This is a genomic window from Pseudomonas sp. UBA1879, assembly GCF_002338065.1.
Lineage (GTDB): Bacteria > Pseudomonadota > Gammaproteobacteria > Pseudomonadales > Pseudomonadaceae > Aquipseudomonas.
The window spans coordinates 171867-229537 of the sequence record NZ_DDHJ01000015.1; the positions used below are offsets into that span (position 1 = coordinate 171867).

The 57671-nt window shown below is 62.1% G+C and carries 52 protein-coding genes, 1 pseudogene and 2 riboswitches (2 of these 55 cut by a window edge); of the genes and pseudogenes, 32 read left to right on the forward strand and 21 right to left on the reverse strand.

Features of this window, described 5'->3' with window-relative positions:
• The 8 genes from B3N48_RS15870 to B3N48_RS15905 form a co-directional block, all read left to right on the forward strand.
• Positions 1-1023 carry the 3' portion of an ABC transporter substrate-binding protein gene (locus B3N48_RS15870; protein WP_296185313.1) on the forward strand. 51 nt of this gene lie to the left of the window's left edge, so the window shows 1023 of its 1074 coding nt (coding positions 52-1074); the start codon falls outside the window, past its left edge; it ends in the stop codon at positions 1021-1023.
• Between the two features lie 155 nt (positions 1024-1178).
• Positions 1179-2282 (forward strand): ABC transporter ATP-binding protein, encoded by a 1104-nt coding sequence (locus tag B3N48_RS15875; protein WP_296185316.1) that lies wholly within the window; start codon positions 1179-1181, stop codon positions 2280-2282.
• Positions 2283-2305: 23 nt separating this feature from the next.
• Positions 2306-3829: an aldehyde dehydrogenase gene (locus B3N48_RS15880; protein WP_296185318.1), complete on the forward strand. Its 1524-nt coding sequence runs from the start codon at positions 2306-2308 to the stop codon at positions 3827-3829.
• A gap of 104 nt (positions 3830-3933) precedes the next feature.
• Positions 3934-4773: an IclR family transcriptional regulator gene (locus tag B3N48_RS15885; RefSeq protein ID WP_296185320.1), complete on the forward strand. Its 840-nt coding sequence runs from the start codon at positions 3934-3936 to the stop codon at positions 4771-4773.
• A gap of 204 nt (positions 4774-4977) precedes the next feature.
• Positions 4978-5199: riboswitch (cobalamin riboswitch) on the forward strand.
• A gap of 133 nt (positions 5200-5332) precedes the next feature.
• The gene (gene cobW, locus B3N48_RS15890) at positions 5333-6403 is read left to right on the forward strand and encodes a cobalamin biosynthesis protein CobW (protein ID WP_296185321.1); all 1071 of its coding nucleotides are present in this window, start codon (positions 5333-5335) and stop codon (positions 6401-6403) included.
• 2 nt (positions 6404-6405) lie between these two features.
• Positions 6406-10182, forward strand: coding sequence for a cobaltochelatase subunit CobN (gene cobN / locus B3N48_RS15895; RefSeq protein ID WP_296185323.1), 3777 nt, complete (start codon positions 6406-6408; stop codon positions 10180-10182).
• A gap of 117 nt (positions 10183-10299) precedes the next feature.
• Complete coding sequence (locus B3N48_RS15900; RefSeq protein ID WP_296185325.1) at positions 10300-11310, forward strand: ATP-binding protein; 1011 nt, start codon at positions 10300-10302, stop codon at positions 11308-11310.
• The gene (locus B3N48_RS15905; protein ID WP_296185327.1) at positions 11235-11990 is read left to right on the forward strand and encodes a vWA domain-containing protein; all 756 of its coding nucleotides are present in this window, start codon (positions 11235-11237) and stop codon (positions 11988-11990) included. The genes B3N48_RS15900 and B3N48_RS15905 overlap by 76 nt, the downstream gene beginning before the upstream one ends.
• Positions 11991-12038: 48 nt before the next feature.
• On the opposite strand, the gene B3N48_RS15910 is transcribed toward B3N48_RS15905, so the two are convergent.
• The gene (locus B3N48_RS15910; protein ID WP_296185328.1) at positions 12039-12305 is read right to left on the reverse strand and encodes a hypothetical protein; all 267 of its coding nucleotides are present in this window, start codon (positions 12303-12305) and stop codon (positions 12039-12041) included.
• 385 nt (positions 12306-12690) lie between these two features.
• On the opposite strand from B3N48_RS15910, the gene B3N48_RS15915 reads away from it, so the two are divergent.
• Entirely contained in the window at positions 12691-14010 is a 1320-nt protein-coding gene (locus B3N48_RS15915; RefSeq protein WP_296185330.1) for a sigma-54 dependent transcriptional regulator, read from the forward strand.
• A gap of 53 nt (positions 14011-14063) precedes the next feature.
• On the opposite strand, the gene B3N48_RS15920 is transcribed toward B3N48_RS15915, so the two are convergent.
• The gene (locus B3N48_RS15920) at positions 14064-14588 is read right to left on the reverse strand and encodes an AAA family ATPase (RefSeq protein WP_296185332.1); all 525 of its coding nucleotides are present in this window, start codon (positions 14586-14588) and stop codon (positions 14064-14066) included.
• Positions 14589-14593: 5 nt separating this feature from the next.
• On the reverse strand, positions 14594-15157 hold the full coding sequence (pnuC, locus tag B3N48_RS15925; protein ID WP_296185333.1) for a nicotinamide riboside transporter PnuC: 564 nt from the start codon (positions 15155-15157) through the stop codon (positions 14594-14596).
• Positions 15158-15484: 327 nt separating this feature from the next.
• On the opposite strand from pnuC, the gene B3N48_RS15930 reads away from it, so the two are divergent.
• The gene (locus tag B3N48_RS15930; RefSeq protein WP_296186162.1) at positions 15485-16315 is read left to right on the forward strand and encodes an undecaprenyl-diphosphate phosphatase; all 831 of its coding nucleotides are present in this window, start codon (positions 15485-15487) and stop codon (positions 16313-16315) included.
• Positions 16316-16319: 4 nt separating this feature from the next.
• A complete protein-coding gene (locus B3N48_RS15935; RefSeq protein WP_296185334.1) occupies positions 16320-16754 on the forward strand; it encodes a DUF1294 domain-containing protein in 435 nt (144 codons plus the stop codon).
• 17 nt (positions 16755-16771) lie between these two features.
• Here B3N48_RS15935 and B3N48_RS15940 read toward each other — a convergent pair whose 3' ends face one another.
• Together B3N48_RS15940 and B3N48_RS15945 are read right to left on the reverse strand one after the other, a co-directional pair.
• Entirely contained in the window at positions 16772-17116 is a 345-nt protein-coding gene (locus B3N48_RS15940; protein ID WP_296185335.1) for an MmcQ/YjbR family DNA-binding protein, read from the reverse strand.
• Between the two features lie 91 nt (positions 17117-17207).
• Positions 17208-18116 (reverse strand): LysR substrate-binding domain-containing protein, encoded by a 909-nt coding sequence (locus B3N48_RS15945; RefSeq protein WP_296185337.1) that lies wholly within the window; start codon positions 18114-18116, stop codon positions 17208-17210.
• 129 nt (positions 18117-18245) lie between these two features.
• Here B3N48_RS15945 and B3N48_RS15950 point away from each other — a divergent pair, with 129 nt between their 5' ends.
• Together B3N48_RS15950 and B3N48_RS15955 are read left to right on the forward strand one after the other, a co-directional pair.
• Positions 18246-18851, forward strand: coding sequence for an FMN-dependent NADH-azoreductase (locus tag B3N48_RS15950; protein WP_296185339.1), 606 nt, complete (start codon positions 18246-18248; stop codon positions 18849-18851).
• A 376-nt stretch (positions 18852-19227) separates the two neighbouring features.
• Positions 19228-20265, forward strand: coding sequence for an alpha/beta hydrolase family protein (locus tag B3N48_RS15955; protein ID WP_296185341.1), 1038 nt, complete (start codon positions 19228-19230; stop codon positions 20263-20265).
• 432 nt (positions 20266-20697) lie between these two features.
• Here the strand turns inward: B3N48_RS15955 and B3N48_RS15960 are convergent, their stop codons facing one another.
• The 5 genes from B3N48_RS15960 to B3N48_RS15980 all read right to left on the reverse strand — a co-directional run bounded on the left by B3N48_RS15960 (position 20698) and on the right by B3N48_RS15980 (position 26261).
• A complete protein-coding gene (locus tag B3N48_RS15960) occupies positions 20698-21567 on the reverse strand; it encodes a TIGR03915 family putative DNA repair protein (protein WP_296185342.1) in 870 nt (289 codons plus the stop codon).
• Complete coding sequence (locus B3N48_RS15965) at positions 21564-22784, reverse strand: putative DNA modification/repair radical SAM protein (protein WP_296185344.1); 1221 nt, start codon at positions 22782-22784, stop codon at positions 21564-21566. The genes B3N48_RS15960 and B3N48_RS15965 overlap by 4 nt, the downstream gene beginning before the upstream one ends.
• A 233-nt stretch (positions 22785-23017) precedes the next feature.
• A complete protein-coding gene (locus tag B3N48_RS15970; protein WP_296185345.1) occupies positions 23018-23662 on the reverse strand; it encodes an HAD family hydrolase in 645 nt (214 codons plus the stop codon).
• A 174-nt stretch (positions 23663-23836) separates the two neighbouring features.
• Complete coding sequence (locus B3N48_RS15975) at positions 23837-24790, reverse strand: 2-hydroxyacid dehydrogenase (RefSeq protein ID WP_296185346.1); 954 nt, start codon at positions 24788-24790, stop codon at positions 23837-23839.
• Positions 24791-24857: 67 nt separating this feature from the next.
• Positions 24858-26261 (reverse strand): sodium:solute symporter family protein, encoded by a 1404-nt coding sequence (locus B3N48_RS15980; protein ID WP_296185347.1) that lies wholly within the window; start codon positions 26259-26261, stop codon positions 24858-24860.
• Between the two features lie 353 nt (positions 26262-26614).
• Here B3N48_RS15980 and B3N48_RS15985 point away from each other — a divergent pair.
• The 14 genes and pseudogenes from B3N48_RS15985 to B3N48_RS16050 all read left to right on the forward strand — a co-directional run.
• Positions 26615-26836 (forward strand): annotated as a pseudogene (locus tag B3N48_RS15985) (helix-turn-helix domain-containing protein); the annotation flags it as partial.
• A gap of 64 nt (positions 26837-26900) precedes the next feature.
• Positions 26901-28016 (forward strand): DUF1615 domain-containing protein, encoded by a 1116-nt coding sequence (locus B3N48_RS15990; protein WP_296185349.1) that lies wholly within the window; start codon positions 26901-26903, stop codon positions 28014-28016.
• A gap of 95 nt (positions 28017-28111) precedes the next feature.
• A complete protein-coding gene (locus B3N48_RS15995) occupies positions 28112-28354 on the forward strand; it encodes a hypothetical protein (RefSeq protein ID WP_296185350.1) in 243 nt (80 codons plus the stop codon).
• Between the two features lie 103 nt (positions 28355-28457).
• The gene (locus tag B3N48_RS16000; protein WP_296186163.1) at positions 28458-28985 is read left to right on the forward strand and encodes a hypothetical protein; all 528 of its coding nucleotides are present in this window, start codon (positions 28458-28460) and stop codon (positions 28983-28985) included.
• A gap of 201 nt (positions 28986-29186) precedes the next feature.
• Positions 29187-29489, forward strand: a complete 303-nt coding sequence (locus B3N48_RS16005) for a DUF1652 domain-containing protein (protein ID WP_296185352.1) — start codon at positions 29187-29189, stop codon at positions 29487-29489.
• 230 nt (positions 29490-29719) lie between these two features.
• Positions 29720-30571 carry an STAS domain-containing protein gene (locus B3N48_RS16010; protein WP_296185354.1) on the forward strand — a complete coding sequence of 284 codons (852 nt, stop codon included), beginning with the start codon at positions 29720-29722 and terminating at the stop codon, positions 30569-30571.
• Positions 30572-30575: 4 nt separating this feature from the next.
• Complete coding sequence (locus tag B3N48_RS16015) at positions 30576-30938, forward strand: STAS domain-containing protein (RefSeq protein WP_062381930.1); 363 nt, start codon at positions 30576-30578, stop codon at positions 30936-30938.
• On the forward strand, positions 30935-31339 hold the full coding sequence (locus B3N48_RS16020; RefSeq protein WP_296185357.1) for an anti-sigma regulatory factor: 405 nt from the start codon (positions 30935-30937) through the stop codon (positions 31337-31339). Before B3N48_RS16015 ends, B3N48_RS16020 begins: the two co-directional genes overlap by 4 nt.
• A complete protein-coding gene (locus B3N48_RS16025; RefSeq protein WP_296185358.1) occupies positions 31330-32343 on the forward strand; it encodes an ATP-binding protein in 1014 nt (337 codons plus the stop codon). Before B3N48_RS16020 ends, B3N48_RS16025 begins: the two co-directional genes overlap by 10 nt.
• On the forward strand, positions 32336-33211 hold the full coding sequence (locus tag B3N48_RS16030; protein ID WP_296185359.1) for a sensor histidine kinase: 876 nt from the start codon (positions 32336-32338) through the stop codon (positions 33209-33211). Before B3N48_RS16025 ends, B3N48_RS16030 begins: the two co-directional genes overlap by 8 nt.
• Positions 33201-35141 (forward strand): response regulator, encoded by a 1941-nt coding sequence (locus B3N48_RS16035; RefSeq protein WP_296185360.1) that lies wholly within the window; start codon positions 33201-33203, stop codon positions 35139-35141. The genes B3N48_RS16030 and B3N48_RS16035 overlap by 11 nt, the downstream gene beginning before the upstream one ends.
• 124 nt (positions 35142-35265) lie before the next feature.
• Positions 35266-37548, forward strand: coding sequence for an ATP-binding protein (locus tag B3N48_RS16040; RefSeq protein WP_296185361.1), 2283 nt, complete (start codon positions 35266-35268; stop codon positions 37546-37548).
• 19 nt (positions 37549-37567) lie between these two features.
• The gene (locus B3N48_RS16045; protein ID WP_296185362.1) at positions 37568-38029 is read left to right on the forward strand and encodes a response regulator; all 462 of its coding nucleotides are present in this window, start codon (positions 37568-37570) and stop codon (positions 38027-38029) included.
• A gap of 79 nt (positions 38030-38108) precedes the next feature.
• Positions 38109-40502, forward strand: coding sequence for a response regulator (locus B3N48_RS16050; protein ID WP_296185363.1), 2394 nt, complete (start codon positions 38109-38111; stop codon positions 40500-40502).
• Between the two features lie 69 nt (positions 40503-40571).
• Here the strand turns inward: B3N48_RS16050 and B3N48_RS16055 are convergent, their stop codons facing one another.
• The gene (locus B3N48_RS16055; RefSeq protein ID WP_296185364.1) at positions 40572-40913 is read right to left on the reverse strand and encodes an FKBP-type peptidyl-prolyl cis-trans isomerase; all 342 of its coding nucleotides are present in this window, start codon (positions 40911-40913) and stop codon (positions 40572-40574) included.
• Between the two features lie 292 nt (positions 40914-41205).
• Entirely contained in the window at positions 41206-42789 is a 1584-nt protein-coding gene (locus tag B3N48_RS16060; RefSeq protein ID WP_296185367.1) for an aldehyde dehydrogenase (NADP(+)), read from the reverse strand.
• A 703-nt stretch (positions 42790-43492) separates the two neighbouring features.
• On the opposite strand from B3N48_RS16060, the gene B3N48_RS16065 reads away from it, so the two are divergent.
• Positions 43493-43918, forward strand: a complete 426-nt coding sequence (locus B3N48_RS16065; protein ID WP_296185369.1) for a carboxymuconolactone decarboxylase family protein — start codon at positions 43493-43495, stop codon at positions 43916-43918.
• A 10-nt stretch (positions 43919-43928) separates the two neighbouring features.
• On the opposite strand, the gene B3N48_RS16070 is transcribed toward B3N48_RS16065, so the two are convergent.
• Positions 43929-45362 (reverse strand): PLP-dependent aminotransferase family protein, encoded by a 1434-nt coding sequence (locus B3N48_RS16070; RefSeq protein WP_296185371.1) that lies wholly within the window; start codon positions 45360-45362, stop codon positions 43929-43931.
• Positions 45363-45564: 202 nt separating this feature from the next.
• Between B3N48_RS16070 and B3N48_RS16075 the strand changes: the two genes are divergently transcribed.
• The 3 genes from B3N48_RS16075 to B3N48_RS16085 all read left to right on the forward strand — a co-directional run bounded on the left by B3N48_RS16075 (position 45565) and on the right by B3N48_RS16085 (position 49804).
• Positions 45565-46005, forward strand: coding sequence for a carboxymuconolactone decarboxylase family protein (locus B3N48_RS16075; protein ID WP_296185373.1), 441 nt, complete (start codon positions 45565-45567; stop codon positions 46003-46005).
• A 197-nt stretch (positions 46006-46202) separates the two neighbouring features.
• Entirely contained in the window at positions 46203-48272 is a 2070-nt protein-coding gene (gene treS, locus B3N48_RS16080) for a maltose alpha-D-glucosyltransferase (RefSeq protein WP_296185376.1), read from the forward strand.
• Between the two features lie 383 nt (positions 48273-48655).
• A complete protein-coding gene (locus B3N48_RS16085; RefSeq protein ID WP_296185377.1) occupies positions 48656-49804 on the forward strand; it encodes an MFS transporter in 1149 nt (382 codons plus the stop codon).
• A 6-nt stretch (positions 49805-49810) separates the two neighbouring features.
• Here B3N48_RS16085 and B3N48_RS16090 read toward each other — a convergent pair whose 3' ends face one another.
• The 6 genes from B3N48_RS16090 to B3N48_RS16115 form a co-directional block, all read right to left on the reverse strand.
• On the reverse strand, positions 49811-50656 hold the full coding sequence (locus B3N48_RS16090) for an NAD-dependent protein deacetylase (protein ID WP_296185378.1): 846 nt from the start codon (positions 50654-50656) through the stop codon (positions 49811-49813).
• 176 nt (positions 50657-50832) lie between these two features.
• On the reverse strand, positions 50833-51627 hold the full coding sequence (locus B3N48_RS16095) for an ABC transporter ATP-binding protein (RefSeq protein WP_296185380.1): 795 nt from the start codon (positions 51625-51627) through the stop codon (positions 50833-50835).
• Positions 51624-52664, reverse strand: coding sequence for a FecCD family ABC transporter permease (locus tag B3N48_RS16100; RefSeq protein ID WP_296185381.1), 1041 nt, complete (start codon positions 52662-52664; stop codon positions 51624-51626). The genes B3N48_RS16095 and B3N48_RS16100 overlap by 4 nt, the downstream gene beginning before the upstream one ends.
• Positions 52661-53680 (reverse strand): ABC transporter substrate-binding protein, encoded by a 1020-nt coding sequence (locus B3N48_RS16105; protein ID WP_414704249.1) that lies wholly within the window; start codon positions 53678-53680, stop codon positions 52661-52663. The genes B3N48_RS16100 and B3N48_RS16105 overlap by 4 nt, the downstream gene beginning before the upstream one ends.
• A 122-nt stretch (positions 53681-53802) precedes the next feature.
• Positions 53803-54009: riboswitch (cobalamin riboswitch) on the reverse strand.
• A 182-nt stretch (positions 54010-54191) separates the two neighbouring features.
• Positions 54192-54911, reverse strand: a complete 720-nt coding sequence (locus tag B3N48_RS16110; RefSeq protein WP_296185382.1) for an aspartate/glutamate racemase family protein — start codon at positions 54909-54911, stop codon at positions 54192-54194.
• Positions 54912-55056: 145 nt separating this feature from the next.
• Positions 55057-56052, reverse strand: a complete 996-nt coding sequence (locus tag B3N48_RS16115) for an aldo/keto reductase (protein WP_296185383.1) — start codon at positions 56050-56052, stop codon at positions 55057-55059.
• Between the two features lie 277 nt (positions 56053-56329).
• Between B3N48_RS16115 and B3N48_RS16120 the strand changes: the two genes are divergently transcribed.
• Positions 56330-56494, forward strand: coding sequence for a hypothetical protein (locus B3N48_RS16120; protein WP_296186189.1), 165 nt, complete (start codon positions 56330-56332; stop codon positions 56492-56494).
• A gap of 114 nt (positions 56495-56608) precedes the next feature.
• On the opposite strand, the gene B3N48_RS16125 is transcribed toward B3N48_RS16120, so the two are convergent.
• Together B3N48_RS16125 and B3N48_RS16130 are read right to left on the reverse strand one after the other, a co-directional pair.
• Positions 56609-57367, reverse strand: coding sequence for an endonuclease/exonuclease/phosphatase family protein (locus tag B3N48_RS16125; protein WP_296186166.1), 759 nt, complete (start codon positions 57365-57367; stop codon positions 56609-56611).
• Between the two features lie 133 nt (positions 57368-57500).
• Positions 57501-57671, reverse strand: partial view of an MFS transporter gene (locus B3N48_RS16130; RefSeq protein WP_296185386.1) — the 3' portion only. Its footprint extends 1044 nt past the window's final position; only the last 171 of its 1215 coding nucleotides appear in the window; its start codon lies off the right edge, out of view; it ends in the stop codon at positions 57501-57503.

Sequence of the window (57671 nt, forward strand, 5' to 3'; positions counted from 1 at the left end):
GTCACGCTGTTGCAGCAAGGGGCGCAGGCGGCCGACAGCGGCAAGTTGACGTATTTCACCTGGTCCGGCTACGAGTTGCCGCAGTTCCACGGCGACTTCGAAAAAGCCCACGCCGGGCAGGTCGACATCTCGGTGTTCGGCGATGACGACGACGCGCTGTCGAAGGCCCGAGCGGGGTTTCATCCGGACCTGGCGCACCCGTGCTACGACAAATTGGATCGTTGGAAACAGGCCGGGTTGATTCAGCCCCTCGATCCAAAACGGCTAAAAAACTGGGATCAGATCTTCCCGGTCTTGCAAAAACTGCCGGGCATTGTCGAGGCGGACGGCAAGGTGTGGATGGTGCCATGGGACTGGGGCAATACGTCGATCCTGTATCGCACGGACTTGGTCAAGAACCCGGAGCCAACCTGGAAGATGTTCTTCGACCCGAACTCGCCGTACGCCGGGAAGATGGCAACCATCGACGCCGTGCACGACACGCCGCTGGTGGCCGCAGTGGTCGCAGGGGTCGATCCGTTCAAAAAGATGGACCAGGGCGAGCTGGACAAGGTCGGCGCGATGTTGCGTCAGCAGCGGCCACTGATGTCCTCGTACACCACTGACATGACCTCGGTCGAACAAAGCCTGGCCAGCGGCGAGCTGGTGGCCGCCATGGCCTGGAACGCGTCGGCCACCGCATTGAAAAAACAAAACGTGCCGGTGGCGTTCATGAAGCCCAAGGAAGGCATGTTGACGTGGGTGTGCGGCATGGTCCTGCTAAAGGACGCCAAGCACGTGGACCTGGCGTATGACTTCATCAACGCCCGCATGAACCCGGATTCCGGCGCGAGTTTGATTAATGAATATGGCTACGGCAGCGCAAGTCAGGCCGCGTTCAAGAAGGTCCCTGCGGCCAAGCTCGACGAACTGTCACTGCCCAACGACCCGGAGACCATGCTGCGCGACACCGTGCTGACCAAGCCGATTCCGAGCAACGACGAATTGGCGAAGTTGTTCGAGCGGGTGAAGGCGGGCGGGTGAGTCACTTTTGACACCGACCTGTATGTCGGGCCCACGCGGGTGCGGCAGCCAATCGCCTGTGATCTTTGGCGTAGCGACAGCAAAACCGTTGAACGCGGTCGGTCTGACCAGCCGTGTTCATCCGTTTCAATCCCATCCAGCAGAGGACTTCGCCCGTGACAGATACCAGCGTGGTCAGCCTCCGAGGCGTCAGCAAGCGCTACACCGAGAGCATTCTCAGTGTCGATAACATCGATCTGGACATCGCCAGCGGCGAATTCATCAGCCTGTTGGGGCCGTCGGGGTGCGGCAAGACCACGACCTTGCGCCTGATCGCCGGGTTCGAGGGGCCGACGTCCGGGCAGATTTTCATCGACGGGCGCGACCTCACCGACGCGCCGCCGTACGGGCGTCCGGTCAACACTGTGTTTCAGGATTACGCTCTGTTTCCGCACCTCAACGTCAGTGACAACGTCGGGTTCGGCCTCAGCCTGGCCGGGGTTGGAGCAAGCGAGGCGCGCACGCGGATTCGCGAGATGCTGGATCTGGTGGGCCTGGCAGACAAGGCCAAGGCGCGGGTCCAGGACCTCTCGGGCGGGCAGCAACAGCGCATCGCCATGGCTCGCGCGTTGGTCTGTCGGCCTCGGGTGTTGCTGCTCGACGAGCCGCTGTCCGCCCTTGACGCCTACCTGCGGCAGCACATGCAGGTCGAACTCAAGCGCCTGCAATCGCAACTCGGCACGACCTTCGTGATGGTCACCCACGACCAGACCGAAGCCCTGTCGATTTCCGACCGCATCGCCGTTATGCGCAACGGCCGGATCGAGCAGGTCGCAGGCCCTGCCGAACTCTACGATCAACCTGCGACCACCTTCGTCGCGGGCTTCATCGGCGCGAGCAACCTGTTGCCGGGCGAGGTGACAGGGGCCGACCACCGCCTGTTTCGGGTCAAGGTTGGAGCGATGCAGTTGATGGCCCACAGCGATCAGCCGCTGTGCGCCGGAGATCAGGTGACCGTTTCCCTGCGCCCGGAAGACCTGCGGCTAGAAACCGGCCCGATCAGTGCCGACCCTGCCAAGACCCAGGCCACTGTAGTGCAGACCCTGTTCCACGGCCGCTCGCTCCGAATTCAGGTGCGCGTACCGGGCGTCGAACCCATGACCCTGGACTTGCCCCGCGACGGCAATGCCCAGCACACCGAAGCATTGCGCCCGGGCGACGGTATCTATCTCAGCGTCGCGCCGGGGGTGGCCCGCGCGTTCCCTACACGCCCAATCTGACCCTCAACAGGCAGGAGACCTTTATGACGACCCTCTACGAAACCCTGTCCCAACGCAGCGCCGCCGATTGGCAGCAGCGCCTTGGGCAGTTCAACTACCGCATCAGCAATTTCATCGACGGCGAATACTGCGACGCTCTCAGCGGCGAGACCTTCGAAGTCGTCAACCCGGCCACAGGCAACGTCCACGGCCACGCGCCGCGCAGCAATGCCCATGATGTGGATGTGGCGGTGAAGGTGGCCCGTCGGGCCTTCCGGTCTGGCAGTTGGTCGCGTCTGTCGCCCCGTGACCGCATGGCGGTGCTGTATCGCTTCGTGGCGTTGATCGAAGAGCAGGCCGAGGCCTTTGCCATGCTTGACGTACTGGACATGGGCAAGCCGATCACCGACATGCTCGACGTGGACGTGCCGTACTCGGCGCTGTCCTTTCAGTTTTTCGCCGAGACAATCGACAAACTCGAAGGCTCGGTCACCAGCACCACGCCTGAAGCCTTGCACTACATCCTGCGCCAGCCGCTGGGGGTAGTCGGTTTGATCGTGCCGTGGAACTACCCGCTGCTCATGGCTGCGTGGAAGCTTGCGCCTGCGCTGTCGATGGGCAACTCAGTGGTGCTCAAGCCCGCCGAGCAGTCGCCGTCCAGTGCGGTCTTGCTGGCGGACCTGTTCATCCAGGCAGGCGGCCCACCGGGGGTGTTCAACGTGGTTCAAGGCTTCGGTCGGGAGGCGGGCGAAGCACTGGCCCTGCACATGGATGTCGACAAAATCGGATTTACAGGTTCGGTGGAAGTCGGCAAGAAAATGTTCATCTATGCCGGCCAATCCAACATGAAGCGCGTGACCACCGAATGCGGGGGCAAAAGCCCGCAGATTATTCTCGAAGACGTCGCCGATCTGGACCGTGCCGTGAGTTACGCGGTCAACGGCATTTATGCGAATCAAGGCGAAGTCTGCAACGCCGGTTCGCGGCTGCTGGTGCAAGACAGTCTCTACGACGATTTCATCGAGCGTTTCACCGCCGTGGCACAGGGACGCTATGTGCCGGGCAATCCGTTCGACCCGGCCACACGCATGGGTTCGATGGTCTCGTTCCAGCAGCAGAAGCGGGTGCTGGGCTACATCGACAAGGCCAATGCCGAGGGCGGGCGGCTGGTGTTTGGCGGCGGGGTGCCCCAAGGCCTGGAGCATGGCGCGTTCGTCAGCCCGACGCTGTACGCCGACATCGCTCCGGGGATGACGCTCGCTCGCGAAGAGGTCTTCGGGCCGGTGGCCGCTGCGATCCGCGTCAAAGACTTGGGGCATGCGCTGGAGATCACCAATGACTCGATTTACGGCCTGGCCGCTTCGGTGTGGACGCAGAACATCGACAAAGCGCTGACCTTTGCCCGCGACGTGGAGGCGGGCATTGTGTGGGTCAACTGCTTCGACCATGGCGACATGACGCAGCCGTGGGGTGGCTTCAAACAGTCGGGCAATGGCCGGGACCGCTGCCTGGAGGCGCTGACCCAGTATTCCCAGACCAAATCGGTGTGGGTGCACCTGGGCGGTTGACGCCCCGGACACGTCGGGTACAGTCGCGGTCTTTTGGATGCCCGCGCTGTATCGGCGTGAGTACGACCCTTTTTTGAACGACACGCCACGATTCGCGAGCGCTCATGAACCAAGATTCCCTGCCTGAAGACAATCGGCCCGCAGACAAGGTCGCCCCCGAGGACTCGCCGCTGTTCGCCAGCACCCTGGCTCGCGGGCTCGAGGTGATCACGGCATTCCGGGCGGGCAATCCGAGCATGAACCTGCCGGAAATCGCCACAGCCACTGGCATCACCAAAAGCGCGGCCCAGCGGTTTGCTTTCACCCTGGAAGCCCTTGGCTATCTGCGCAAGGACCCGCACAGCAAACGCTATCAATTGACCCCCCGGGCGCTGTCCCTGGGATTTGGCTATTTGCAGACCGATAGCCTGATCGACCGGGCGTCGCCATACCTGCACCAGCTCAACCGCGAATGCCACGAAAGCTGCAACCTGTCCGAGCCGGATGGCCATGAGATGGTCTTCGTGGCGCGTTTCCCCAGCCACAATCAGGTGATGATTCCGATGCCGCTGGGCCTGAGCCTGCCGATGTACTGCACGGCGTCGGGCCGGGCGTATCTGTCGCGGCTCGACCCGCAGGCCTGCGCCGACCTGCTCAGGGCGATGCCACGCCCGGCGCAAACCCACGCCACCATCACCGACCTGGAAACCCTGCAGGACAAGATTGCCGAAGCCCGCTCCGAAGGCTTCAGCAGCATCGAGGGCGAGTATTTCCTCGGCGACATCAGCCTTGCGGCGCCGATCGTCGATGCCGGGGGGATGCCGCTGGGCGCGATCAACATTTCCGTTCCGGCCAGTCGTTGGGGTCATGAAGAGGCGCGCAAGGCCTTTGGTCCGGCGTTGATCCACACCGCCCATGCGATTTCCAGCGCAGGGTGGAGTCAGCGGGCGGGCGGGTTTCGGTAGGCGCGCAAATGGCGCATGGCTAAGGGGGGAGGAGCGCCGCAAGACTCTGTGGGAGCAGGCTTGCTGGCGAATGCGGTGTGTCAGTCAATTCATCTGTCACAGACCCACCCCGTTCGCCAGCAAGCCGGCTCCCACAAGTGATCGAGTTGGCAGTCGACACATGGGTTGCCGCCGTTTGCTCGTTGACCTTCCTCCAGGCACTGCGTAGCCTTGCGCATTCGAGGTTCGCCGCTCCGTTTTGCTCGGGCGCGGCGCTAAGAAGGGAATGTGGTGCAAGCCACAGCTGCCCCCGCAACTGTAAACGGTCATGTTCATTGCACAGCCACTGCGCGAGCGGGAAGGCGCGATGAGCGCGTCTGATCTGGCGTTGCTGCCAAGTCACCCGCCGCCGTGAGCTAGGAGACCTGCCTCGAACACGGGCCTGTTTTTCAGACGGCCCGACGCATTCTCAACACAACCGGGCGGGGTGATCCGGTGGCGAATCGAACGGCGGGCCTGTCTTCTGTGACGGCAATGCGGTTCTCGTCCTGTTTGCCCGCCGCTGCGCCTGAGGGCAACCATGAAAACACTGGCCAAACTTCCCGTCACCATCGTCACCGGCTTTCTCGGCTCGGGCAAAACCACGCTGCTGCGCCACATGCTCGACAACGCCGAAGGCCGTCGCATTGCGGTGATCGTCAACGAGTTCGGCGAGCTGGGCATCGACGGCGAAATCCTCAAGCAATGCACCATCGGCTGCACCGAAGAAGAGGCCAACGGTCGCGTCTACGAGCTGGCGAACGGCTGCCTGTGCTGCACCGTGCAGGAAGAGTTCTTCCCGGTCATGCAAGAATTGGTCGCCCGTCGCGGCGATCTGGACCACATCCTCATCGAAACCTCGGGCCTTGCACTGCCCAAGCCGCTGGTCCAGGCGTTTCAATGGCCGGAAATCCGCAACGCCTGCACCGTAGACGCCGTGATCACCGTGGTCGACAGCCCGGCCGTGATCGCCGGCACCTTTGCTGCGTTCCCGGATCAGGTCGACGCCCAGCGCAAACTCGACCCGAACCTCGACCACGAATCGCCGCTGCACGAACTGTTCGCCGATCAGTTGGCCAGCGCCGACCTGGTCATCCTGAACAAGGCCGACAGGCTCGACGCCGCAGCCTTGGCCGCTGTGCGCGCTGAAGTCGTCGAAGAATTGCCCCCTGCAGTGAAAGTCATCGAAGCCAGCAACGGCCAATTGCCGATCAGCGTGTTGCTGGGGTTGGGTGCTGAGTCCGAGCTGCACATCGACGGGCGCAAGACCCATCACGATCATCACGACGGCGATGACCACGACGACCACGATCACGATGCCTTCGATTCGATCTCCATTTCGCTGCCTCAGGCCGACGAAGCGCTGTTGCTCGATGCGCTGACCCAGGCCGTCGTGCAGCACGGCATCCTGCGGGTCAAAGGCTTCGCGGCAATCCCGGGCAAGCCGATGCGCCTGCTGGTGCAAGGTGTCGGCACGCGTTTCGACAAACACTTCGACCGCGCGTGGAAAACCGATGAAGAACGCGTCAGCCATTTCGTGCTGATCGGTCAGGAACTGGACGCTGCCGTTCTGGAAGCTCAGCTGCGCGCCGCGCTTGAGATCAAAGGCTAACCATGCACCTGCTGCGCACCCAGCCCGGCGGCTTCGTCCCCGACGACAGCATCGCTGACCTCGGCCAGACTCCCGCCGACTTGGTCATCCTGTGCAGCGGCGATTCCCATCTGGCGCTGCTCGCTGAAACCGCGCAGCAGCTGCCGGACGATTACCCGAGCCTGCGCCTGGCCAACCCCATGCAGGTGCAGAACCACGCCTCGGTCGACCTGTATGTCGATGAGGTGCTGCGCCACGCAAAGGTCATCCTGATCTCGCTGCACGGCGGCATCGGATACTGGCGCTATGGTGTCGAGCGTCTGGTGGAACTGGCGGCCTCCAGAAAAAGCGGCGGGGTGAAGCTGATTCTGGTGCCTGGCGACGATCGGCCGGACCCGGAACTCAGTGACCTCAGCACCGAACCTGCCGAGGATCGCGACCGGTTGTGGCATTACCTGCGGCAAGGCGGCAAACACAACGCCTTGCAGCTGTTCAACTGCCTGGCCAATCGTTGGCTGGATCGCGATTACGCTTGGGACGAACCGCAGACACTGCCCCGCGTGGTGATCTATCACCCGCGTAAAACCAGCGCCGAACTGGCCGATTGGCGAGTGGACTGGCGCCCCGAGCAGCCGGTGGCGGCGGTGCTTTTTTATCGTTCGCACTTACAAGCGGCGAACACCGGCTTCATCGATGTGTTTTGCGAGCGGCTGTTGGCGCAAGGGCTGAACCCGCTGCCCATCGCCGTCGCCAGCCTGAAAGAACCTGCGTGCCTCAGCGCGGTGCAGGATTGGCTCGACGACACCGCCTGCGAGGTCATTCTCAACACCACCGGTTTCGCCCAGTCCAGCCCGGAAGCGCCGCATCTGCGTCCGTTTCGGCGCAATATCCCGGTGATTCAGGCGATCTGCGCCCAGGACAACGAGCCAGCGTGGCAGGCCAGCGAGCAGGGCCTGGGGCCTCGGGATCTGGCGATGCACATCGCGCTGCCGGAACTGGACGGCCGCATCATCAGCCGGCCGATCAGTTTCAAGGACCTGGCCTGGCACAGTGAGCGCAGTCAGTCGGACGTGGTCTGCTATCGCGCGCAGCCCGAGCGCATGGACTTCGTGGCTGAGCTGGCGCGACGCTGGGTGTTGCTGGCGCGCACGGCCAACGCCGACAAGCGCGTCGCGCTGATTCTGGCCAACTACCCGACCCGCGACGGGCGCATCGGCAACGGCGTCGGCCTCGACACCCCGGCAGCAGCGCTGAACATCCTCAAGGCTCTGCAAGACGAAGGCTATCCCGTCGACGGCTTGCCGGAGTCGGGCACCGCGCTGATTCACGCGTTGCTCGGCGGCGTCACCAACGACCCGGACAGTCTCGACCAACGCCCTTGCCACCAGAGCATGGCGATGGACGACTACCTGGCGGCCTTCAATGCGCTACCTGACGCCAATCGCAGCGCCGTGATCGAACGCTGGGGCTCGCCGCTGAATGACCCGATGTGCCGTCACGGCCGCATGATGATCGCCGGGCTGCGCTTCGGCCTGACCTTTGTCGGCATCCAGCCGGCGCGGGGGTTCGACGTGGATCACAGCGCGGTGTATCACGATCCGGATCTGGTGCCGCCCCATGGCTATCTGGCGTTTTATTTCTGGCTGCGCAACGCCTATGGCGCCCACGCGGTGATTCACGTCGGCAAGCACGGCAATCTGGAATGGCTGCCGGGCAAGGGCGTCGGTCTGTCGCAACAGTGCTGGCCGGACGCGATCCTCGGGCCGATGCCGAACATTTACCCGTTCATCGTCAACGATCCGGGCGAGGGCGCCCAAGCCAAGCGCCGCACGCAGGCGGTCATCATCGACCACCTGATGCCACCCTTGACCCGCGCCGAGACCTACGGCCCGTTGCGCAATCTCGAATTGCTGGCGGACGAGTACTACGAAGCCCAGTTGCTCGATCCGCGCCGCGCTCGCGAGTTGCAGAAAGACATCCTCAGGCTGGTGCGGGAAACCCACATCGACCGGGAACTGGCCCTGGGCGAAGCGCTCGACAGCGATGCCGATGCCGCGATCTGGTTGCCCCGTCTCGACACTTACTTGTGTGATCTGAAGGAATCGCAGATTCGTGATGGCCTGCACGTGTTTGGCGAATCGCCCAGCGGGCGGCTGCGGATCGACACCTTGCTGGCAATCTTGCGCGTGCCCCGTGGCGATGGCCGGGGGGCGAATGCCAGCCTGTTGCGGGCGTTGAGCAACGCGCTGGCGCTGGATTTCGACCCGCTGGATTGCGAGCTGGGAGCGCCGTGGACAGGACCGACACCTCAGGTCTTACATCAAGTCAGCACAGATCCCTGGCGAACGGTCGGTGATACCCGCGAGCGGTTGGAGCTGTATGCAGTGCTGTTGATCGAGCGCACTTTGGCTGGATCAGCTGATATTGAGTCGTTTGAAAACAACGAGTTATCAGATGTTCTTGATGCATTAAGCGAGGTAGTGGGGCCGCGACTCGACCGCTGTGGCCCTGCAGAGCTGCGCGGATTGCTGGACGCGCTGAGCGGCCGCTTTGTCCCGGCAGGCCCGAGCGGCGCGCCCAGTCGCGGACGTCTGGACGTGCTGCCGACAGGGCGCAATTTCTTTTCGGTAGACGTGCGCAACCTGCCGACCATGACCGCGTGGCGCATCGGCTTTCAATCGGCAAATCTCATACTGGAGCGGCACTTACAGGATCATGGTGACTATCTGCGTCAACTGGGCCTGTCGGTGTGGGGCACGGCCACCATGCGCACCGGCGGCGATGACATTGCTCAGGCCATGGCCTTGATGGGCGTGCGCCCGGTGTGGGCGACGGGCAGTCAGCGGGTGGATGATTTTGAAATCCTGCCGCTGAGTCTGCTGGACCGGCCACGGGTGGACGTCACGCTGCGGGTATCGGGATTCTTTCGCGATGCGTTCGCCAATCTGATCCGGCTGTTCGACGCGGCGGTGCAAGCGGTCGCTGCGCTTGACGAGCCCGATGACATGAACCCGCTCGCCGCACGCGTGCGCCAGGAGCGCGAGCACCTGCAGCGCGAGGGCCTGAGCGCCGAGCAGGCGGCCAGGCAGGCGGGTTGGCGAATCTTCGGCGCCAAACCCGGTGCGTACGGTGCGGGTGTGCAAAACGCTATTGATGGCCGTCTCTGGGAGACCCGCGATGACCTGGCCGAGGTGTATTTGAATTGGGGCGGTTACGCCTATGGCGCCGCCGATGACGGCACGCCCGCGCGCAGTGACTTCGCCAAACGCCTGAGCCACGTGCAGGCCGTGGTGCAGAATCAGGACAATCGCGAACACGACCTGCTCGACTCCAACGACTATTACCAGTTTCAAGGCGGCATGCTGGCCGCAGTGGAAAGCCTCAGCGGCGAAAAAGCGGCGAGCTACCACGGCGACCACAGTCAGCCGGACCTGCCGAAGATCCGCACCTTGAAGGAAGAACTGAACCGGGTGGTGCGCTCACGGGCGGCCAATCCGAAGTGGATCGACGGGGTCAAACGCCATGGCTATAAAGGCGCCTTCGAGATGGCCGCGACGGTGGATTTTCTGTTCGCATTCGATGCGACGACCGAGTTGATCGATGATCACCAATACGCGCTGCTGGCCGACGCCTACCTGCTCGACGCTTCGACCCGTGACTTCATTCAGCAGCACAATCCCGATGCGCTCCGAGACATGACCGAGCGGATGCTCGAAGCGCAACAGCGGGGGTTGTGGCAGGAGCCTGGCGGATATCGCGCGGCGCTGGAAAACTTGCTGGTGGATATTGAAGAGACATAAGCGCCTTGGCCATTTTTGATGCGGGCAGAAGCCGAAGCAGCACTGCATCGTTCGTCAGGCCTTTGGCAGAAACGGACCGAATGAACCTTAACTTCGATGCATGAACAGAGCCCAATCATGACCGATACCCCACATTTTCCCTTGGCCGCCGTCGTGGGCGCCGACGCGCTGAAACTGGCGCTGTGCCTGACCGCCATCGACCCGAAAATCGGCGGGGTGTTGATCGAGGGGCCGCGGGGGATGGCGAAGTCGACCCTCGCGCGGGGGGTAGCGGACTTATTGGCCAGCGGACAGTTCGTCACGCTGCCGTTGGGCGCCACGGAAGAGCGCCTGGTGGGCACGCTGGACCTGGACGCCGCGCTGGGCGAAGGGCGGGCGAGCTTTTCGCCGGGGGTGTTGGCCAAGGCCGACGGCGGCGTGCTGTATGTCGATGAGGTCAATCTGCTGCCGGATCACTTGGTCGACCTGCTGCTGGACGTGGCCGCCAGCGGGGTCAACCAGGTCGAGCGTGACGGCATTTCTCACCGTCACCCGGCGCGCTTCGTGCTGATCGGCACCATGAACCCGGAAGAAGGCGAGTTGCGCCCACAGTTGCTTGACCGCTTCGGCCTGAACGTGGCCTTGAGCGGCCAGACATTGCCAGAACAACGCGGCCAGATCATTCGTCGTCGGCTGGCGTTCGACGCAGATCCCGATGCCTTTTGTCAGCACTGGGCCGCTGCACAGCAGGCGTTGAAGGATCGTTGCGAATGGGCCCGTGGCTCACTGGCACGCATTGATCTGGACGACACCAGCCTTGCGGCGATCACCGAGCGCTGCTTCGCGGCGGGCGTTGATGGGTTGCGCGCGGATCTGGTCTGGCTAAGGGCTGCCCGCGCGCACGCGGCATGGCGCGGCGCTTCGGCCATCGAAGAGCAAGACATCGATGCCGTGGCCGATTTTGCCTTGCGCCATCGACGCCGCGACCCCCCGCCGGGCCAGTCTCCGGCGGCGTCGCAATCCGACAATCCGCCACCCGCCTCAAACGCAGAGCACGCCCAAAGCGAGGGTCAATGGGGCCAGATGCCCGCCCAAACCGTCGCCACGGGTGCCCGCCGGGACGTGCCGAGCTGGCCAAAAAAGCCCTGAGCATCCGCCCCCGCCACGTGACGGGGGCGGATGCCAGTCCTCGACCGGGCCGACTCGACGGCGGAAAAAGCGGCGCGGCCCGATCCGGGATCGAGGGCGCCATTGCCTGGCTGCCTACGTTGTTGAGAGGCCGACCGCGCCGTCGTGTCGATCTGGTTCGTCTGCCACGGACCCGGCGTGAGCAAACCCTCTGGCTGGTCATCGTCGACGCCTCGGCCTCGACCCGACGCCATCAGGCCTTGAGCCAGGCCAAAGGCTTGCTCGCGCAGGTGTTCGACGACGCGTATCGCCGACGCGCGCGATTGGCATTGTTGACCGCCAGTGGTGCACAGGCGCGCTGGCAGCATCATGGTGTGAAAGCGGGCGCGACATTACAGCCGTGGCTGGAAAGCCTGGGCGCCGGCGGGGGAACGCCGCTGTCAGATGCGATCGTGCAGGCGGGGGAATGGCTGAGCAAACGCCAGAAACGTTATCCCGCCGAATCGCACCGGGTGTTGATTCTCACCGACGGCAGGGTGAAGGACATGCCCGCCCTCGCAGGCTTCAACTGCCCAAGCCTGTTGATTGACATCGAACGTGGACCCATCAGGCTGGGCAGGGCGGCTGAACTCGCCCTTCGCCTCAATGCCGACTACCGGCATATCGATGCCTTGACGGACACTCCCCGCCGTCCCTTATAGGGGCCGCCCTTTATAAAGAACGGAAGGCGCGGGTGTGCCGTACAACGATCAGGCAGGCATGGTCCACGGCTCCAGACGATAACCCTCGTCGCTGATTTCTGCGCGGGCCTGTTCGAGAAACTGCGCCAATTGCTTTGGATCGGAATAGGCGCTGCTTGGGATCTGTTTGCGGCCGATACGGGTGCTGGTGCGATCGACCACGGTCAGGCTCAGCTCGCCGTTGCCGTCCTGGGGTGCCCAAGCGACACAGCGGAACGGTTCGAAAGCGTGACCGGCGATCAGAAGAGCATCGTTAAAGCGCAAAGGGGCGTTCATGGAAAGTCCTCAAGTGCCCGTTTCAATTCACTCACCGCTGGCGGGCTTCCCATGCGGTGCGTACTTGTACTGATGACCTCCACCGGCAGTGGAGTCACACGATGCGTCGTTTTTTTTCAAATTATTTCGCTGAAGCCGACCAATTTTTTTGCATATTCGGGTGTTTCATCCTTATTACGGGTGTAAACGGGGTGATCCAGTCGCTTGATGCCTGTTTTGGCGCCTTGTCTCAGTGCTAAGTCCGTTTTGATCTTAGGCTTATAGATAAACAATCCAAGCGAGTGTCAAATATTTGCTAATGTGTCAATCGGGTTCGCCAAGACACTGTTTCTAAAACTTTTTTCACACAAACCGCTCTTTGAATCTTGGCGCCAAGGAATCTCCCATGCATGAAATGGCATCGATCCGTCGCCTATTAATCGTCGAACCCTGCGAGGACTGTCTGCGCCTGATTCCTGGTTTGCGGATTGCCGGTTGGGACGTCGACAGTTGCACGCTTGAATCAGCGGCGTCACGCCAATGTGACGTCGGCCTGATCCGCTTGATGCCTCAGCATTTCGAGCAACCTCAGCTCATCAAGGACCTGATCAGCCGCAGCCACACCGAATGGATCGCCGTGCTGACGGCCGATGATCTACGCCGTGAGCTCATCGGCGATTTTGTCTGCGAATGGTTCTTCGATTTCCACACGCTGCCGTTTGATGTTGCCCGGGTGCAAGTCACGCTGGGTCGCGCCTACGGCATGGCCCGGCTACGCGCTCAGGGCGCCCGCTACGGCAACGGCCCCGAGCACGAAATGCTCGGGGAGAGTCGGCCGATCCGGGAACTGCGCCGCCTTCTGACCAAATTGGCGCCCACCGAGTCGCCGGTGTTGATCCGGGGTGAGCCCGGCACCGGGAAAGAGTTGGTGGCGCGCACACTCCACAGGCAATCCCAGCGTCGTCTTCAGCCGTTTGTCTCCATCAATTGCGGCGCTATTGCCGAGCATCAGTTACAGACCGAATTGTTCGGTCAGGCCTCCGAAGGCGCGCATGGCAAGCTGCAACGCAAACCCGGTCGGATCGAAGCGGCCAATGGCGGGACGCTGTTTCTGGACGAGATTGGTGATCTCCCGCTGGAGGTGCAGGCCAACCTGCTGCGGTTTTTGCAGGAGCGTCACGTCGATGCCGGTGGCGAGCGCATCCCGGTAGACGTGCGAATCCTGGCAGCCACCCATGTGGACCTTGAGGCTGCAATCCGCATGAAGCGGTTCCGCGAAGATCTGTATTACCGGCTGAACGTCCTGCAGGTCGGCACTGCGCCGCTGCGGGAACGGCATGGCGATCTGGCGTTACTGGCCAACCATTTCGCGCACTTTTACAGCCAGGAAACCGGGCGGCGGCCGCGCAATTTCAGTCAGGACGCGATGGTCGCCATGGGCAAACACGACTGGCCGGGCAATGTGCGGGAGTTGGAAAACCGGGTACGGCGAGGGTTGGTGCTGGCAGAAGGGCGGCAGATCGAGGCCTTCGACCTGGGGCTGTTGGGTGAAGAAGAAATCAGCTCCAGCATGGGCACCCTGGACGAATACAAAAGCCGGGCCGAGCGTCAGGCCCTGTGCGATGTGCTGACCCGTCACAGCGACAATCTCAGCGTCGCGGCGAAGGTGCTGGGCATTTCACGGCCGACGTTTTATCGACTGTTGCACAAGCACCAGATTCGTTGAATGGCGCTTCACCTTCGACTGAACACGTGCGCCGGTCCGCACGTGCACCTGAGTCAAGGCTCCAACAACCGTTCCACTGCTTCAACCGCCTTGTCCCTGCGGTAGCTCCAACTGCCGCCGATCACCTCGTAGCGCTGACCTTGCCGGTCCAGCCAATCCCGGCTGGCGTCGAAGAATGCCTGGCGTTCGGTCAGTTCAGGCTGGCAGCGTTGGCCATCACTCACCCATTCGACGCCTTCGGGAGAGAGCAGCAGGTGCAGGTCGTAATGCCGGTCGAGCAGGGCCTGTTCCAGCCAAGGCGGACAGTCGCCGAACAGGGTGCGGCTCCACAGGATGTTGCTAAGCAAGTGCGTGTCGAGAATCAGCAATGTGGGGGCGCGCGTTCGAGCGGCGTCTTCCAGCGCCAATTGCCCGCGAGCAATGGTCGGGACGTCGCCGTAGCAGGTGTCGCGTTGTGCTTCATCGATGAACTGGCGGACGTATTCGCCCACGAGTTCGCCGCCGAAGCGCTGCTGAAGGTGCTCCGCCAGCCAGCTTTTGCCGCTGGATTCGGGCCCTGTCAGTACCAGAACTTTCATGGACGTCAGCGCGCCAATGCCGGGTCAGCCCGCCAGTCGCGCCACCCCTGCACGGCCAGCAGGGTGAACAGCGCGTACAGCGCGGCTGTCAGGTACAGCGCTTTATAAAGGAACAGGCCGACGAAGATGACGTCCAGCACGATCCACAAGGGCCAGCACTGCACGCGTTTCTGCGCCATCCATACTTGCGCCACCAGGCTGAAGCCCGTGAGCGCAGCGTCGAGCCACGGCTGCGCGGCGTCGGTAAAGTGCGCCATCGCGGCGCCGAGGGCGAGGCTGACCACCGCGCCGATGGCCAGGCTCAACGCCAGCGCGTGGCCGCCCAGTGCCGTCACTTGGCGACCGTCGGCCATGGCGCCGCGCCGTGTCCATTGCCACCAGCCATACACCTGCAACACGGCGTAGACACCCTGCAGCAGCATGTCGGAATACAGCTTCACGTCGAAGAAAATCCAGATGTAGAGCAACACCATCACCAGTCCGATCGGCCAGCACCAAGGATTCTGTTTGACTGTCAGCCAGACGGCAATGACACCGAGTGCAGCGGCAAACAGTTCAAGCCCGGACATGGAGACTCCTGCGAGGTAGGGAGAAAAAAGGCCTGCGATTGTAAGCGCTTTGCGGACCGTTGTGGCGAGCTGATTCGCAGGCCGGCAACGCCCGCCGACGATAGTCCCAGTCGATCTCGCTGCCCATGAATGTCAAAGGCTGCGCGCCAATATTCATGCTAGAGCGTTCGCCATAAAGGTCTGTTAGGATCGCGCCGCTCGCGTGCTCGAGCCCGCCGTCTTGACTGTTCATGCGTTTTTTACACCGGACCGATTACCGTGTCCTGAACGGTGCTCGAAACATTTCAAGAGAGCCTTGCCATGAGCAGGTTCCATATTGGGGGAATGATGGATCTTTGGACCGCCGCACAAGCATTAATACTGGGTGTCGTCGAGGGGTTGACGGAGTTTTTGCCGATCTCCAGCACAGGGCACCAGATCATCGTGGCCGACCTGATCGGCTTTCGCGGCGAACGGGCCATGGCCTTTAACATCATCATTCAACTGGGCGCGATCCTCGCCGTGATGTGGGCGTTTCGCCAGAAAATCCTGCAGGTGGTGACAGGGCTTCCAACTCAGCCCCAAGCCCGTCGTTTCATGGTCAACCTGATCATCGGGGTGCTGCCGGCAGTGGTGCTGGGGGTGCTGTTTTCCGACTTGATTCACGAGTACCTGTTCAACCCGATCACGGTGGCCGCAGCGCTGGTCATCGGCGGTATCGTCATGCTGTGGGCCGAACGCCGTCAGCATGAAGTGCATGCCGAAACCGTAGAGGAGATGACCTGGACTGACGCCCTTAAGGTCGGTTTCGCACAATGCCTGGCGATGATTCCCGGTACCTCTCGATCGGGTTCGACGATCATCGGCGGTCTGCTGTTCGGCCTGTCGCGCAAGACGGCCACCGAGTTCTCGTTTTTCCTGGCCATGCCGACGATGATCGCCGCGTCGCTGTATTCCGGTTACAAATACCGCGACCTGTTCCAACCCGACGATTTTGCGGTGTTTGCGGTGGGCTTCATTACCTCGTTCATCTTCGCGATGATCGCCGTGCGCGGCCTGCTGAAGTTCATCGCCACCCACAGTTACGCGGTGTTCGCCTGGTATCGCATTGCCTTTGGCCTGCTGATTCTGGCGACCTGGGCATTCGGTTGGGTCGACTGGTCGAACGTGCAGGCCTGATGCGATGAATCAGCGCATCACCCCCGAGGCCACTCGCCGCAGTGAAAACAGCCCGATCCGCCTGCTGAAGTTCAAGCTGGGGGCGTTGGCATTGCTCTGCGCTTTGCCGCTCTACGGCCTGATCGCAGCGGTTGCTCGGGGCGGGGGATGGTGGCCCTTGGCAATTTACCCGCTCATGAGCCTGCTCGCCGTCGGTCTCTACGACTACGACAAAAAGCAGGCACGGGTCCAGGGGCAGCGCACGCCGGAGAAAGTCCTCCACGGCGTCGAATTGCTGGGTGGCTGGCCAGGCGCGCTGATCGCCCAGCAACTGTTCCGGCACAAGACGCGCAAGGTGTCTTACCAACTGGTGTTCTGGCTGATCGTGTTGCTTCACGAGCTGTTCTGGATGGACCGGGTGCTGCTGGGTGGACGATTTCTCCTTCGACACCTGTACTGACCTCGCCGCGCAGGCGCTCAGAGCTTGAGCGCCACTTGCCGCCATTTCGGCAATTTGCTCACCACCCACTGGTGGGACCGAGTCAATGACGTGCGCAATTCGTCGTCGCCCATGGCGTACGGGTATGACAGCGAGACCCAGTGCGCGCGTGCCAGATACGGAGCAGGGCGCACGCCCGGACGATCGACGTACCCCAAAAACAAATCCGGACCGACCTTGAATGCCAGGTCGTCCCCCGTCAGCCCCATGACTGCGAACATCTTGGTCTCGGCGATGGAGAACACCCGCACACCGCCCCATTTGTAATCCTCCCGGGCGCCGGGCAGTGCCAGGCAAAAGGCTGCAACGTCTTCAATGTCCATAGGGCTCCTTACTCAAAATGGTCTGCCGAGGCGTTTTATCAAAATAGACGGGCAGGCGTGCACGGCATGGCTTGCCCAGGGTTCGGTTGGTTCAGGTGCAGGCCTGGGCGAAATGGCTGAACGCGTCGGCCACGTGATCAAGCCACGCCCGCACGGCGGGCAACGCGCCGCGCCGCTGGGTATACGCAGCCTGAAGGTTGCCGGTAGACATGGACCAGTCCGGCAGCAGCCGGATCAGCGTACCGTCGGCGAGGGCCTCCTTGCAGTTCATCATCGGCAGCATGGTCATGCCCAGCCCGGCGAGGGCGCCGGCCTTGCGAATGTTGAAATCATCGACAACCAATCGCGCTTCAAGGACCACTTCCTGGCGCCGGCCATCCTCGTGGATCAGCAGAAAATGCACCTTGCGATCGGCTTCGGTCGCGCCCAATACCGGTAGAGCGATCAGGTCATCCGGGGTGCGAATCTGTCGATCGGCGATCAGCGCGGGGGAGGCGACCAGTGCCGCAAACGCCGGCGCCAATTGGCGAACGATCAGGTTGGGGTCTTCGTCACCGATGTCGCGCACGCGCAGGGCCACGTCGATGCCTTCGTTGACCAGATCGACCCGCCGGTTCACCAGCAGCAATTCCAGCTGAACCTGAGGGTAGCGCGCCAGAAAGTCAGTCACGACCGAGCTGAGGTTCCAGTGCGTCATCCCCACCGGGCACGAGACCCGCAGACGACCCCGAGGTTCGGCGGACAAGGTCGCCACCGCTTCATCTGCCATTTCCGCTTCCAGCAGCATGGCCTGACAGTGTTGCAGGTAGCGTTCGCCAACGGCAGTCAGCGCCAGTTTGCGTGTAGTGCGCTGCAGCAGGCTGGCATGCAGCCGGGTTTCCAGCTCGGCGATGCGCCGTGACAGACGGGATTTGGGAATGCCCAGTGCACGCCCGGCGGCAGCAAAACCGCCGCATTCCACCACCTTGGCGAAATAGTAAAGGTCGTTGAGGTCTTGCATGGCGAACTCGATTGTCCTGTGAGTGGGACGAACTATCGCATTTTTGCTGACTAATCAGCCATTGGTTGGAAAGGTAGGATAGTCGTCACTTGATCGCCCCGCGGCGATTCTCATTCAGGAAGCCTCTCTATGACCCTTTTGCACATTGATTCCAGCATCCTCGGCGATCACTCCGCTTCGCGCCAACTGAGCCGTCGCGTCGTTCAGTCTTACGTCGCCGCACATCCCGGCACAGACGTGGTGTACCGCGATCTGGCCAGCGAAGCGCTGAACCACTTTTCCGGTGCTGCACTGGCCGCTGCGGGGACCCCGGCCGAAAACCGCGACGCGGCGCAGCATCTGGAAGTCGACACCAACGAAGCGACGCTCCAGCAATTCCTCGCCGCTGACGTCGTGGTGATCGGCGCACCGATGTACAACTTCACCATCCCAAGCCAGTTGAAAGCCTGGATCGACCGTATCACCGTGGCCGGCCGTACCTTCCGCTACACCGAGGCCGGCCCGGAAGGTCTGTGCAAAGGCAAGAAAGTGATCATCGTGTCAACCTCGGGCGGTCTGCACGCCGGTCAACCTACAGGGGTCGGCCATGACGCGCTGCTCAGCGTGCTGTTTGGCTTCCTGGGAGTCACTGACCTGCAATTCGTCACGGCCCACGGTCTGGCCTATGGCGACGAACCGCGCGCCAATGCACTGACCGCCGCGCAGAAACATATCGACGAAACGCTGTTCGCCTGATTGCGAACAGGGGCGCCGCGCCCAGACGCTTTACCCGCTGTCGCAAGCCCCGCCATCGTTCAGGTGCCGGGGCTTTTTTAGTCCGAGGGGTTAACAACATGCGTTCAGCCCGGCGACAGCCTTTGCGATTTCTTTGCGGGTATCCTGCTCTGCATCCCGGTAAAATCGCGTCACATCCGGCCGTTTCTGCATGACATATGGCCAGCATTGTTCATGTTTCTGAGCTTGGCCCGCATTGTGCAATATCGATCTAAAGACTGGGCTGAATGTTATCGATCTTCATCGGTCAGATAGCGACAGGCTGCGGTTTACAAGGAGTTCAGACCTGAGAGGTCTGATTCGAAGGGCACGGATTGAGAAGGTGAGGGGCATTGCGATGATGCGTCTTTGTGCAGTGATGGTGATTAGCCTGTTCAGCGGCCTGATTTCAGTGCAGGCCAGCGAACTGGAAAGCTGGAGCGTTGGCTTCCACGAGCTGACATTTCTCGATCCGCTGGACTCCCAGCCAATGCACGCCTACGCCTTTTATCCCTCCACCGATCCCGATAAGGTCACGCGGGTTCAGGGCTATCCGATTCGGGCCACTGAAGACGCGGCCATCGCCATGGGCCGCTTTCCGATGCTGATGCTGTCTCACGGCAACACTGGCACGCCCCTGGCACAGCACGACCTTGCCACTTCATTGGCGCGCAAGGGCTTCGTCGTGGTAGCGGTCTTTCACCCCGGCGACAACTACCTCGATCACAGCCGCCTCGGCAGTTTGAGCAATCTTTACGGACGACCGCTGCAGATCTCGGAAGCCATCAGCGCGGCGCTGCTTGATCCAATGCTGTCTCCTTATATCAGCGCCCGTCGCGTTGGCGTCATCGGCTATTCCGCCGGAGGCGAAACCGCATTGATCCTGGCTGGCGCCAAGCCCGACCTCAAACGTTTGCGCCAGTACTGTATCGATCGTCCGCAGGACATCGATGCCTGTAAGACTCAAGGCGAGTTGCTCATGGACCGCGATGACCTGCATGCTCAGGCAGACCCTCGCGTCGGTGCGCTGATGCTGATGGCGCCGTTGGGCATCATGTTCGGGCGTCAGACGTTGGCCGACGTGCACGTGCCGGTTTTGCTCTACAGCGGCGATGGCGACGAGTTGCTGGCCATCGACAAAAATGCCGAGGCCCTGGCGCGCAAGCTGCCAGACGTGTCGAACTTCAAATTGTTGGCAGGGGCCGGGCATTTCGTATTCATGGCGCCCTGTGACGACATGCAACGCGCAACCCAGCCTGGACTGTGCAATGACGCCGTAGGTGTCGACCGCGAAGACATTCACCGAAGCCTCAGCAGCGATGCAGTGGCGTTTTTCGAATCGGCATTGGGCACGCCGTTGAGCACGGCAGGGATGCAGCAGGCGGCGGTGCACTGAGTTTCAATTGACGCCTCAGAGCGCCCCTCTGCGCGTTTGAGCATTGGCCCATTTAGCCCCTTCAGCGCCAAGTGCTCGCCAGACCGCTTTCGCGAGCAAGCTGCGATGGCGGAGTGTCAGACGCAGCATCGCTATCTGGACCACCGCTTCGCGGCCGTCGTCCCTCCGGCGGCTCCTACACGGTGGATGGCGTGCCGAAATTCCAGACTGGGCGCTGAATCAGTAGGAGCAGCCGAAGGCACGATGGCCGCGATGGCGGGGTGTCAGACGCAGCATCGCTATCTGGATGACCGCTTCGCGGCCGTCGTCCCTCCGGCGGCTCCTACACGATGGATGGCGTGCCGAAATTCCAGACTCGGCGCTGAATCAGTAGGAGCAGCCGGAGGCACGACGGCCGCGATGGCGGAATAGGTCTAGCCTGCCTTCAACGTCTTAACTTTTCGCCTGGATCACTTTGCCTCGACGCTCGCCGATTTTTCTGGCCTGTCCGTCACGCTGCTTGCCGGTGCGTGCCTCGCTGATCAAGGCGGGAATCAGTGGCCCTTCCGGCAGGTTTTTCCAGAAGCGGGCGGGCAGGTGGCCTTGCATGACTTTGGGGTTGAGCCGCGCCGGGTTAAAGATGTGACTGTAATAGGTCAGCCACAATTCGCCGTGGGGGTCATCGGCGTTGCGGGCCAGGGCTTGCCAGGCTGCGGGGCACTGGCGTTTGTGAATCAGCTGCTGACCGTCGTAGAACACCCCGTCCTTGGGCGTCGCGATCATCCAGCGGTGGCGCCCCAACCGTCCGATGAAATGCTCGCTGGCCGTGCGCAGGATGTCGTGAGCCGGTTCGTGCCACGCCACGTATTCGGGCAGGGCGTGGGTTTCCAGCAACGCCGCTTTGACTGCAAGATCCTTCGGATGAGGATCGACGGGCAGCGCGATGAAGCGCAAGAACGCATGCAAATGATGAGCTTCCCGGCTGACCTGCTTCAATCGACGATGCAACTCGCTTCCAAGCTTGTCCCCTGCAAGCATCGCCGTGCGGTCGCCATGGCTGACGCGCCACAGCACTTCATACAGCAGGCTCCAGCGCTGTTCGCCGCAATACTGCGCCGCGTTCGCCAACAACTCGATCAGTTCCAGCGGAACGCGCGCCTGAATGGGGCCGGTATGGGCAGGGTATTCATGCTCACTGGCGAACAGGTCCGCATCTTCGCGCACGCTCCAGCTGACCTGATCAGGGTTGATCTGATGGCTGAGCAGCCAGCGCGCCTGCTGTCGCCAGGTGTCGAACGCGTCGTCGCAGTCGAGAATGATCATCCCCAGAGCGCCATTTGCTGAGGTTGCGGCCGATCCCGTAATTGCTCGCGCAGCATGACGCTGGAGCTTTCCGCCTGGCGGGGGTGGTAATCGCTCGTGATGATGAACGGCTTGGCCTTGGCCAGCACGCAGCGCAGGCGGGTCAGGTCTTCGTAGCGAATCCGTCGCTGACGACGCAATTCGACCAGGCGTTTGGTGGTGCGGATGCCGATGCCGGGAATGCGCGCGATCATCGCCGGTTCTGCGCAATTGAGGTCAAGCGGGAACACGTCGCGGTGTTCGAGGGCCCACGCCAGCTTCGGGTCGATGTCCAGCGCCAGATGCCCCGGGCCGCTCAGCAGTTCATTGGCGCTGTAGCCATAACCCCGCAGCAGGAAGTCCGCCTGATACAGCCGGTGTTCGCGCATCAGGGGCGGGGCGGCCAGCGGCACGCTTTTCGGGCTGTTGGGAATGGGGCTGAAGGCCGAGTAATACACGCGCTTGAGGCGGTAATCGCCATACAAGGATTCGGCGGTGTGCAACAGGGTGCTGTCATCGGTGTCATCGGCGCCGACGATCATCTGGGTGCTTTGCCCGGCGGGGGTAAAGCGCGGCGCCCTGGGCTCATTGAGGATGGTCTGTTGGCCGGTGTAAATGGTCTGCATCGCCTGTTTGATCGAGCCCATTTCCTTCTCCGGGGCCAGCGTCTGCAGGCCCAGTTGGGTGGGCAACTCGATGTTCACGCTCAAGCGATCGGCGTAGCGGCCGGCTTCTTCAATCAGCGCCGGGTCAGCTTCAGGGATGGTCTTGAGGTGAATGTAACCGCGGAATTCATGCTCCTCACGCAGCAGCTTGGCGACACGGACCAGTTGCTCCATGGTGTAGTCCGCCGAGCGAATGATGCCGGAGCTGAGAAACAGCCCGCTGACACAATTGCGGCGGTAGAAATCCAATGTCAGCGTGACCACTTCTTCCGGGGTGAAACGCGCGCGCGGCACGTCGCTGGAACGGCGGTTGACGCAGTATTGGCAGTCATAGAGGCAGAAGTTGGTCAGCAGGATTTTGAGCAGCGATACGCAGCGGCCGTCTGGGGTGTAACTGTGGCAAATCCCCATGCCCGTGCTGGAACCAATCCCCGATTTACCCTCAGAGCTGCGCCTGGGCGCGGCACTGCTGGCACAGGAGGCATCGTACTTGGCGGCATCGGCGAGGATGCTCAGCTTGTCGATCAGCTGCATGAAATTTCCCGATACTGTTTTTATGTACAGTATCGAGTTTCGAGGCGGTCAACAAGGGCCGATTGAAGGGACCGTGCAAGGCCACCGCACTCATATGGTTATCAGCGCGGGATCCTGGGCGTCAGCTTGCTCATGAAGAGGGCTGTGCATCCATAGAGCGCGTTTGATAAGTCCGCATTCGTGAGCAAGCTCAGTCCCACAGACGCTCGCAGAAGCTCGTGTCAGTTCAACCCTCAGCTGATCCGCTGCACCAATTCTTGCAACTCGCCGAAATTTTTCACCGGGTGAAAATTGACGTGGTGTTCGAAATCCGAAAAATCGGTGTCGCCATACCCGGCCACTTGCGCACCCGCACCCAAACCGGCCATCACGCCCGGAATGCTGTCCTCCACTAACAGACATTCTTGCGGTGTCAGGCCCAGCAAGTCAGCGGCGTGCTCGATGAGGATAGGCGAGGGTTTCCACGCATCCACTTCATACGCGCTGACAATCAGGCCGTGGAACACGTCCAGCAGGCCGACCGTGCTCAGGCAGGTTTCGATCTTGCTGCGCGGGCCGTTGGAAGCCACGCATTTGGGCAAGGACAGGTTGCGCACGAAGTCCACCGCGCCGGGCATTTCTTCGAGTTCGGCCTGCAACAATGGCAGGGTGCGGGCGCGGAAGCTGTTGACGATTTCCAGGTTGGGCAGCCAGGGGTAGTCGCGGCACAGGCCCTCCATGCACAGCGCGAACTGCACGCCACGGAAGCGTGCCAGCACTTCATCGACGCTCAGAGTGACCTGATGTTCCTGCAAAATGTCGCGCAGAAGACCCGCTGCCAGCCGTTCGCTGTCCACCAGGGTTCCGTCGCAGTCGAAAATGACGCCGGCAATGTTCAAACAGGTGTCTCCCGTGTTCGTATTCGGGGCGGTTGGACCGGCATTATCCCGAAAAGTTGGCGGGGAGGGGGGCTGACTGACCTACGGTCTGTCAAGGATGCGCGAGACACGGCGCGCTGACGGGGCGCTGTTGGAAACGCCCCCATCAGCCTGAGACCTTGAGACGGCCGGACGCTACAGCGTCACCGGCGTGACCAAGGTGCCTTCGTCGAAGAACCCGCTGACATTGGCAAATACCAAGTCGGCCATGGCCTTGCGGGTCTCGTGGGTGCCGCTGCCGATGTGCGGCGTAATCACCACGTTATCGAGGTTCAACAGCTCGGCCGGAACGTTCGGTTCGTCTTCGAACACATCCAGCCCCGCACCGGCGATACCTGATTCCAACAGCGAGGCGACCAGCGCCTTCTCGTCGACCACCGAGCCACGGGCGACGTTGATCAGGAACGATGTCGGCCCCAAGGCCTTCAGCACCTCGGCGTTGACCAGATGCTGTGTGTCCGGGCCACCCGGCACGATGAGGATCAGGTAGTCCGATGCCTTGGCCAGTTCGATCAGATCGCCGTAGTGGGTGTAGGACACATCCGGGTAGGGCTGACCACGGCGGTAGTACGCGATGTTCATGTCGAATGCGGCGGCACGCTTGGCGATGGTTTTGCCGATCTTGCCGAGGCCTACGATGCCGCAGGTCTTGCCATCCAGGCTATTGCCCAAAGGCAGTTTGCCCTTCAGCCATTTGCCTGCGCGGACGAAGCGCTCGGCTTCGCTGACCCGGCGCGACACGCACAGCATCAGCGCCAGAGCGGTTTCGGCCACCGCGTTGTTCAGCACATCGGGGGTGTTGCTCAGTTGGATGCCCCGCTTGGCCAGGTACGCGGTGTCGATAGGGTCATAGCCCACGCCGAAGCTGTTGATCACTTGCAGGTTCGGCAGCTTGTCGAGCAACGCGTTGTCGGTGCCATAGACGCCGCTGGTGACCACGCCCCGGATCTTTTCGCCATGCTCGGCGGCCCAGGCGTCAATGTCTTTGATTTCCCAGCGGTTGTGCACGGTGAAGTCGCGTTCGAGGTTTTGCGTCAGTGCGGCATGCACCGGACCCCAGACCAGCACATCGGCTTTCTTGTCGCTCATGGTTTCCTCCTTGCGGCGCGGCGTCGTCGACAGAGGCCGCGCCTTGGTTGCAGCATCAAAAAACATTTCAGCCATGCTTGTTTAACACAGGTTGCGCTTCGGAACGCCCGGTTTTGAGCAGTTCAGCGATGGCCATCGTCAGCAGCGGTGCGAAAAGTGCGAAATACGAACTGTCGATGCCGTACGGGTTGCCGGCCAAAAACCAGCCAATGGTCGAGAACACCGACAGGATCACACCGGCCAGCGCGCCGCGACCCGAGCCGAATTTCGGCGCGTAGAAGCACATCAGCACGATCACCGCGAGGGTGGCGCGCAGGGCTTTGCCGAGGAAGGCGATCAACAGGATCTTGTCGGCAAACAGCGCGAGGATCAGCGGCAGGAAACCGATGACCACGATGGCCAAACGGATGAACACCACGGATTTCTTATCGTTCTTTTCTTTATTGAAGAACGGGTCGTAGAAGTCCTTCATCGCCAGGGTCGCCGAGGCCAGGGTGTTGGCCGAGATCCCGCCGAACAGCGCGCCAGCCAGACCGATAACCACCAGACTGGCCGAGAAGGTCGGCATGTGCGCGATCAGCGCTGGGAACGCGTCGATCGACTTGATGCCGGGGTACAAGTAGGCGCTGCACATGCCGATCAACGCGGCCATCAGGCCGAACGGGATCATCAGTGAAGACACGTAAAAGCAGGCGCGTTTCGCGGTCTTCTCGTCTTGGGTGCTCACCAGCGCCTGAATCACATACTGCGTGGCGAAGATCGAGCCGACACCGCCGATCATCCAGGCGAAAATCTGACCCCAGCCCACCCCGGTGAAATCGAACATGGTGGGCGGCAGCTTGGCTTGCAATGCGCCGATGCCACCGCTGGCATTCAACGCGAACGCCAGGGCCAGGACGATGCCGATGTACTTGACCACTGCGTGCACGAAGTTGGTGTAGACCACCGAGCGCATGCCGCCGACGCTGACGTAAAACACGGTGATCACGCCGACCAGGAGAATGGCGAGGGTTTTGTCGATGTTCAACACCGCCGCCAACACCGCGCCGCTGCTGGCATACAGGGCGACGGAAACGATGCTGAGCGCGCAGATGGTCAGGATCGATGCCGCGTAGCGAGTGCCCTGGCCGTAATTCTGAGCGAGGATGCCGGAAATCGTATTGAGGCCGGTTTCTCGGTATTTCTTCGCCAGCACCAATGCCAGCAGCAGGAAGCCGAGGGACAGCGCCACGAGGTTCCATGCGGCGGAAATCCCGGCTTCAAAGCCTTTCTGCGCAGTGCCGATGCTGACTGAGCTGCCGATGAATTCGGACAGCAGCAACGCGCCAATCAGAAACGGCGGAAAGCTGCGTCCGCCCCCGGTAAAGCCGTCGCTGCTTTTGGCGTGCTTGCGCACGCTGTAACCGATGTAGGACATGACCACGAAATAGCCGGCGGTCAGGCATAGGATGATGATTATTCTTGGGTCCATGTTCTCTCCGTTCCCGAACGACGGGCGCGTGATAAGGCGATGCGAGGTGAATGAACGGCTCAGCGTCAGCTGGTTGTCAGACGACAAGGCTGATAGACGGCTGAATGCGGTGAGCACAGATCTGGGCTGCCGCAGGTCATTACCTGCCGCGAAGACGCGGGGGAGAAGGGTAATCGACCGCGGGGGCTCGATTTGAAAGGGATGTGAGGCGAGAGTGGGCGTGTGTATTCATTGTTATTAGAGGCTCGTGATTTACGTTGGAGGGCAACTCAATACGAAGCATTTGTTATACGTCATCGTACAACGTCGCGCAATCGTACTGCGCTTCGCTCATGAATCAAGGGCCACTGATTTTGAGGCGGGAGGATTATTGCCAGCATGTGCGATTCGGCAAAGCACGGGAGATGCTGGAATTCACCACGTCCACGGTCGATCACATCGCCTGGACCGTGGGGTATCAGGATCCTGCGGCCTTTCGTTCGACGTTCCGAAAAATTACCGGTTTAACGCCCAGCGATTACCGCAGCCACTATGGGGTCGGCACGCCAGCGCGTGCTCCTGTGGCCGAGTCGTGAGTCACTTGCCGTGCGGCGCGGTCCATACCGACAGCCTTTTCAGAAAGCCCAGGATTTGACGCACATGAACGGACTCAAACGCCACGCCCATGCCTTCGCCGCTGTGATGCTGTTGGCGCTCGTTGCCGGGTGCAGCTCGCAACGCAATCAGGCGCCGCCTCCGCCGCCTGAGGTCGTGCGCAGTGAAATCGTGCGCCTGCTGCCCGCCAGCGTCGCCGACCGTCAGGGCTGGGCGACCGACATCTACACCGCGTTCGACGCGCAGCAGATCAGCCCCAGCGTCGAAAACCTCTGCTCGGTGCTGGCCGTGGCCGAACAGGAGTCGAACTATCAGGTCGACCCGGCCGTGCCGGGCATGGGCAAGATCGCTCAAGATGAAATCGACCGCCGGGCCAGCAAGGCCCACATCCCCAATCTGCTGGTGCGCAGTGCGCTGGACATCCGGTCTCCCTCCCGCAAGACCTACGCCGAACGCCTGAGCGCCGCCCGTACCGAAAAGGACTTGAGCGCGATTTTCGATGACTTCATCGGCATGGTGCCGCTGGGGCGTACGCTGTTCGGCAATTTCAACCCGGTGCATACCGCCGGGCCGATGCAGGTGAGCATCGAGTTTGCTGAAAAACAGGCGCGGGGCTACCCGTACCCGGTGGAGGATTCCATTCGCCATGAAGTCTTTTCCCGTCGCGGTGGCCTGTACTTCGGCATCGCCCATTTGCTGGGTTACCCGGTCAGCTACGACAAGCCGATCTATCGCTTCGCCGATTTCAACGCAGGGTGGTACGCCAGTCGCAACGCGGCGTTCCAGAGTGCGGTCGCGCGGTTGAGCGGCAAACGACTGGCGCTGGATGGCGACCTCATCAGCTACGGTTTCGGGCCTGCGCTAGGGCAGACCGAACTGGCCGTGCGCAGCCTGCACACACAACTGGGCATGCGCAATCCGACCATTCGCAGCGCGCTGGAGAAGGGAGAGACGCTGGAGTTCGAGGGCACCGACCTTTACAAGCAGGTGTTCGCGCTGGCCGACAGCGCCGCGGGCAAACGGCTGCCTCGGGCGATCCTGCCGGGCATCGTGCTGGAGAGTCCAAAAATCACTCGCAAGTTGACCACCGCCTGGTTTGCGCAACGGGTTGAAGAGCGGCGGGTGCGCTGCATGGCGCGCGCGTCGGGCTCGCTGAAATAGCGCGACGACCGCTGGTCACTTTTTTGGCACCCCCGGGCGCTGACTGCCTCGAACCTGAGACAGCCCGATTGCGGCTCAGCAGAGAAGAGGTGCTTATGTCAGTCGATCCCACTACGCCCATCACCCGGCCGGAAGAACTGCCGACCGCCGATCAGGACCTCGATCCGGACGCCAAGGATGACGAGGATTTCGAGGAGCAGAAGCAGCAAAGCGCTGAAGATCGCCCGGAGGACTGGCAAGCGCCTCGTCAGCGCCCTGAAGACTGGAACGAGCCGCCCGCCGCCGCGCCTGTGGTGGCGCCCGACGAACCAACGCCGCTGTCCGACGACTTGCGCTGAATTACCCATGCCTGTGCCGGAGTGGACACGATGTCCGCTCTGGGTTTAGTGAATCTGTGTCAGGGAGCGTGTGTTTGTGACCCGTGAGACTGAGTCATCCACCATCATTACCAGCAGCGTTCCGGCGGCCGATGTCGAGTCCGCAGAGACGCTGCTGTTCGGCACGCCCAAAGAGCGGCTGGATTTCTATCGCAAGGAAATCCAGTACGAGACTGCCATTCTGTCTAACCGCACCAACGCCTATTTGTCAGCGCAGTCATTCCTGGTGATTGCCTTCGCCTCGTCCATGGCGAACCTGAATCCGGAATGGGGGAAGTTGTTCACCTTGGTGGTACCGCCATTTTTGACGCTGTTGGGGTTGATCAGCTCGATGCACGCGTGGCCGGGGATCCGGGCGGCGTACGAGATCATCGATCATTGGCACTTCAAGCAGAGTCAGTTGTTGCACAGCCAGCCTGCAATGGGCTTGGCGTATGACGACTCGCCTTTGTTCAGCGAGCATGAATCGAGTGAGAAGGGCTATCGGAAATCGCTGATGTTTTCCATGCGCACCCCTTGGCTGTTCAGCGGATTCTGGTTCTTGCTGGGGGCGTTTTCGATCTATGCGCAGCTGACCGACATGGCGTTTTGAGCAGTGCCGCATCGTGTGGATGGGCACTCTGCGCCCGCCACCAGCTGAGTCGTTTAACGATGCCCCGCTGAATAGGTGAACACCTGCGCATTTTCATGCGCATTGAGACGGTCCTTCCCTGACTCGACCAACACTCCTTCATCGGTCTGGCAACAGCCGGGTACCCCGGTACCGGTCGCTGATCAACAGGAAGGTGACGCGATGCTCTTTACCCCGGAATTGCGCAGGACGCTGGAATGCGCCTTCCTGCCCCTCGCTTGCGAGTGCACCCTCACGCCCGGCGGCGGCCTGATGGTCAACATCTTTGATGTCGAGACCGGCCGTGTCGCCATGCGCGTGGAGAATATCGCCCTTGCCAAACTCGCCACTGTGCGCGCCGTGGCCGAATGGGTTGTCCAGCTCCGCTACGATTTGCGCACAGTCGGCACGCCCTTTGGCTCTATGCCCACGCGCTTTGCCTCGTCGGCGGGGGCGCCTAGCGCGCTATCGTCGCGCATCGTCTAATATGCTCAGCGCCAACGGAACCTTTCGTGTAGGGTGATGTTAACTTGACACCAAAACTGCGCCGGGTTATTTCGTCGCACCCGTTTGCCTTACCAAAATCGCTTTCTATTGAATCAGTTAGGTCATGACCCGATGCGTCGCGTCACTGCCTGACCTTTTTTCGTGTGTCTGCCCGTCGTCGCGTTTTCCCCGTCGAGGGCCCGATGAGCAACTTCCCAGGAGCCAACCTCATGGCAGTACTGCAGCAAACCACCGTGGATTCCCTGAAAAGCGCCGAAGCCGAGCTGTCCGCCGCCTGGCGCGCGGATCTGGAGGCGAGTGGTGCGGCGCGCAATCTGAAAGCGGACGACGTCGAGCAACAGACCAGGGAGTTCCTTCGTCTGTTGACGTCCGTCCTCGAAAAAGGCGGCTCGCAAAATATCACCACCGCCGAGTGGGACGAAGCCCGCCAATTCCTCGAAAAACTGTCTCATCAGCGCGCACTGGCCGGTCAGGATTCCCAGCAGACCGCCAGCTTCATCTTTGCGCTCAAAGGCCCGATATTCGCGCTGCTGCAAAAACAGTACGGTGACAGCCCGACCCTGCTGACCGAGCAGCTGTGGGAAGTCTCCCAGCTGTTGGACGTGCTGGGCATGCACACCATCCGTACCTTCCAGAAGTCCCGCGAGTCGGTGATCAAGCGTCAGCAGGAAGAATTGCTGGAGCTGTCGACGCCTGTGGTCAAGCTGTGGGAAGGCGTGCTGGCGCTGCCGATGATTGGCACGCTGGATTCGCAGCGCACCCAGGTGGTGATGGAATCGCTGCTGCAACGCATCGTCGACACCGGCTCTGAAATCGCGATCATCGACATCACCGGCGTGCCGACTGTAGACACCCTGGTCGCGCAGCATCTGCTGAAAACCGTGACCGCGATTCGCCTGATGGGTGCCGATTGCATCATCAGCGGCGTGCGTCCGCAAATTGCCCAGACCATCGTGCACCTCGGCCTGGACCTGCAAGGCGTGGTCACCAAAGCCAATCTGGCCGATGCGCTGTCGCTGGCCTTGCGCCGTCTGGGCCTGTGCGTCACCAAGGCGGTATAAGCCCATGGAACGGATTCCTATTCTGCAGATGGGTGACTTTCTGCTGGTCACCATTCAAGTCGACATGCACGACCAGCTGGCGCTGACGTTGCAGGACGACCTGTCCGAACGCATCAGCAAGACCTCCGCGCGCGGCGTGCTGATCGACATTTCGGCGCTGGACATGGTCGATTCGTTCATCGGTCGCATGATCGGCATGATTTCCGGCCTGTCGCGCATCATGGACGCCGAAACCGTGCTGGTGGGTATGCAGCCCGCCGTGGCGATCACCCTGGTGGAGTTGGGCATGACGTTGCCGGGCGTGAGTACGGCGCTCAACGTCGAGCGCGGCATGACGCTGTTGCGTGAGCGGGCCTATTCCCAATGAACGTGCGCAGCAGCGGCACTCAAGGCATTCACATCGAACAGGACGTGGTGCTGGCGCGGCAGTCGGCGCGCAAGCTGGCCCAGGACTGTGGCATGCGGCTGATCGACCTGACCAAACTGGTGACCGCGGTCAGTGAGTTGGCGCGTAACACCATGGTCTATGGCGGTGGTGGCGACATGGATTGGGCAATTGTCGAAGAAGGCATGCGGACCGGTGTGCGGTTGACCTTTCGCGACGAAGGCCCCGGCATCCCGGACCTGAAACTGGCGATGACCGATGGCTGGACGTCCGGTGGGGGCCTCGGCTTGGGATTGACCGGTGCCAAGCGCCTGGTCGATGACTTTGAACTCGATACAGCGCCAGGCGCAGGTACCCGTGTGACGATCTGCAAATGGACGTGAGATTGCCCAGCAGCCTGACGCAAGTCCTGGCGATCGAGGACGCGAGTCAGGTAGGCCATGCACGGCGCATCGCGCAAAAGCTCGCCGAGCAACTCGGCTTCGACGCCACGGATTCCGGGCGTGTGGCGTTGGTGGTCACCGAAGTCGCCAGCAATATCCTCAAGCACGCCAGCAATGGCGAGCTGCACCTGCGCGCGCTGCCGGGCGCAGTGCCGGGCCTCGAAGTCATCGCCATCGACCGTGGACAGGGGTTCGACGTCGACGATTGCATGGCCGATGGCTTCTCGACCCGTGGCACGCAAGGGATCGGCCTGGGCGCGATGCTGCGTCAGGCGCAAGTGTTCGATGTCCACACCGACAGCCGCGGAACCGTGTTGCTGACCCGGTTTTATCCCCGTCAGGCGGCGGTCAAGGACCTGCGGCTGGGCATCAGCCAACATTCATTGCACGGTGACCCGGCCTGCGGCGATGCCTGGGAAGTGGCTATCCACGACCAGCAATTGAGCATCCTCATGATCGACGGCCTGGGTCACGGTCCGGAGGCTGAACACGCGGCCAAGTCAGGCTGTGGCGCCTTTGGCCGTCAGCCTTTCGCCGATCCGCTGGTGCTACTGGGCGACATGCACCACGACATGCGCGGCACCCGTGGCGGCGCCGTGGCCCTCGTGCAGTTCGACGGGGCGCAGGATCATCTGCGCTTCATCGGCATCGGCAACATCGGCGCAACCTTGATCGGCGAGGACAAAACCCGGGGCCTGGCGTCGCACCCCGGCATCGTCGGCCTGCAATACCGGAAGGTGCCGACGGTGAATTATCCCCAGATCGCCGGACAGCTTTTAATTCTGTACAGCGACGGCCTGCAATCGCGTTGGAATCTTCGCGATTATCCAGGTCTGATGTATCGACACCCGGCCATTATCGCGGCAGTGCTGCATCGCGATTTCTGCCGGGGCACGGATGACGTAACGGTATTGGTGATGGCTCTGGAGACGCTCGATGACTGACAATCCGATCCATGGCGCGCCTTCGGAGTCGGCAGAGCTGAAGCAATTGCGCGATGAGGCCGACGCGCTGCGTGCGGAACTGGATGAAACCAACCAGGGCGTACTGGCCCTCTACGCCGAACTCGACACCCAGGCTGAACAGCTGCGCCAGGCGTCCGACCTCAAAAGCCGCTTTCTGTCGTACATGAGCCATGAATTCCGTACGCCGCTGGGCTCGATCCTGAGCATCGCCAGCCTGTTGAGCGATGAACTCGATGGGCCCCTCAGTCCGGAACAGCACAAGCAGGTCAGCTTCGTCAGCACCGCTGCCCGGGAGCTGAGCGACATGGTCGACGACCTGTTGGACCTGGCCAAAATCGAAGCGGGGCGCATCAGCATTTCCCCGGCCTGGTTCGACATGTTCGACCTGTTTTCGGCCCTGCGCGGCATGTTCAGGCCTATCGTCGACACCTCGGCGGTGGACCTGATTTTCGAAGAGCCGGTGGGCTTGCCCAAGCTCTACACCGATGACAAGAAGCTTGCCCAGATCCTGCGTAATTTCATTTCCAACTCGTTGAAGTTCACCCAGCGGGGGGAAGTGCGCGTGTCTGCGCGGCTCGAAGGCGAGCAGCATGTGCGCTTCGCCGTCACCGACACCGGGATCGGCATCCCGCCGGAACTGCATGGCGCGCTGTTCGAAGACTTCGCGCAGGTCGATTCGCCGCTGCAAAAACGCCTGCGCGGCACCGGTCTGGGGTTGTCGTTGTGCAAGCGGTTCGCGCAGTTGCTGGGTGGCCGCGTGGGCCTCGAAAGCCAGCCGGGGGTAGGTTCGACGTTTTACGTGGTGATTCCGCTAGCGTTAGCGCAGGAGCATGGCGATGAAAGGTGAGACCCGCCTGCTGATCGTCGACGACAACACGGCCACCCGCTACGCCCTGCGCCGCCGCATGGAGCGCCAGGGCTTTCTTGTCGAGGAAGCGGGCACCGGCACCGAAGGCCTGGCGCTGATCGCCGCACAGATTCCGGACGCATTGATCCTCGACGTCAACCTGCCGGACATGAGCGGTTTCGACATTGTCCGCCAGCTGCGCAGCGAGGCACGTACCGCGTTGTTGCCGGTGGTGCACGTCTCAGCGGCCTCCATCCAGACCGGCGACATTGTCACCGGGCTCGAAGCCGGCGCCGATGCGTATCTGGTGCACCCGGTGGACCCGGACGTGCTGCTGGCGACCCTGCGCACGCTGCTGCGGGTTCGCGACACTGAATTTGCCCTGCGTGACAGCGAGGACCGTTTCCGCGAGATTTTCGTCAACGTGTCGGCGCCCATCGCGGTCATTGACGGTGACCTCAAGGTTCACGAATGCAATCACGCGTTCGCCCGCCTGATCGCTTCTGGCCCGGTGCAAGACACGGTGCTGGAATGTTTCACCGACGATCAGACCCTGGCCATCGCCGGGCTCAGGGACGCGCTGTCAGCGGGCGAGCGCTGGAAAGGCGTGTTGAGCATGCGCGTGCAGGGCGAAGTGCGCGAGACCGAGTGGCAGGTGTCGCCGTATCGCGTCGAAGGCCTGAGCCTGGTGTTCATCGAGGACGTCACTGAGCACCGGCGTCGCGAGCAGTCACACCTTCAAAAGCTCGACACCGTCAGCACGCAACTGGCCCACGAGGTGGCTGAACGCGCGCGAACCGAAGCGCAGCTGCTGCAAGCGCAGAAAATGGACGCCATCGGCAAACTCACCGGCGGCATTGCCCATGACTTCAACAACCTGCTGACGGGCATCGTCACGGGATTGGAGCTGATCAAGAAACGCACCGAAGACCATCGTCTGGAGAAGGTGATGACCTATGCCGACGCTGCCCTGGCCTCGGCAAAAAGCGCGGCCAGTCTGACCCACCGCTTGCTGGCCTTTGCCCGCCAACAGCCCCTCGACACACGCCCTACAGACGTCAATCAGTACGTCCGCTCGCTGGAAGATCTGCTCAGCCGGACCATCGGCAAGCGCATCGTCCTGACCCTTGAACTGACCTCTCGCAGCGCGGTGGCGATGGTCGATGCCGGGCAGCTGGAAAGCGCAGTCCTCAATCTGGTGATCAACGCGCGGGATGCATTGCCGGAGGGTGGCCAGATCTGGATCAGCACCTACGAAGCCTATTCCCAGGGCAATTCGCGTCTGGACGACGGGCCGTACATCGCGCTGACGGTGCGCGACGACGGGGTGGGCATCGAGCATCACCTCCTCGACAAAGTCTTCGACCCGTTCTTCACCACCAAGCCCATCGGCGAAGGCACCGGGCTCGGGCTGTCGACCATCTACGGGTTCGCCCGGCAGTCTGGCGGCGACGTGAACATTCGCAGCGTCGTCGGCCACGGCACCGAAGTGACGCTGATGCTGCCTGCCGCTCTGGACCAGACCGTCGAACCGCCCGCCGCGCCCGAGAGCGCGGAGCTGGGTGCCGGGGAGCACGTGCTGATCGTCGAAGACACCGCCTCAGTGCGCATGTTCGTCAACGAAATCCTCACCGACGCCGGGTACCGCTGCACCCAGGCAGCGGATGTCGCGACGGCGCTGGAACTCCTTGAGCACGATACGACCATCGACCTGCTGCTGACGGATGTGGGCATGCCGCAAATGAACGGCCGTGAACTGGCCCAGCGTCTGCGTGCATGGCGACCGAACGTGCCGGTGTTGTTCATGACCGGCTATGCCGAGAACGCGCTGAACCGACAGCATTTTCTCGGCGATGGCATGGACATGATTACCAAACCGTTTCAGTTGGTGGAATTTCTCGGGAAGGTGAGGGCGATACTGGACACGTGACGCCTTGTTTTCAGACTGTTTTTTTGCAACAACCAACCAATGCTCTCAAGATTTTTGTTACTGTTTACGCCAATTCATTTTCGTGCCAATCGCTCGGCACCCACCTTTGGCGAGCATTCGTGTGATGCGTCGGGGTGAAGGAGATCTCGTTTTGACCGTCAGCCCGGAACTTCACCAAAGCGCAATCGACAACTGCGCCCGTGAACCGATCCAGATTCCCGGCAGTATCCAGCCGCAGGGCTTCTTGATTGTCATTGATGAGACGTCGATGACCATCGTGCAAGTCAGTGCAAACGTCAGCACGTGGCTGGACATGACCCCGGACTCGCTGATTGGCGCACCGCTTTCGCGCGTGCTGGATGACTGCCCGTCGTTGCTCGATCAGCTCGCCGCGTTGCCCGAGGACGACCAGAACCCGTTCCATGTCGGCGATGTACGGTTCCTCGAAGGATCCCGCGCCGGCAAGCCGATGGCGATGATGGTGCATCGTCACGACCGCGTCCTGCTCGCCGAATTCGAGCCCGCCAGCGACATGGGTTCGGCTTATGGCACGGTGTATCCGCTGATGCGTACGTTCATCAGTCAGATGGAGGAGAGCGAATCCATCGAGGCGCTGAGCGAGCGCTCGGTGAACGAAGTCAAGCGCCTCACCGGTTTCGGCCGGGTCAAGGCTTACCGATTCGACGCCGACGGCAACGGGCTGGTGAACGCCGAGGTGGCCGACGAGGGCTATCCGACGTATCTGGGGCTCAGTTTTCCGGGCAGCGACATTCCTGCTCAGGCCCGTGCGTTGTACCTGGCCAACCGCATCCGCGTCATTGAAGATGCCAACTATCAGCCTTCGCCATTGGTGCCGGTGAACAACCCTGTCACCGGAGCGCCGCTGGACCTCAGTTTCGCCACCTTGCGCAGCGTGTCTCCGGTGCATCTGCAGTACATGCGCAACATGCAGACGCTGGCGTCGATGTCGATCTCCATCGTGGTGCGCGGTCGGTTATGGGGGCTGATTTCTTGCCACCACTCGACGCCACGCGCGGTCAGCTTCCAGACCCGCACGGCTTGCGAACTGCTCGGTAGCGTCCTGTCGCTGCAGATCGAAACCAAGGAAGCCCAGGCCAAGACTCAGCGCATGCTGGTGCTGCGACGCCATATCGTGCAGATGCTGGCGGCGATGGCCGACCTGGACAGCGTGACAGGTGGCCTACGGTCCATGCCCGAGGTGCTGCTGGCCTTCGTCGGCGCGAGCGGCGCCGCGGTGATCTCGGAATCCACCCTGGACGTCTACGGCGAAACGCCCCACCGCGAGAAGATCCATGCCCTGACCGACTGGCTGAGTAAACGTGGCACTCACGACGTGTTCAAGTCCGAGAATGTGAGTCGTGACATTCCGGAGTTGCCGACGCTGGCGGAATCGGTAAGCGGCGTGCTGGCCATGGCGATTTCCGAGCTGCATTCGAACTTCATCATCTGGTTCCGTCCTGAACAGACGCGGGTGGTGACCTGGGCCGGCAAGCCGGAGAAAATCATCAACGACAGCGGCTCCCTGAACCCGCGCGACAGCTTCGCGCGCTGGGAAGAGACCGTGCGCGGCTTCTCTCGGCCGTGGGACGAACTGGACATTGAAGGTGTCGTCGAGCTGCGGGCGGCGGTGCTTGGCATCGTGCTGCGCAAGGCCGAGGAAATGGCGGCGCTGGCCGAGGAGCTGAAAAAGTCCAACAAAGAACTCGAAGCCTTCTCGTACAGCGTGTCCCACGATCTGCGCGCTCCGCTGCGCCATATCGCCGGATACGCCGAGTTGCTCAGCGATATCGAAGGCAGCAAGTTATCCGAACGTGGCGTGCGATTTCTGGAAAACATCGGCGACTCTGCACGCTTCGCCGGGACGTTGGTCGACAACCTGCTGAGCTTCTCGCAGATGGGCCGTTCGGCGATGCGCTTCTCCCAAGTCGACCTGACCGCCATGGTCGAATCGATCCGCCGCGAGATGCTGCCCGATTACGAAGGGCGCGACTTGCAATGGCGCATTCCCGAGCCGCTGCCGGTGGTGGTGGCCGACGCGGCATTCCTGCACCTGGCGATGCGCAATCTGCTGTCCAACGCCATCAAATACACCCGCACCCAAAGCGCGGCGGTGATCGAAATCGGCAGCTACCAGGAAGATAACGCCGTCGTGGTGTACATCCGCGACAACGGTGTGGGCTTCGACATGCAATACGCGGGTAAGCTGTTCGGCGTCTTCCAGCGTTTGCACCGCATGGAAGAATTCGAAGGCACCGGCATCGGTCTGGCCAGCGTGCGGCGCATCCTCGAACGGCATGACGGTTCGGTGTGGGCGCACGGCGAACTCGGGCAGGGAGCCACTTTCTATTTTGCGTTGCCCAAGCGCAGTCTCTCTGTAACCCTTTGAGTGTCCGAGGAGACGCCCAATGCTGAAACCCATTCTTCTGGTGGAAGACAACCCCAATGATCTGGAGTTGACCCTCGTCGCGCTGGAGCGCAGCCAGTTGGCCAACGAGGTGATTGTCTTGCGCGATGGCGCCGAGGCGCTGGATTACCTCTTTCGGCGAAATGCCTACGCAGACCGCGACGCCGGCAACCCGGCGGTGCTGCTGCTGGACCTGAAACTGCCGAAAATCGACGGCCTCGAAGTGCTGAAAGCCATCCGCGAAACCGACGACCTGCGCAGCATTCCCGTGGTGATGCTGACCTCGTCTCGCGAAGAGCCTGATTTGCAGCGCGCGTATGCGCTGGGAGTGAACGCTTACGTGGTCAAGCCGGTCGAATTCAAGGAATTCGTCTCGGCAATCTCCGACCTCGGGGTTTTCTGGGCCGTTCTCAACGAGCCGCCGCCCGGCTCCCTGCGACTGACACGCCGTCCGGGGTCCTGAGACACCCCTTTCCCATGGCCTGATCCGTCCCGCGACACACCGGCGGCGAAGGCCTTTGCGCTCTACACGACGACTATTCATGCCGCTATCGCTTCTCAAATTGCTGCTGGTTGAAGACAGCCCGCACGACGCCGAACTGACGTTGCTGACCCTCGAAAGCAACGGGCTGAAAATCAACGCCACGCTGGTCTACAACCACCAGGAGGTGGAACGGGAGCTGCTCGCCGGGCATTTCGATGTGATTCTCAGCGACTACCTGTTACCGGGGTCCTCCGGGCCGGAAGTCCTCAACACGGCGCTGCGCCTGGCGCCCCACACACCGTTCATCTTTCTCTCCGGCATCTTCGGCGAGCAGCACGCGGTCGAGATGATGCGCATGGGCGCGATTGACTACGTGCTCAAGCAGAACCTCAAGATGCTGCCCAAGGCCGTGATCCGCGCGGTGTCAGAGGTCCGCGAACGAGAGAAGCGTCAGCACGCCGAGGCCATCCTGCAAGACGCCGAGGTCCGCGCGCATCTGGCTATCGAGGCCGCTGAGATGGGGGTCTGGACCTACGACCCTCGCACCGAGACGCTGCTTTGGGACGAGCGCTGCAAGACGCTTTATCAAGTTCCCGCCGACGCTCCGGTGAGCATGGCCTTCATGTTTTCCCGTTGCCACCCCGACGATCGCGAGCTGCTGCAGAGCAAGGTCGCGGCAGCGTTGACCGCTGACACCGGGTTTCAGATCGAACACCGGTTGTGCGTCGAGGGCGAGGCGGAACGTTGGGTGTTTTCCAACGGCCGTTCGCTGTTCGAGGACGGCAAATGCGTGCGCTTTACCGGGGTGATGCAGGACATCAGTGAGCGCAAACAGGCCACACAGGCGCTGCATCAGCTCAATGAGATTCTCGGGGAACGTGTGGTCCAGCGGACCCGCGAACGCGACCGCACGTGGGAACTGTCCCGGGAGTTGCTCGGCGTCCTGCGCTTCGACATGACCCCCATTGCCCTTAACCCGGCGTGGGAAGCGACGTTGGGCTGGACCCGTGCCGATTTCCACGCGCAGTCCCTGGGCGAATTGATTCACCTCGACGATCTGGAAGCGACCCTGCGCGAAACCGCCAGTGTTGCCCGAGGCAACGTCACGACCCGCTTCGTCAATCGCATGCGCCACGCGGAGGGCGGCTTTCGCTGGTTGTCATGGACCATCGTGCCTGACGAAGGGCTGATGTACGCCGCAGTGCGCGATATCACCAGCGAACGCGCCGTGGTCGATGAATTGGCCGCCACCAACAGGCGCCTGCGCGACCAGATCCGCGAGCGTGAGCGGGTCGAGGCCGCGTTGCAGCAGATGCAGCGTCTGGAGGTCGTCGGCCAGCTGACGGCCGGCGTGGCCCATGACTTCAACAACTTGCTGACGGTGATCCTCACCAGCGCCAACTTCCTGGCCCGCGACCTGGAAAAGGGCGTGTTCACCAAGTCGCCCCAGCGCCTGCAAAACATCCGCTCGGCAGGTGAACGTGGCGCCAAGTTGACCAGTCAATTGCTGTCGTTCTCACGACGTCAGCGGCTCGAACCGGTGGCGCTGAACCTCAACGACACCATTGGCGGCATGCGCGAGCTCCTGGGCCGTGCGCTCGGCGGCAGTGTCTGGGTCGAGACCGAGCTGGCTGAGGATCTGTGGAGCGCGCTGGTCGACCCGACGCAGACCGAGATGATCATCCTCAACCTCGCCATCAATGCGCGGGACGCCATGGCCCAAGGCGGGCAGTTGCGCCTGAGCACCTGGAACGAAATCGTCTATCGCCTGCCGCAACGCCCCGAAGACCCGGATCCTGGTGCCTACGTGGTGCTGTCCGTCAGCGACTCGGGTTGCGGCATGAGCGAAGAGGTGCTGGCCAAAGCCTTCGAACCTTTCTTTACCACCAAGGCCGTGGGCAAAGGCTCCGGGCTGGGGTTGGCACAGGTCTTCGGTTTCGCCAAGCAATCCGGCGGTGGCGTAAGCATCGACACTGCCGAGAACGCCGGTACCACGATCAAAGTGTTCCTGCCGAGTATTGCCCGCACGGCAACGCCGGTGATCAGCGTCTCCGACATGCCGGGTCACGCTGACGCCGACGACCTGCATCGTACGATCCTGCTGGTGGACGACGATCCGGAAGTTCGCTCGGTGACCGCCATGATGCTCAGCTCGCTGGGCTATTCGGTGATCGAGGCGGAAAATGGCGACGACGCCCTGAAGAAGATCGACAGCGCCATCGAACTGGTGCTGACCGACTTCGCCATGCCCAACATGACCGGCGCTGAACTGGCTGACATCATCAGGCGTGATCATCCTGGGCTGCCGATCATGTTCATCACCGGATTCGCCGATATCGACATCCTCGATGTCGATCAGCAGCTGATCGTGCAGAAGCCTTATAAAGAGGAAGAACTGGCGCGCAAATTGGCCAATGCGCTGATCAAGAGCGGGGCAGGCGTGGCCTCCTGAAGATGGAGGCCACTGATCGGCTGTGTGTTCGGCCAGAAGCGGAACGGGCGTCATCTTGGCGAGGGTGTCTCAATCCTCCCGCGTCAGCACTTCCAGCAGCTCGATCTCGAAGATCAGGTTCGAATGCGGCTTGATATGGGCGCCCATGCTGCGTTCGCCATATCCCAAGTAGGACGGCACAACGAGTTTGCGCTTGCCACCGACTTTCATGCCCATAAGCCCGATGTCCCAGCCCTTGATCACCCGCCCCGTGCCGATCACGCATTGAAACGGCTTGCCCCGTTCCCAGGATGAGTCGAAGACTGTGCCGTCTTCCAGCGTACCGGTGTATTGGGTGGTGATCAGCGCGCCCTTGACCGCCGCTTTGCCGGTGCCTTCTTGCAGGTCGATGATCTGAAGTTCGTCGTTCATGTGTCTCTCTCGGGGAAAACCAAGCAGGCGGCGATGCTAATGGCGGTCGCTGCCGCTGGCAATGCCCGGGCCTTCGGTGGGCATGCTCTTTTGTGGGAATGCGCTTGCTCACGAATGAGCGGGTTCAGGCAACGAGATTACGGCGTCTGAGGTCTACCTTCGTGATCGAACTCACTCCCACCGCTTGTGTGACTGGCATCCGGATCAGCACCAGACCCCAGCTCGAGTGGCATAAAAAACGGCGCGCCCTGGTGGGGACGCGCCGTTTTCAGTTCAGCGGATCGAGCGATCGTCAGGCGATGACGTCGCTGCTCCACTCGCCATTCACCAAGCGCTTGAGGCCCAGCGGGTTGGCATTTTGCAGCGCTGCGGGCAGCAGGCTGTCTGGGTAGTTCTGGTAGCAGACCGGACGCAGGAATCGGTCGATCGCCAGCGTGCCCACGGAGGTGCCGCGCGCATCGGAAGTCGCCGGGAACGGGCCGCCGTGAACCATGGCGTCCGAGACTTCCACGCCGGTGGGGTAGCCGTTGACCAGAATCCGACCGACTTTTTCTTCCAGCACCGGCACCAGCCATTGGTACTTCTGCAGGTCGGCTGTTTCGCCGATCAACGTCGCCGTCAGTTGGCCGCGCAAGGCTTGCAGTGCGGCTTTCAGCTCAGCGTCGTCTGCCACTTCCACCAGCAAGGTGGTCGGGCCAAAGACTTCTTCCTGCAACAGTTCGTCACCGTTGAGCAGCATGCTCACGTCGGCCTTGAACAGCTGCGCCTGGGCCTGACGACCTTCCTGAGGTTTACCGGCGAGGTGCGTGACGCTCGGGTGTGCCAGCAATTTCTGCACGCCTTTGCCGTAGCTGCGCAGGCCGCCTTCGTTGAGCATGGTTTGCGGCGCCTGGCCCCCCATGTGCTCTTTCAACTGCTCGGTGAACGCGGTCAGGGCAGGGGAGCGAATACCGATCACCACGCCAGGGTTGGTGCAGAACTGGCCTGCGCCCAACACCACGGAGCCAGCCAGCTCACCGGCGATGGTTGCGCCACGGGCCGCCAGGGCGCCCGGCAACAGAACGACCGGGTTGATGCTCGACATCTCGGCAAACACCGGGATCGGCTGTGGGCGCTCGGCCGCCAGTTTGCACAGCGCCGTGCCGCCGTGGAGCGAACCGGTGAAACCAACGCCCTGAATAGCAGGATGCTTCACCAGACCTTCGCCGACGCCGCTGCCGAAGATCATGTTGAACACGCCTTTGGGCATGCCGGTTTTTTCGGCGGCACGGACGATGGCCTGACCGACCAGGTCGGCGGTCGCCATGTGACCGCTGTGGGCCTTGACCACCACCGGGCAACCGGCCGCCAGTGCAGAGGCGGTGTCGCCACCGGCCGTCGAGAACGCGAGTGGAAAGTTGCTGGCACCGAATACGGCAATCGGGCCTACGCCGATGCGCAGTTGACGCAAATCAACCCGCGGCAACGGCTTACGGTCCGGCAGCGCCTGGTCGATGCGCGCGCCGAGGAAGTCGCCGCGACGCAGCACTTTGGCGAACAGACGCATCTGGCCGCTGGTGCGACCCCGTTCACCTTGGATACGACCCGCCGGGAGTGCGGTTTCCTGGCAAACCAGGGCCACGAAGTCATCGCCCAAGGCGTCCAGTTCGTCGGCGATTGCATCGAGGAACTCGGCACGGCGAGCCGGGCTCAGTTGACGGAATTCAAGAAAGGCATCTTTGGCAGCCAGGGCCGCGGCGTCGATTTCACCGTCGGTGGCTTGATGGAACGCATAAGGCAGGGCTTCGCCCGTGGTGGCATCCAGACTCTTGTGGCGCGCTTCGCCGAGGCCGCTGCGGGCGCCGCCGATGAAGTTCTGGCCGAGAACGTTAGGCATCTGCTTCTCCTGTTATTGTTGGGTCGAAACGATCAGACAGGACGTCTGACAGGGAATCGGTGAAGGTGCTAAAGCGTGGCGGCGATGACGCCTGAAGGCCATCGCAAGTTGACAGTCATCATACAACTGCATCTATCAGGCTGCAAGGGAGCAGGGGAGACGCCCCGTTCGCGACGGTGGCTAGTCCATTTTGGATCTATTGCCAGACGCTCCCCTTCGCTGCCGTCGTTCCTCCGGCGACTCCTACAGGACTGAGTTCGGGCGCAATTGGGGTCCAGATTCAATGAATGAGCTGTTGCAGCGTTAGAGCCGTTCCCAAGACCTGAGGATGCCGTCGTTCCTCCGGCGTCTCCTACAGGACTGTGTTCGGGCTGAATTGGGCGGCCAAATTCAGTACATGAGCTGTTGCAGGGTTTGAGTCGTTCCCAAAACCTGGGCATGCCGCGTTCTTGTAGGAGACGTCGGAGGAACGACGGCAGCGACGGCGGCTTTCGAGGCGACTGATGGGCCATGAATCCAACGCGGTTGTCCGCTCGCAGCCGTTACCCCCCGAACCTCCGGCGTCGGCTGCCTGTACAGCGTCTGACCGCGCCGGCTGGGTACCGAAAGGCTCATTGGCCACCCGGCCTTTCTCGACATTGGACGTTTCAAGCGGGACGATCAGCGCCTAACCTCGGCACCTGTCCACCCCCGGAGTGCTGCCATGTCGCCGCCAACCGATATACACCACGCGTCGCCGATGGCCATGAAGGCAATGCAGGCGTTCGAACAGGCAGTCGATCATTTGCCACTGGAGCCTTCGCTGATGACGCTGGTCAGATTGCGGGTGTCGCAGCTCAATGGCTGCGCGGCGTCGGTCGACCATTACGCCCACCAGGCAAGCCTTCAGGGCGAGTCCGAACGCAAGCTGTATGCGGTGGCGGTGTGGCGCGAGTCGCCGCTGTTCAGCGACCGAGAACATGCAGCGCTGAACTGGGCGGAATCCATTACCCACATCGCCACGAGCCATGCCCCGGACGCCGACTACCTGTGGTTGTCGCAGCACTTCAACGACGCCGAACGGGTGGATTTGACGTTGCTGATTGCTGCCGTGAACAGTTGCAACCGGGTGGCAATCAGTCTTCGATAATCGGGCCCCCTCAGGTGATTTGCTCCAGCACCTCCCGCAGCCGGTCCAGCGCCGGGTCAATGTCGAGGGTTTCGATGGCGCCAAACCCCAGCATCAAGCCATCCCGGGGGTGCGCGCGGTGGTAGAAACCGGTCAAGGGATAAAGCCCTACCTCCACTTTGCGCGCCAGCTCTACCAACAGCGGAAGGTTGATCGGCACCTTGAACATCACCGCCATGTGAAAGCCCGCCGTGCACGGGATCGCTTCCAGCCACGGCGACAGATCGCCTGCAAACCGCGCAAGAATCCGTTCGCGGCGTCCGGCGTAGATCCCGTGACAGCGGCGGATGTGTCTGTTCAGCAGACCTTCGTTGATGAATTTGGCCAATGCCCATTGGGGCAGGGTGCTGGTGTGCCAGTCGGTCAGCTGTTTGGCTTTGATCACGGCGTCCAGCAGGGCAGCCGGCAATACGGCATAGCCCAGTCGCAATTCCGGTAGCAGGGTTTTGGAAAACGTGCCGACGTACGCCACGACGCCGAAGGTGTCCATGCTTTGCAGCGAATCGGTAGGACGCCCCTCATAGCGAAACTCGCTGTCGTAATCGTCCTCGATGATGATCGCGCCGATGCGCCTGGCCTTCTCCAGCAGGGCTTGCCGCCGTGCAAGGCTCATCGGCATGCCCAGCGGCATCTGATGCGAAGGGGTGACATAGATCATATGCGCGTCGTCGGGAATCTGTTCGACAAGGATGCCTTCTTCGTCCACTGGCACGCTGGTCACATGGGCGCCGTGTGACGCGAACAGCAGCCGCGCCGGGGTGTAGCCCGGATCTTCCATGACCACGGTACACCCAGGCTCGATCAGTACCCGGGCGATCAGGTCCAGCGCCTGTTGCGTGCCGTTGCACACCACGACATCGTCAGCCGTGCACTTCACGCCGCGGGCAAATGCGATGTGCCCTGCAATGGCGTGACGCAGGGGCGGCACGCCTTCCGGCTGACTGTAAAACCCTCGAGTCTGCGATATTTGCCGCAACGCATAGTGAGTGCAACGGCGCCATTCGTCGTGGGGGAACTGCGCTTTGGCCGTGGCGCCGCCGATGAAATCGCCGCGCAACGTGCCCTCCAGCGTCGGATGATGCAGGGGCAACGAGATGTTCTGCCAGGTTTGCACGCGCTTTTGACTGGCCAACTCCGAACGCACAGGGCTGCGTCGAGGATGAGCGTTCAGGGTGTTGACGAACGTGCCGCGGCCGATCTTTCCCACGAGAAAATTTTCGTAGGTCAGGCGGCTGTAGGTGTCGGAAATGGTTTTGCGGGACAGTCCCAATTGCGCCGCCAACAGACGGCTGGGGGGCAGTTGCACGCCGGCGGCGAGTCGCCCGGATTCGATGCTGTCGCGCAGTTGTCGATACAGCTGACCGGCCAGATCCTTGCGGCCCTGAATGACGATGTGAAGTTCCACGCATGGCTCCCGGGCTCGGCGTTCACGATCCGGAATTCTAGTCAGCGGATGCGGAAGCGGTATAGCTGCGCACTGGAAAAAACGCCAATTGGCCTCCTGACCAGAGGGCATTGGTGTAGGGGAAACTTGCGAGATTGGACGTCGCGTCCTGAAGCGCTGCCGCGTAGGTTGGCCAACATGATCATTGGGACACCTGGCAGCCATGGCGCAACGTCTGGACTATTACACCGCGTCACCGGCCGCATTGAAGGCCTTGATGGTGCTGGAGGCGGCGAATTTCGACCTGTGCATCGACAAGCCGCTGATGGCGCTGATCAAGCTGCGCGTCTCGCAGCTCAATGACTGCGCGTTCTGCGCCGACATGCACGCCACCGAAGCGCGTCTCAACGGCGAGGACCCGCGTCGCCTGCATGGGCTGGTGGTCTGGCGCGCGTCGAACCTCTTCACCCCTCGGGAACGTGCAGCGCTGGCCTGGTGCGATGCCGTGACGTTGCTGTCGCCGCAGGGGCCGTCCGCTGAATTGCATGAAACGTTATGCACGCACTTCAACGCCCGTGAACGGGTCGACCTGACCGTCGCCATTGCCACCATCAACGGCTGGAATCGCATGGCGATCGGGTTTCGCAAGGCGCCTGCGGTGTAACGGCGAGGCTGCGGTTCAACGGCGAGCATACTGCCTGGGCCACGCCCTTGGCGTGTCCACCCGCCGCTTCAAACACCGAACGTTTATGCCCATGAGCGCTCATAGACATAAGCAACGGCGTAGACAGGACCGTCCCGAACCGCAAACGACGCCGGGACGTCCTCTCCAAATCCCTTTGAAGCGGAACCCTGGACCCTATGACCACACCGGACAAGCAGTACGTGGAATGGCTGGTTGAGCAATCGATGCTCAACGCCGCACAGCAACGCGCCAAACTCTATGGCGGCCAGGGGCGGCTCTGGCAACGGCCCTATGCACAAGCCCGACCACGGGACGCCTCGGCGATCGCGTCGGTATGGTTCACCGCGTATCCGGCCTCAATCGTCACCCGCGAAGGCGGGTCGGTGCTGGAAGCACTGGGAGATGAAAAGCTCTGGCACGCGTTGTCCGAAATCGGCATTCAGGGCATCCACAATGGCCCGCTCAAAGCCTCCGGCGGCCTCAAGGGTCGGGAAAAAACCCCAAGCATCGACGGCAATTTCGACCGCATCAGCTTTGAGGTCGATGCGGAGTTGGGCACCGACGCGCAGTTCCTTAACCTCAGCCGCATCGCCGCTGCGCACAACGCGGTGATCGTCGATGACGTGATTCCTTCCCACACTGGCAAGGGCGCTGATTTCCGCCTCGCCGAGATGGCATACGAGGAGTATCCGGGCCTGTACCACATGGTCGAAATCAAGGAAGAAGACTGGTCGCTGCTGCCCGATGTCCCCGCCGGGCGCGATGCCGTCAACCTACCGCCTGCCATCGTGGACGCCCTGCGCGACAAGCATTACATCGTCGGGCAGTTGCAGCGGGTGATCTTCTTCGAACCGGGGGTTAAGGAAACCGACTGGAGCGCTACGCCGGTGATCACGGGTGTCGATGGCAAAGACCGGCGCTGGGTCTACCTGCATTACTTCAAGGAAGGTCAGCCGTCGCTGAACTGGCTGGACCCCAGCTTTGCCGCGCAACAGATGATCATCGGCGATGCCCTGCATGCCATCGACGTGATGGGCGCGCGGGTGTTGCGGCTGGACGCCAACGGGTTCCTCGGGGTCGAGCGCAAGGCCGATGGCACGGCATGGTCGGAAAGCCACCCGCTGGCAATCACCGGCAACCAACTGCTGGCGGGCGCCATTCGCAAGGCGGGCGGCTTCAGTTTTCAGGAGCTGAATCTGACCATCGACGACATCGCCGCCATGTCCCACGGCGGTGCCGACCTGTCCTACGACTTCATCACCCGTCCGGCCTACCAGCACGCGCTGTTGACCGGCCGCACCGAGTTTTTGCGTCTGATGCTGCGCCAAGTGCATGACTTCGGTATCGATCCGGCATCGCTGATCCACGCGCTGCAAAACCACGATGAACTGACCCTGGAGCTGGTGCACTTCTGGACCCTGCACGCCCACGATCAGTACCTGTACATGGGCCAGACTTTCCCCGGCAACATCCTGCGCGAGCACATTCGCGAAGAGATGTACGAGCGCCTGGCCGGTGAGCACGCGCCGTACAACCTGAAGTTCGTGACCAATGGCGTGTCGTGCACCACCGCGAGCATCATCACGGCAGCGCTGGGGATTCGCGAACTCGACCGCATTACGGCCGAGGACGTGAACACCATCCAGCATATCCACCTGTTGCTGGTGATGTTCAATGCCATGCAGCCGGGGGTATTCGCGTTGTCCGGATGGGATCTGGTGGGTGCGTTGCCATTGCCCGCCGAGCAGGTTGCGCACCTGATGGGCGATGGCGACACCCGCTGGATTCATCGCGGCGCCTATGACCTGGTGGACCTCGATCCTGAAGCTGAAACATCGGCAGGCGGCATGCCGCGTCCGACCGCACTCTACGGCAGCCTGGTCGAACAGCTGCAGCGGCCGGACTCTTTCGCTTCGCAGCTGAAGAAAATCCTGGCGGTGCGTCGTGCCTATGACATCGCCGCCAGCCGCCAGATTCTTATCCCCGATGTCGAGCACCCAGGGTTGCTGATCATGGTTCACGAATTACCGGCAGGGAAGGGCACGCAAATCACGGCGCTCAACTTCAGCGCTGAATCGATCGTCGAAACCCTGCACCTGCCGGGCATCGCGCCGGGACCCGTGGTGGACATCATCAACGAGCGGGTCGAAGGCGATCTGACCGAAGAGGGCGATTTCACCATCACGCTCGACGCCTATGAAGGCCTGGCGCTTCGCGTTGTCAGCATGGCGGCGCCGATGATGTAACCAAAGGTGCTCTCATGCTCTCAGCCCGGTGAAACCGTAGGAGCAGCAGCGGTGTGCCAGATCACTCAGCTGCAACTGAACCACCGACATCGCGGCCGTCGCAAGCTCCGGCGGCTCCTACTGGTTATGTGCTGGAACGAAAGGTTGCGTCGGGCATCGACTGGCTGGGTGCTTGTAGCTGGACTCGCATCCCGATAACACCGCGAAGTCCGTAGGAGCCGCCGGAGGTACGACGGCCGCGATGGCGGTACATCAGTGGCAGCTGAGTTACCTGACACTCCGCTGTCGCTAGCGTCGCAGCTTGCGGCATCTCCTACGATGTCTGGTTGCGGCTGAAATGTCGCGCTAAACGTGAAATTCAACCTCTATTCTGGAACCGTCTTTTGTCCATTGCCCAACCCGTTCACGCCCCAACGCTCATTCACCTCTGGAGCTATCGCCTCACCTTCCTGTTGTCTGGCATGGCATTGGGGGCGTGGGCACCGTTGGTACCGTTCGCCCGAGATCGGGCCGGGTTGGAGGAAGCGCAGCTGGGGCTGCTTCTGCTGTGCTTTGGCCTGGGCTCGATGCTGGCGATGCCGCTGGCCGGGGCGCTGACCACCCGCAAGGGCTGCCGTTTCGTCGCGATCATTGGCGGAGCGCTCATCTGCGGGACGTTGCCTCTGCTGGCCACACTGTCGTCTGTCCCAACGCTGGCGGCGGCCTTGGCCATATTCGGCGCGGGCCTGGGCAGCATCGACGTGGCGATGAACGTGCAAGGGTTGATGGTGGAGCAGGACCACCGGCGGCCCCTGATGTCTGGCTTTCATGGCCTGTTCAGCCTCGGCGGCATCGTCAGTGCCGGTTCGATGGGCCTGATGTTGTGGGCAGGCGCCTCGCCGTTGCTCGCAGTGTCCGTGGTGGTGATCATCGTGGCGGGAATTCTGCTATGGCACGCCCGGCACCTGCTGCCCTACGGCGCTGATGATCCTTCGGCGCCGTTCACTTGGCCGACAGCGAAGGTGCTGATCATAGGCCTGCTGTGCTTCATCGCCTTGCTAGTGGAGGGCGCGATCCTCGACTGGAGCGCGGTGTTCCTGAACCGAGCCCATCAGATTGATCTGTCGGTGGCCGGGGGCGCTTACGCGGTGTTCTCATTGACCATGGCAGCCGGACGGTTCTCCGGTGATGCCCTGCGCAGCCGCTTCGGTGCCGTCAAACTGCTGATCGGCGGCGGGCTGTTGGTGATGCTCGGCTTTGCCATGGCGGTGCTGCTGCAACCCTGGCCGCTGTTCCTCCTGGGTTTCGCTTTGATCGGCCTCGGACTGTCTAACACCTTCCCGGTCTACTGTTCCATTGTCGGGGCGCAGACAGCGATGCCTGCCGGTTTGGGCATCGCGGTCATCACCGGGATTGGCTATTGCGGCATCTTGCTGGGACCGGCACTGATCGGTTTCGCGGCTCACCTCATCGGCCTGCGAGACGCCCTGCTGTGTGTCGGTGCGCTGTTGCTGGCGCAGGTGCTGAGCGCGCGAGCGTTGGCCAGGGCTTGAAGGCTGTTAGCGCGTGATCAAGCGCCTCGCCAACGCCGGCAGCAACACCTCGCACGACGCTGCGATCTTCACATCCAGCAGGTCATCCGCGCGGGTCTTGCCCAGGTTGATGGCGATCAGCGGCTTGCCTTGCTCGACGATGCGACGGCACAGGCGAAAGGCGGAAAAGGCCATCAACGATGACCCGACCACCAGCAAACCGTCGGAGTTTTCAACCCGGTCCATGGCTCTGGCGGCGGTAGGTGGGGCGACGTTTTCGCCGAAGAACACGACGTCCGGTTTGAGGCGTTCGCCGCCGCAGTGAGGGCAGTGGGGCACCTGAAAGCGTTCTTCGAACGCCGGGTCGAGCAGCGTGTCGCCATCTGGCGCCTGGACCGCATCGACCCCCGCCAGATAAGGGTTCTGTTCGAGCAGTGTCAGCTGAATCACGTCGCGCTCCGTGCGTTGACGGCAATCCAGGCACAGCACCCAATGCAGGCTACCGTGCAATTCAATCACGTCATGACTGCCCGCCTGATCGTGCAGCGTGTCGACGTTCTGGGTAATCACGCCCTGAATCAGGTCATACTCCTGCAACTGGGCCAGTGCTTCGTGGGCAGCGTTCGGTTGCGCAGCGCGAACCCGTGGCCAACCCAGCATGGCCCGAGCCCAATAACGGCGGCGAGCCTCCGGGGCGTTGAGAAACTCCTGAAACATCATCGGTTGCCGACCCCGCCGCACGCCTTCGCCGTCGCGGTAATCGGGGATGCCGGAGGACGTGCTGATGCCTGCGCCCGTCAGCACCGTGAACGCGCGCCCGTTCATCCAGTGCAACAGCGAATCGATGTGGGAAAGAGCAGGCGTATCCAACATGCAGAGGTCCTCGTGAGCGCGGCAGGTGGACTGATACTAAACGAGGAGGAAAATTTGTGCTGGGGCGAACGCTTGTCAATGGCGCCGCACGTCTGAGCGCATCGGGTCATGCGCTTAGGGCAGGACCGCAGCTGGCCGGCCCCACGGGGTCGCAAGGCGTCAGAAAGCTTAGTGATTCACGACGTCTGTGGCCGCAGCCGCAACACTCGCTGCCCATCGAGCGGGTCGAGCAGCCAATGCCCCAGCACCCCGAAAGTGTCCTTCAGTCGCTCAGGCGTCAGCACCTCGAACGGTGATCCCAACGCCACCAGTCGCCCTCGGTCCAGCACCGCCAGCCGATCACAGGCCAGCGCCTGATTCAGATCGTGCAGCGCGATCACCGTGGTCACCGGCAGTCGATGCACCACATGCAGAATGGACAGCTGCTGTTGAATGTCGAGGTGGTTGGTCGGCTCGTCCAGCAGCAGTATCCGGGGCTGTTGCGCCAGTGCCCGGGCAATGTGGGCCCGCTGTCGTTCACCGCCGGACAAGGTGTGCCAGGCCCGGTGGCGAAGCGGCGTCAGGCCCACATCGGCAATGGCCTGAGCGACGATCTGCTCATCCTCCGTGCGCCAGGGTGCCAGCGCCGAGAGCCAAGGCGTGCGGCCCAACTCCACGGCTTCCAACAGCGAGATCGAGTCGCCGGTTTCCGCCTGCTGCTCGACCACCGCCATCCGTTGCGCAATGTCGCGGCGGCTGAACGCCGACAGCCGCTCACCCTGCAGGTACACCTCGCCGCACGCAGGCGGCAGTATCCCGGCCAACAGTTTGATCAGGGTCGACTTCCCCGAGCCATTGGGGCCGACCACGCCGAGGTTTTCCCCGGCACGGATCGTCAGCGACACCTCATCGAGCAAGGTTGCGCCCTTGACGCGGTAACTCAGCTTGACCGCGCTGATCACGCTGACGGCCTGTTCCACGGGAGCATTCATCGACCGCGATGTCCTCTGACCAGAATCAGCGCAAACACCGGGGCGCCGACCAGCGCCGTGATCACACCGATGGGCAGCACTTGCCCCTTTATCAACACCCGAGACAGCACGTCGGCGGCGATCAGAAACAGCGCACCGCTCAACGCACTCATGGGCAGCAGCCGCCCGTGCCGCACCCCGGCGATCATGCGAACGGCATGGGGAATCACCAACCCGACGAACCCGATGGAGCCCACCAGTGACACCATCACGGCCGTAACCAGCGCCGTCGTGGCGATCAGGATGATGTGTACGCGCCGCACCGGAATACCCAATGAGGCCGCGGAATCGGCGCCGAAGGTGAAGGCGTCCAATGACCGCCGATGCCACAGACACACCGTCAGACCCAGCAGCACCACGGGAACCGACAACGCCACCGACGACCAGCGCACGCCACTCAGATTGCCCAGCAGCCAGAACATGATGCCGCGGGCCTGTTCGGCACTGGCAGATTTGGTGATCAGAAACGACGTCAGCGCATTGAACAGCTGCGAACCGGCGATTCCCGCCAGAATGATCGGTCCCGTCGCGGCCCGGCCACTCGACTCGCGGGCCGAACGGGCGAGCAGGGCGACCATGGCAAAGGCCGCGATGGCCCCGACGAACGCGCCCGTTGACAGGGAAACCGCGCCGGCGCCTAAACCAATGATTGCCACCAGCACCGCGCCCGTGGACGCCCCTGCGGAAATCCCCAGCAAGTACGGGTCGGCCAACGCATTGCGCAGCAGCGACTGCAACACCACGCCGGAGATGGCCAGCCCTGCACCGCAGGCCGCTGCGACGATGGCGCGGGTGAGGCGGTAATTCCAGACGATGCCTTCGTCAATCGGGTCGACCGGATAACCCGCTGCCCACAGTTTGTTCGCCACTACCTGAAGGATCACCGGCAGGCTGATGGAGGTCTCGCCGATGGCCACGCCTGCAATCACCGCCAGCACCAGCACGACGCTGACCCACAGGCCATGGCCCAGGCATCGGGCGACATTCAGGGTTTTCATTGGCTGTCGGTGGCCTTGGCCAGTTGCTCGATGCCGTCGAACAGCCGAACGCTGGATTCCATGGCGCTCGCGTCCATGATCACGATGCGGTTGTTTTTCACGGCGTCCATGTGACGGGTCACGGGGTCGGATCTCAGAAAGGCGAGTTTCTTTTCGTGATCGTCTGCGGGGAAGCGGCGGCGGTCCATGCGCGCGATCACCAAAATCGTCGGATTGGCCTTGGCGATGGTCTCCCAGCCCACGGTTGGCCATTCTTCATCTGAATCAATGATGTTGCGAATGCCCAGGGTGTCGAGCATGAAGCCCGGAATGCCTTTGCGTCCGGCGACGTAGGGGTCGGTGTTGATGTCGGGGCTGGAGAACCAGAAGGCCGCTGAGATGTGGCCAGGGTGGTGGGTTTTGGTCTGTTCGACGGCAGCGGCGAGCCGCGTTTTGTAACCGTCGATCAACTGCTGGCCGCGATCCTGAACGTCGAAAATCTCCGCCTGCTGGGCGATGCTTTTGTACAGCGTGTCGATACGGAACGCCTCAAGCCGTGTACCGTCGGCGCCCACCCGGTTGTTTTTGCCTTCGCAGTCGGACGGCAGGATGTAGGTCGGGATATTCAGGTCCTCAAACTGCTGGCGGGTGCCGACCGCGCCTTGCGGGCCAACCATCCACTCGAACTGCACCGGCACGAAGTCCGGGCGTTTGCTGATCACCGATTCGAAGCTCGGCGCGTTGTCAGCCAGGCGTTCGATCCTGGCATTGACGTCCTTGAACTCCGGCAGGGGGGCGTTGAACCATAGCGAGGTGCCGACCACCCGATCACTCAGGCCCAGCGCGTACAGCATCTCGGTGGCGGCCTGGCCGATGGTCACGGTATTGAGAGGGGCTTTGGCGAAGGTCAGCGGCACGCCGCAATTGTCGATCGTCAGCGGGTAGTGGGTCGGCGCGGCGAAGGCCGCAGGGGCCAGACACGCCATGCAGGACAGCGTCAGACCCAGAAAGGGAGGGGCAAGGCGGCGCAGCGACATCGGGGCTTTCTCCAGTGAACCTGTGGTCGACGAAACAGGCACTGGAAAGCACACCCCGGCAGCGGCCCGACGATCAGGGCGCGCGCCGCGCACGGGAGTCCTTCCCGGACACCCCGCCGGTGAATGATTGACGCTTGCCGGCAGGTCTCCTGACTGACGCTTCATCACCGTGCTTCGGCCTTCCCGGGATCACCCAGTGGCAAACAGGAAGCAGGGCTCTACGCCTACAGTTGCGGGGACAGTTCCGTTTGAGCGCGCCCGATCGTACAGCGCAGCGCTCGCGGATTCCCTATTAATTCCGAATGGAAACCGGCGGCGGCGATGGTAAACGATTTGCCCGAAACAGGCGACCATTCGGCGTTCGCCACCCCTGTACTGGCGTGGCTTGTCCTGCGATCGGCTACGACGTCGTCGTCATTCGTCGAACGTCGTTCATCTGCCACACCGCAACTGCCGCATTGACGACAGGTTCCCCGTCGATCGCGGGACACGCCACGCGCCTACCGGTCGCTTATTTCAATGGCCAGCCGATCACGTTCTTCGGCCTCGGGCTCGCGTACGTGCGCACCTTGGAGGTCTTCAACCCCAGCCGCACCAACGACTCAGCCAGCGCCACGGCGGCCGTCACGCCATCCACTACCGGGACCCCTGCGCGGTCCCGAATCATCTGGTCCAGCCCGGCCATGCCGCCGCAACCCAGGCAGATCACCTCAGCCTTATCCTGCTTCACCGCTTCGTCCGCTTGCCCGGCGATGGCCTCCAGCGCACGGTCCGGCATGTCTTCCAATTCCAGCACGCTCATGCCGCTGGCCCGTACCGACGAACAGCGTTCGAAGAGTCCGGCCAGGCGCAGGCGATCCTCGATCAACGGCACGGTCCGATCCAGCGTGGTCACGACGGCATATGAATGCCCCAACAGCATCGCCACACTGGCTGCTGCTTCGGTGATGTCCACCACTGGCACGTCCAGCAATTCCTGCAAGCCTTCGCGCCCGTGTTCGCCATACCCGGCCTGAATCACCGCGTCGTAGGGCTGATCGTAGGACAGCACGCGGTCCATCACGGCAATCGCCGCCAGGTAACTTTCGAAATTGCCCTCTACCGACTCTGCACCAAAACGCGGCGTCAGCCCGACGATCTCCGTCCCAGGCAACGCAACGCTGCGCGCCTGCTCGGCCATGGTGTCGGTCATTGATTGGGTGGTGTTGACGTTGACGATCAAAATGCGCATCGGCGTGGCCTCTCCAGCAGAGAACAAGGGTTGCATGTCATCGCTGAAGCGAAAACCGCGCCACTTCGAACAGTCAACGCTGATCTGGCCACGCCACCGGGGCGAGGGCGACCTTTACCGGATCGATAAAGGCCCCCGCGACCCGTTAATCCTTCATGGGCACCGGCGCTTGCGGGGCGATGAACCCCTGATCACGCATGGCCTGCCAGAAGCCGTCCGGCACTTGAGCGTTCAGCGCCGTGACATCTTCTGTAATCCTCGAAGGACGGCTCGCACCCGGAATCACGGCCGCCACCAGCGGATTCGCCAGCACGAATTGCAATGCCGCCGATTTGACGTCGACCTGATACTGGCGGGCAATTTCCTGAATGTGGGCGACTTTGTCGAGCATCGCTTGTGGCGCTTCCTGATACTCGAAATGCTTGCCGCCCACCAACACGCCTGAGCTGTACGGACCGCCAACGACGAATTCGGCGTAATGTTCCCGCGCCTTGGCGAACAGGCGTTGCAACGGCTGATCATGATCCAGCAGGGAATAACGCCCGGCCAGCAGGAACCCGTCCGGCTGCGCTTCGCTCAGGTCCAGGGTCAGTTCACACGGCTCGACGCGGTTGACGCCAAGGCCCCAGGCTTTGATCACGCCTTCTTCCTTCAATCGGGTCAGGGTGCGGAAAGCACCGGTGCGGGCGATGTTGAAATGCTCGATCCACGCGTCACCGTGGGCGTCTTGCGCCACGTCATGGACAAACACGATATCCAGCCGGTCGGTGTTGAGCCGCTTGAGGCTGGCCTCGATGGAGCGCAGCGTCGCGTCGCCCGAATAGTCGGTGAGAATCTTGTTCTTCAGGCCGTGGCTGAACGGGCCATTGCGGCTTTCTGTGTCCAGTTCATCGGAAATGAGCCGACCCACTTTGGTGCTGAGGGTGTACTCGTCTCGTGAGACCTGGGCCAAGGCCTTTCCCAGTCGTTGTTCGGACAGTCCTGCGCCGTAAATCGGCGCCGTGTCGAAATAGCGGATGCCCTGGTCCCACGCCGATTGCACGGTGGCGGCGGCTTCTTCTTCGCTGATGTCGCGGAACATGTTGCCCAGCGGCGCCGCGCCGAAGCCGAGGCGGCCGATGATCTTGTCGTGCAGACTCATGAAAGTGTCCTGTCTGGCGTCATGGAAGACCGGGCAAAGGTGACCGGCGTGTTGTACAGATCATCCTGTGCGGCGGGAGTTCTGTCCGCTCGGTAACGCCGGACATCCGCCAGCGCCGATCGCACGGGAAGTCGTAATGCATGCCGGACCTGCGGCATGGCCCGTCAGCTCTCGTGTGGCGATTTCCATGGCGCAGCGCACTGAACGGTCAGCGGCGGCTACGCTCATATCCTTCACACACCGGGTCAAAGAGCCCGCCTGAACTGAGGAACCTGCCATGCACTTTCATTCGCCTCAAATGCTCGATGCCACGTTTCACGGCGGCGCTCCGCTGGATGACGAAGAGGTCGAAGTGGACGTGGATAATGATCCCGGGAACGAAGACCCGGGTTCTCAGTTCGACCGGGACGCCACGGTGCCGTTGATCGATCCGGACGAGTGACGCTTCACCCACGTAAAAGCGAGGGCATTCACCCTCGCTCTTTGCTTCATCAGACATTCATCCAGTACGGCGACCTTTGACACCATGTGGCGTTTGCGTCGGTCAACCCGCGCGCTACATGTGTACTTCGACGGCCAGCGGCAAGTGATCTGACAGGTGGGTCCAGGGTCGAGTGCCGAGGATTTTCGGGTTGTGGCTGGTGGCATTGCGCAGATATACCCGATCCAGCCTCAGCATCGGGAAGCGGGCGGGGTAGGTCTTCGCCAGTCGCCCGTGGCCTCGTTCAAACACTTCATGCAGGTAGCTGCAGCGCGCAAGGCGCTTGTTGCCCTGCAATTGCCAGTCGTTGAAATCCCCGGCGATCACCACCGGCGCATGCTCGGGCAGCGAGTCCAGCAGCGCGCACAGCAAGTCCAGCTGCAACTGGCGATGGCTCTCCAGCAAGCTCAGATGCACACAGATGGCATGCACTTCATCATGCCCCGGCACCTGCAATACACAATGCAGCAGGCCTCGGCGTTCGGGGCCGGTGATCGACACGTCGAGGTTGCGGTAGTGAAGAATCGGGTATTTGGACAGGATCGCGTTGCCATGGTGGCCCTCCGGGTAGACCGCGTTACGGCCATATGCGAAGTCGCTCCACATGCTGTCGGCGAGAAATTCGTACTGAGACAGCGTGGGCCAGTCGTGATAACGGGCGGCGTGACGGTCATGGCCGCCCAGCACTTCCTGCAGAAACACCAGATCGGCTCCGGTGCTGCGTACCGCTTCGCGAAGCTCCGGGAGGATGAAGCGACGATTGAAGGCTGTGAAGCCTTTGTGGGTGTTGACGGTTAGCACGCGAAGCCGATGAACGTCCCGTACGCCAGACATGTCCGAGGGAGGAAGTTGGACACCAGCAGGATCGGAAGTCACACGCACGCTCCTTTTGCGGGGGATGTGCTAGTTCCGACCGACTTCACTGCGGGCAGTTCAGCCGTTTGCGCTGCCGTTTGCGGGTGCCGGGTTACACCCGCGTGTCTACGGCGGGGCGTCGCGACAACAGCAGGGTCAGCCCCAGCGCCAGCATCGACAACAATGCCGCGAAGAGAAAAATCCAGTCATAGCCCATGCCCAAGGCAATCGCGCCCATCAGTGGCCCGGTAATGGCCAGCGCCAGATCGAAGAACACCGCGTA

Excerpts from the sequence above, each read along its gene's own strand:
- B3N48_RS15880 (WP_296185318.1), top strand. The coding sequence starts at position 2,306 with ATGACGACCCTCTACGAAACCCTGTCCCAACGCAGCGCCGCCGATTGG.
- B3N48_RS15885 (WP_296185320.1), top strand. The coding sequence starts at position 3,934 with ATGAACCAAGATTCCCTGCCTGAAGACAATCGGCCCGCAGACAAGGTC.
- cobW (WP_296185321.1), top strand. The coding sequence starts at position 5,333 with ATGAAAACACTGGCCAAACTTCCCGTCACCATCGTCACCGGCTTTCTC.
- cobN (WP_296185323.1), top strand. The coding sequence starts at position 6,406 with ATGCACCTGCTGCGCACCCAGCCCGGCGGCTTCGTCCCCGACGACAGC.
- B3N48_RS15900 (WP_296185325.1), top strand. The coding sequence starts at position 10,300 with ATGACCGATACCCCACATTTTCCCTTGGCCGCCGTCGTGGGCGCCGAC.
- B3N48_RS15905 (WP_296185327.1), top strand. The coding sequence starts at position 11,235 with ATGGGGCCAGATGCCCGCCCAAACCGTCGCCACGGGTGCCCGCCGGGA.
- B3N48_RS15910 (WP_296185328.1), bottom strand. The coding sequence starts at position 12,305 with ATGAACGCCCCTTTGCGCTTTAACGATGCTCTTCTGATCGCCGGTCAC.
- B3N48_RS15915 (WP_296185330.1), top strand. The coding sequence starts at position 12,691 with ATGCATGAAATGGCATCGATCCGTCGCCTATTAATCGTCGAACCCTGC.
- B3N48_RS15920 (WP_296185332.1), bottom strand. The coding sequence starts at position 14,588 with ATGAAAGTTCTGGTACTGACAGGGCCCGAATCCAGCGGCAAAAGCTGG.
- pnuC (WP_296185333.1), bottom strand. The coding sequence starts at position 15,157 with ATGTCCGGGCTTGAACTGTTTGCCGCTGCACTCGGTGTCATTGCCGTC.
- B3N48_RS15930 (WP_296186162.1), top strand. The coding sequence starts at position 15,485 with ATGGATCTTTGGACCGCCGCACAAGCATTAATACTGGGTGTCGTCGAG.
- B3N48_RS15935 (WP_296185334.1), top strand. The coding sequence starts at position 16,320 with ATGAATCAGCGCATCACCCCCGAGGCCACTCGCCGCAGTGAAAACAGC.
- B3N48_RS15940 (WP_296185335.1), bottom strand. The coding sequence starts at position 17,116 with ATGGACATTGAAGACGTTGCAGCCTTTTGCCTGGCACTGCCCGGCGCC.
- B3N48_RS15945 (WP_296185337.1), bottom strand. The coding sequence starts at position 18,116 with ATGCAAGACCTCAACGACCTTTACTATTTCGCCAAGGTGGTGGAATGC.
- B3N48_RS15950 (WP_296185339.1), top strand. The coding sequence starts at position 18,246 with ATGACCCTTTTGCACATTGATTCCAGCATCCTCGGCGATCACTCCGCT.
- B3N48_RS15955 (WP_296185341.1), top strand. The coding sequence starts at position 19,228 with ATGATGCGTCTTTGTGCAGTGATGGTGATTAGCCTGTTCAGCGGCCTG.
- B3N48_RS15960 (WP_296185342.1), bottom strand. The coding sequence starts at position 21,567 with ATGATCATTCTCGACTGCGACGACGCGTTCGACACCTGGCGACAGCAG.
- B3N48_RS15965 (WP_296185344.1), bottom strand. The coding sequence starts at position 22,784 with ATGCAGCTGATCGACAAGCTGAGCATCCTCGCCGATGCCGCCAAGTAC.
- B3N48_RS15975 (WP_296185346.1), bottom strand. The coding sequence starts at position 24,790 with ATGAGCGACAAGAAAGCCGATGTGCTGGTCTGGGGTCCGGTGCATGCC.
- B3N48_RS15980 (WP_296185347.1), bottom strand. The coding sequence starts at position 26,261 with ATGGACCCAAGAATAATCATCATCCTATGCCTGACCGCCGGCTATTTC.
- B3N48_RS15990 (WP_296185349.1), top strand. The coding sequence starts at position 26,901 with ATGAACGGACTCAAACGCCACGCCCATGCCTTCGCCGCTGTGATGCTG.
- B3N48_RS15995 (WP_296185350.1), top strand. The coding sequence starts at position 28,112 with ATGTCAGTCGATCCCACTACGCCCATCACCCGGCCGGAAGAACTGCCG.
- B3N48_RS16005 (WP_296185352.1), top strand. The coding sequence starts at position 29,187 with ATGCTCTTTACCCCGGAATTGCGCAGGACGCTGGAATGCGCCTTCCTG.
- B3N48_RS16010 (WP_296185354.1), top strand. The coding sequence starts at position 29,720 with ATGGCAGTACTGCAGCAAACCACCGTGGATTCCCTGAAAAGCGCCGAA.
- B3N48_RS16015 (WP_062381930.1), top strand. The coding sequence starts at position 30,576 with ATGGAACGGATTCCTATTCTGCAGATGGGTGACTTTCTGCTGGTCACC.
- B3N48_RS16020 (WP_296185357.1), top strand. The coding sequence starts at position 30,935 with ATGAACGTGCGCAGCAGCGGCACTCAAGGCATTCACATCGAACAGGAC.
- B3N48_RS16025 (WP_296185358.1), top strand. The coding sequence starts at position 31,330 with ATGGACGTGAGATTGCCCAGCAGCCTGACGCAAGTCCTGGCGATCGAG.
- B3N48_RS16030 (WP_296185359.1), top strand. The coding sequence starts at position 32,336 with ATGACTGACAATCCGATCCATGGCGCGCCTTCGGAGTCGGCAGAGCTG.
- B3N48_RS16035 (WP_296185360.1), top strand. The coding sequence starts at position 33,201 with ATGAAAGGTGAGACCCGCCTGCTGATCGTCGACGACAACACGGCCACC.
- B3N48_RS16040 (WP_296185361.1), top strand. The coding sequence starts at position 35,266 with ATGCGTCGGGGTGAAGGAGATCTCGTTTTGACCGTCAGCCCGGAACTT.
- B3N48_RS16045 (WP_296185362.1), top strand. The coding sequence starts at position 37,568 with ATGCTGAAACCCATTCTTCTGGTGGAAGACAACCCCAATGATCTGGAG.
- B3N48_RS16050 (WP_296185363.1), top strand. The coding sequence starts at position 38,109 with ATGCCGCTATCGCTTCTCAAATTGCTGCTGGTTGAAGACAGCCCGCAC.
- B3N48_RS16055 (WP_296185364.1), bottom strand. The coding sequence starts at position 40,913 with ATGAACGACGAACTTCAGATCATCGACCTGCAAGAAGGCACCGGCAAA.
- B3N48_RS16060 (WP_296185367.1), bottom strand. The coding sequence starts at position 42,789 with ATGCCTAACGTTCTCGGCCAGAACTTCATCGGCGGCGCCCGCAGCGGC.
- B3N48_RS16065 (WP_296185369.1), top strand. The coding sequence starts at position 43,493 with ATGTCGCCGCCAACCGATATACACCACGCGTCGCCGATGGCCATGAAG.
- B3N48_RS16075 (WP_296185373.1), top strand. The coding sequence starts at position 45,565 with ATGGCGCAACGTCTGGACTATTACACCGCGTCACCGGCCGCATTGAAG.
- treS (WP_296185376.1), top strand. The coding sequence starts at position 46,203 with ATGACCACACCGGACAAGCAGTACGTGGAATGGCTGGTTGAGCAATCG.
- B3N48_RS16090 (WP_296185378.1), bottom strand. The coding sequence starts at position 50,656 with ATGTTGGATACGCCTGCTCTTTCCCACATCGATTCGCTGTTGCACTGG.
- B3N48_RS16095 (WP_296185380.1), bottom strand. The coding sequence starts at position 51,627 with ATGAATGCTCCCGTGGAACAGGCCGTCAGCGTGATCAGCGCGGTCAAG.
- B3N48_RS16100 (WP_296185381.1), bottom strand. The coding sequence starts at position 52,664 with ATGAAAACCCTGAATGTCGCCCGATGCCTGGGCCATGGCCTGTGGGTC.
- B3N48_RS16105 (WP_414704249.1), bottom strand. The coding sequence starts at position 53,680 with ATGTCGCTGCGCCGCCTTGCCCCTCCCTTTCTGGGTCTGACGCTGTCC.
- B3N48_RS16110 (WP_296185382.1), bottom strand. The coding sequence starts at position 54,911 with ATGCGCATTTTGATCGTCAACGTCAACACCACCCAATCAATGACCGAC.
- B3N48_RS16115 (WP_296185383.1), bottom strand. The coding sequence starts at position 56,052 with ATGAGTCTGCACGACAAGATCATCGGCCGCCTCGGCTTCGGCGCGGCG.
- B3N48_RS16120 (WP_296186189.1), top strand. The coding sequence starts at position 56,330 with ATGCACTTTCATTCGCCTCAAATGCTCGATGCCACGTTTCACGGCGGC.
- B3N48_RS16125 (WP_296186166.1), bottom strand. The coding sequence starts at position 57,367 with ATGTCTGGCGTACGGGACGTTCATCGGCTTCGCGTGCTAACCGTCAAC.